We start from the raw sequence: 41257 nt of genomic DNA, 5'->3' as shown, positions 1-41257 counted from the left end.
GTGCCAAGACCGAAGTCTTGATTGGTCACTCAGTTCATTGAAACCAAAGTGATTCCTAAGAATCAATTTTTGATATTCATCAACGAGTGCCCACACAGATTGATAGGTTTAAATTGTTAAAGAGCTTGCTTTTCGAAGTTTTCTTCTCAAAGCGGACGGTCATTCTAGCGAGATAATTATCAGTGTCAAACACTTTTTAAAAATTAAATTACTTAGTGATTCCGTCGACTGATTTTAGCCTAAAGCCTTATTGGCTATACCTCGTCAGTGAGGCGGCATTATAGAGATGCGATGAGTGTTGGCAACCCCTTTTTATGAAAAAGGTCATAAATAAAGGTCGTTCGATTACTTGTTAACCAAAAACAGAAAAAGAGTGCTTTCGCACTCTTTATTAGCATAAGAATTCGATTACATTCTTAGATAAATGCATACGCATCAGCGTACATGTGATCACTTTTCGCTTGTTTGTTCTGAGTAAACATCTCACGCGCAGCGCCCGCCATCTCAAATCTACCAGCGATATAAATATCGTAATCAGCAAGTGAGTCAAAGTCTTCACTTATCGCTTGAAGTACATTACCTGTTTTGCCTTGCCAGTTAGTCGGCGCTTCTTCTACTACAGGTACAAAATGTACGTTGGCGTGTTTCGCAGCAATATCCGCTAGTTCAGCTTGTGCATAAAGTTGACGCTCGTCTTTTCCGCCCCAGTATAGGTAAATCGTATTCTGTTTACTTTGTGCAATACAGTGATCCAAAATTGAACGAACATAGCTAAAGCCTGTACCACCAGCAATAAGCAGTAGCGGACGCTCACTTTCTTCTTGGATCCAAGCATCACCATGCGGGGCATCAATTGCGATCTCGCCATCTTCAGCCAGTGCTAGTTTCATTGCTTCAACTACTTCGATTGCATACGCATTATGCTCAGCGGCACCGATGTGCAATTCCAACTCACCTTCGTGGCGACATGGGCTACTCGCAATCGAGAATGGACGCTTATCTTTCTCACCCATTTCTACCATTAAGTACTGACCCGCTTTAAACGTCACTGGGCTTTCTGGGTGAAGCAAGATTTGGTAAGTATTACAAGCCAATGGTTCAATCGACTTCACTTTACATTTAATAGTCATTTTCTTCCTCTCCCTAAGCGCTGCTAATCGGCAAACGTTAGGACTATATTACTTTCTGCAAATGCTTGGCATGGAAATATCCAACCTTGGGCTTGCTCTTTCTCTGTAAGCATAGGCTCCAAATGGTAATTCACACTGCCTTCTAATTTTTTACACATGCACATGGCACATGCTCCGACTTGGCAACGGTGAGGAAAGTTAATATTGCTGTTGAGCGCAGCATCCAACACTGTTTGCCCTTTTTTAACGTCAAAGGTGATATTTTCAGGGTATAAGACTACTTGGTAGCTCATTGGATTCCTAGTTTCTCCCAAATGCTATCGATTTTATCGACAACTTTCGGATCTTTCTTAATTGGAATTCCCCATTCTCTTAACGCTTCACCTTCTAACTTATTCGTCGCATCTAAGCCCATTTTAGAATGGCTAGATTCGCTCTTTTTAAACACGGTATCGCGTGCAGGATCCATTCGAGTTGTTACTGCCCAGATAATGTCGTTCCAGTCGCTCGCATTAACGTCTTCATCGCACACGATAACGAATTTATTCTCTTCAAATAATGACCATATCGCTTCCATTACTTTCTTTCCTTGGCCTATCGATGTTTTCTCAATAGTTACAATGACCATTTCCGCGGAATCATTAGGCAAATGGATAGAAATGATTTCTGGCTGATCAACTTTGAGCTGGTTAACCACATTCTCTCGTTCGGCCATCGTCGATGCTTGGAAAGTTTCTGTTGTCGGTGTTAAGGCGAGTTCTGCGTCCCACTTTTTAGTAACGTCTAAACCCATTTTTGAGCCCAATCCGACGACAGGAGAAGCAAAGTCTAATGAATCGATTGGAGTATTCTCAATCATCACCGTATCGCGCATTGGATCCATGCGGGATGCCATCGCTTTTGTAACCTCTCCCCAATCTCGGGCGTTCACGTCATCGTCACAAACAATCACGAACTTGGTATACATGAACTGGCGTAAGAAAGACCATACTCCCATCATCACGCGTTTTGCATGACCAGGATATTGTTTCTTCATCGTTACCACTGCCATTCGATATGAACAGCCTTCAGGTGGTAGATAGAAGTCTTCTATTTCCGGGAACTGCTTTTGCAAGATAGGTACGAACACTTCATTGAGTGCAACGCCCAATACTGCAGGTTCATCAGGTGGACGACCGGTATAAGTACTGTGATAAATCGGATTCTCACGCATCGTAATATGCGTGACCGTAAATACATGGTGCTTTTCTTTTTCGTTGTAATAACCCGTATGGTCGCCATAAGGACCTTCATCGGCGAATTCATTCGGATCGATGTATCCTTCCATCACAATCTCAGCACTCGCTGGCACTTCCAAGTCATTACTGATCGACTTCACCACCTCAGTTTTGCTACCACGCAGCAAACCTGCGAACGCATATTCCGATAATGTATCAGGAACTGGCGTAACCGCGCCTAATATTGTTGCTGGGTCAGCGCCAAATGCGACCGATACTGGAAATGGCTTACCCGGATTGATTTCCATCCATTCACGTAAGTCTAAAGCACCACCGCGATGAGCAAGCCAGCGCATGATGACCTTGTTCTTAGCGATTTTCTGCTGGCGGTAAATACCTAAATTTTGGCGTTTCTTGTTCGGACCACGAGTAACGGTTAAGCCCCACGTCAATAGAGGTGCAACATCATCAGCCCAACAGCTCATCACCGGAATTTTATCTAAATCAACTTGATCACCTTCCCATACCACTTGCTGACATGCCGCTTTACGCAACCTTTTTGCCGGCATATTCAAAACCTGTTTGAAAACTGGGATTTTATCGATCGCGTCTTTAAAGCCTTTTGGTGGCTCAGGCTCTTTGAGGTACGCAAGTAGTTTGCCGACTTCCCTTAGTTCTTTAACTTCTTGACGTCCCATACCAATCGCAACGCGATCCGGCGTACCAAATAAGTTGGTTAGAACGGGGACGTCATAGCCAATAGGGTTTTCAAACAATAAAGCCGGACCACCAGCACGTAATGTACGATCACTGATCTCGGTCATCTCATAATGTGGGTCAACAGGGTGAGCAATGCGCTTTAACTGACCAATGCTTTCTAAATGGTCAATGAAGTCACGTAAATCCTTAAAACTCATAGGCCTACTAAATGGCTGGTTAATCTGCACGCAGTATAACAAAAAGGGGAACTGTGCGGTCCCCCTTTTTGTTAAGGTTATTTTCAATCATGTTAATTATGGCAATACTTTCTCGATCAAGCTTCCTTTCACTTGCGGATTATCGTTGACCAAATCTTGTAGCCAACTGCTATGTCCTTGCTTAGCCAATTCTCTAGCGACAAGAGGCGCTTCATCAGCCAGTGCCATTCGAGTGATCAAGAAAGATTTCACCTCTTCCGACAGAGGGTGTACTTTGGTGAGTAGCGTAATCGCATCGTCTTTTAGGCTTGGATTTTTAGTAGCCGCCATGACTTGCTCTAGAGCAAAGGAAGTATTCGATTGTGCTAAACGCTCTAATTCGCTTTGGCTATTAAAATCGGCTTTCATCCGCCATAGCATTTGATACACCTCAGGGTCTTCACTGACTTGAGCAAGGCGCACCATTACTTGAGTGGATGGTAGCCAACTCACAACATTACTTTGAGTTAATTGCTTAGACAGATAATTTACAGCTTCAGGCGACAAGCTATCTAACTCTCTTATGAATAACGCTTCGCGGGCTTGTACCTGATGTTCAGCACCAGATAACCATTCTTGCAAAACCAGTTCATGCCTTTCTGCTTGAAGGACAAATGCCAAAATCGTTTGGTCACGATGCCATTGTTTAATCAAGCGACTAGCGATAGCCTGGTAATTAAATGCTGGCACGGTAAATTCATAGCCATCGCCTCGCTCCAAAACTTGGTAAGTTGGAGTCAAAGACAATTGTTGCTCTACAAATATGGCCATCTTAGGAGTCAGAGCGAAATTTTGCTGCTCTAATTTAGAAAGGAGTTGGTAACGGGCGACCTCTTGCTGAGGAAAAGACAAGCGCTGCAGCGCAAAACGAAGTGAGTCCACTTCATCTTGAACAACGAACTCCAATAGTTCTGAAGTCTTTGCTTGTACTTGTTCATTCTCTAGCCATTGCTCAACTGTGTAAGTCGACATTTCTGTGGCAGCCGCCGGTACGGTTGCAAACAATAGTGACGTAGACAGGAGTAATGACGACAACATTCCTTGTTGCATTTTAACGTCCCGATAACATTTCTATCTATACTGCAAGTTCAGCTGAAAAATTGCAAATAAAAACGCCACCCGAAGGTGGCGTTGAGATATTCATCATTCCAGAAAGAATTATTGACGGCGCATTGCGTCAAAGAACTCATCGTTGGTCTTGGTCATCGCTAGCTTGTCGATTAGGAATTCCATTGCATCGATTTCGCCCATTGGGTGAACAATCTTGCGTAGGATCCACATCTTCTGTAGCTCATCGTTCTTAGTCAGTAGCTCTTCACGACGAGTACCTGAGCGATTGAAGTCAATGGCAGGGAATACACGCTTTTCAGCAATCTTACGATTTAGGTGCAGTTCCATGTTACCTGTACCTTTAAATTCTTCGTAGATAACTTCATCCATCTTAGAACCAGTATCAACCAGAGCTGTCGCGATGATAGTCAAGCTACCGCCTTCTTCAACATTACGAGCCGCACCGAAGAAACGCTTAGGACGGTGTAGAGCATTCGCGTCGACACCACCAGTTAGTACTTTACCTGATGAAGGCACTACCGTGTTGTATGCACGCGCTAGACGAGTGATAGAGTCCAGAAGGATAACCACGTCTTTCTTGTGTTCAACAAGGCGTTTCGCTTTCTCGATTACCATTTCTGCTACTTGTACGTGGCGAGATGCTGGCTCATCGAATGTAGAAGCAACAACTTCACCTTTCACTAGGCGTTGCATTTCTGTTACTTCTTCTGGACGCTCATCGATAAGTAGAACCATTAGTTCACATTCAGGGTGATTGTGAGCGATGCTTTGTGCGATGTTTTGAAGAAGCATCGTTTTACCCGCTTTTGGCGGTGCAACGATAAGACCACGTTGGCCTTTACCAATTGGTGATGCTAAATCCAAGATACGTGCAGTGATGTCTTCAGTTGCACCGTTACCGCGCTCCATAACCATACGTTCGTTGGCATGCAGAGGAGTCAGGTTTTCAAAAAGAATCTTGTTACGTGCGTTGTCTGGCTTGTCGTGGTTTACCGTGTTTACTTTAAGCAGAGCAAAGTAACGTTCGCCATCTTTTGGTGGGCGAATCTTTCCGGCAATCGAATCACCAGTACGCAGGTTAAAACGACGAATCTGACTTGGTGATACATAAATATCATCAGGACCTGCTAAATACGAGCTGTCTGCGCTACGTAAGAAACCAAAACCGTCTTGCAGAATTTCCAGAACCCCATCGCCAAAAATGTCTTCACCACTTTTTGCATGTGCTTTAAGGATGGAGAAGATGATGTCTTGCTTTCTCAAACGCGCTAGGTTTTCAAGGCCTAAGCTTTCGCCAAGTTTCACAAGTTCAGACACAGGTCTGTTCTTCAATTCGGTAAGGTTCATTGTGGTGGATGCTTGTTTAGTCAAAATAAGATCTGTTTTCTAGTTAAGAGGGATTTGGTCACAGGATCGACCAAGAAGAGAAATTTGTTCAATTAACGTGCGATAAATTATCACTAATTATTAGCCTAGTCTAGAGTTTGAAAAAAACAAAACCGCGCATTTGTTAACTGCACGGTTTCTTTTTCAATCACTGACCTAATTATAGGTTTGCGTCTAGGAACTCTTTTAATTGAGTTTTAGACAATGCACCAACTTTAGTTGCTGCTACACCGCCATCTTTAAAAAGAAGCAATGTTGGAATACCGCGGATACCAAACTTTGGTGGAGTACCTGCGTTTTGGTCGATATTCAGTTTACCGATAGTGAGTTTGCCTTCGTACTCGTCCGCGATTTCATCAAGAATCGGTGCAATCATCTTACATGGTCCACACCATTCTGCCCAAAAATCAACAAGAACTGGGCCTGCAGCATTGATTACATCGTTATCAAAACCGTCATCAGTCAGCTGCAAAATCTTATCACTCATCTTCCACTCCAATGTGTTTTTTCTGAACTGGTTGGATGATAACCAGTAAATAGATGCCCTATTGGAATGTATTTACTTTCGTATTGCAAGCTTAAGCTGATATTCTATAGCAATGAAAAAGACGCATATCACAGAGCAAAAGTTCGCCGATTTGGATTTAAACACCCAAGTCATTGAAGGATTGGAGAAAAAAGGGTTCGAATATTGTACCCCGATCCAAGCCTTGGCGTTGCCGGTACTGCTCACCGGCCAAGATATCGCAGGCCAGGCCCAAACGGGTACTGGTAAAACGTTAGCGTTTTTAACTGCTACTTTTAACCATTTGCTGAAAACGCCAGCGCATGAAGGGCGTAAGCCTAATCAGCCACGTGCGATTATTATGGCACCAACTCGCGAACTGGCGATTCAGATCTTTAACGATGCTGAACCACTCATCGCGAGCACAGGTATCAAGGCAGCCCTAGCGTACGGTGGCGAAAGCTACGACAAGCAGCTAGGTAAGATCGAATCTGGCGTAGACGTACTGATCGGTACGACTGGCCGCATTATCGATTTTTACAAGCAAAAGGTATTTAACCTTAACCACATTCAAGCTGTGGTACTGGATGAAGCGGATCGCATGTTCGATCTTGGTTTCATTAAAGACATCCGCTTCTTGTTCCGTCGTATGCCTGAACCACAAGACCGCCTGAACATGCTGTTCTCTGCAACTTTGTCTTACCGCGTTCAAGAATTGGCATTCGAACACATGCATAACCCAGAGCACGTGGTCGTAGAACCAGAGCGTAAAACGGGTCACCGCATCCAAGAAGAGCTGTTCTACCCTTCAAACGAACACAAAATGTCACTGCTTCAAACGTTGATTGAAGAAGAATGGCCAGATCGCGCGATCATTTTTGCTAACACTAAGCACAAATGTGAATCTGTTTGGGGTCACCTAGCGGCTGACGGCCACCGTGTTGGCTTGCTAACAGGCGACGTTCCTCAGAAGAAACGTGAAAAGATTCTTGAGCAATTCACCAAAGGCGATGTTGATCTACTCGTTGCAACCGACGTAGCTGCACGTGGTCTACATATTCCTCAAGTAACGCACGTATTCAACTTTGACCTACCGGACGACTGCGAAGATTACGTTCACCGTATCGGCCGTACTGGTCGTGCTGGCGCAAGTGGTCACTCAATTAGCTTCGCATGTGAAGATTACGCGATTAACCTTCCACCTATCGAAGAGTACATTGAGCACGCAATCCCAGTATCGGATTACGACTCTTCTGCACTAATTGAAGATTTACCAGCACCACTACGCATGCGTTCACGTAACCCACAACAGCGTCGCTCAAACAATGGCGGCTCTCGTAATGGAAACCGTAAACCGCATCAAAATCGTCGCCCTCGTCAGCCACGTCATAACAAGGAAGCTTAGTCGTCTATGAGTCAAACAGTGTCATCTCCGCTTTACGCCGCCATCGACCTCGGGTCGAACAGTTTCCATATGCTCGTTGTGCGTCATATCGATGGTAGCGTTCAAACCATGGCCAAGATTAAGCGCAAAGTCCGCTTAGCCGCAGGCTTAGATGAAGACAATGCACTTAGCCTAGACGCGATGCAACGCGGTTGGGACTGTTTGAGTCTATTTGCAGAACGACTACAAGATATTCCGAAAGAAAATATCCGCATTGTCGGTACAGCGACCCTACGTACTGCCACTAATGTGGATATTTTTCTTGCCAAAGCGAACCAAATTCTTGGTTACGACATTAATGTGATTTCCGGCGAAGAAGAAGCCGCGACAATTTATAAAGGTGTAGCGCACACATCTGGTGGCAGTGGCCGCCGTTTAGTTGTCGATATTGGCGGTGCCAGTACCGAAATGATCATTGGTGAGGGGTTTGAAGCAAAAGCCTTAACCAGCTTAAAAATGGGCTGTGTGACTTGGCTTGAGCGCCACTTTAAAGATCGCCAGTTAAACGCCAGTAACTTTGATAACGCAATCGAAGCGGCAAAAGCGACCTTAACGCCTATTCTAGACAATTACACTCAACTCGGTTGGGATGTTTGCGTAGGCGCAAGTGGTACGGTGCAAGCACTACAAGAAATCATGCTTGCCCAAGGTATGGACGAAGTTATTACCCATGCCAAATTAAAACGTTTACAAAAACAAGCCATGCTTGCCGAGCGTTTGGAAGAATTGGATATCGATGGCTTAACACTAGAGAGAGCCTTAGTGTTCCCAAGTGGGCTATCGATCCTGATTGCGATTTTTGAATTACTCGAAATTGATTCAATGACGCTCGCTGGCGGTGCACTGCGTGAAGGTCTGGCCTATGAAATGGTTGATGAGCTTCGCCAAGATGATATTCGTGCCCGTACGATAGCAAGTGTCCAATCTCGCTATCAAATGGATACCGAATACGGCGAGCAAGCCGCTCAGTTAGCACTGAACTTATTCAATCAGGCTGGCGCTGAAGAGTGGGTTGCCGAACCACAAGCTAGCGTGTTACTGCAAACCGCAGCCAAACTGCATGAAATTGGATTAACTATCGATTTTAAGAAGGGTGGCGAGCATAGTGCGTACTTACTACAAAACTTGGATTTACCTGGGTTTACTCGCGCACAAAAGCATTACTTGGGCGAATTAGCACGTCGCTACCGAGAGCAGTTAACTTCTCTTCCAGAGCAGCACGCTGTTTCTGGCAATAGCAGTAAGCGAATTCTGCGCCTGTTACGTCTAGCGATTTTATTAAGCCATCGCCGTAACCCAGCACTAGAACCGCAAGTTCAGCTGACAGCAGAAGGTGATAAGCTCACCTTAATCATCGCCAAACAATGGTTAGAGGCGAACCCTCTTACCGCCGCTGAATTAGAAATAGAGGCAAACCGCCAAAGCGACATAGGTTGGCCACTATCGATTTCAGCGCAGTAATATAATTAAGCCCTCCTATGAGGGCTTTTTACTGCCCATAGAAAATAGCCCTTAATCTCTCAAATATAATCACTGCCCCTCCTAAAGCCTGTGCTATGAGCTAAAGTAAATACAATAAAATCATCTAATTAAGTTTATTTAGCTGTAGGATTTGCAAGGAGAGTGAGGGAATGGTCGACAAGCGTACTTGTTATAGCATTGATGAATGGTCATTCGTACCTAACGAAGGCCAAGTCATCTTTGCCACCAAAACCATTAGCCTTGATAAACGCCTCAGCCGATTGCTGGATTTTTTATGTCAGCACCCACAACAAACTCATACTCGAGACGAACTGATCGACCATGTTTGGAATGGTATGATTTTAACCGACCAAGTGGTTACACAAGCGGTATTTGAGCTGCGCAAAGTCCTCAAACAACATTCGACGAGCAACAGTAGCTATATCGTCACAGTCCCTAAGCGCGGATATAAATTTGAAGCCGAGGTGCTCCGAACCCAACTCGGTTCAGGCGAGCCAACTTTAGAAGACAATACCCACCCTATCGAGCCGAACACCGGTTCAATTAGCCACTCACCCACTACGACTGAACAAAATGACAACCAAACCGATCACCGAAAAACCACCAAGCGTCGGTATTCCATGATCGCTCTACTTGCCGCAATCGTGACATTAGAGTCCGGCTATATCTTGTACTCTGCGAGCCAAAAGCCAACCTCCATAATGGATAACGCGGATATTCGCCATTTTGAATCACGTTATGTGGTGCTAGAGCTCAGCGAAGACATTGAAAACGACCCACTACTGTTTGGTATCGTCACTAAATTTATTGAGTATGTCGGTATCTACAGCAATATTCGCATCGTGCACAGTGAGCCTTTACAGCGCATTGCGGCAATCAACCTTAAGTTTGGTACGAGCCCAAGTCGAGATGGCCAACATACACGCTTAACCATGCGTTATCACAACAACGTTTCTAACCAATCGCATCTCAGCCGTCGTTATTCCACGGAATTATCATCACTGCATCAAACACTCTACAGTATGATCGATGACATGCTCACCGCTCTGTATACCGATATCCCACAAGCTGAGCTATCTGAGCTGATCTCTCAGCTACCGACCAACAACGAAGCGTTGCGGCATACCTTGATTGGGCTCGGAATTTTATACAACCGCTCCGACCTTGATCTCGCCTTTGAACACATTAGCAAGGCCAAAGCGCTCGCGCCCGATAATGATTTTGTCTATGTAGCCCATTATGTGGGAGAAGTGATCAATGCTTTTTACTCTGGAGCCCCTGATACCAAAACCTTTATCGCTCAAATCAACCAAGCGCACCGAGCCAGATTAGAGGCTCTATTGGAACAAGGCACCATACCGAGAGCATATGACGCTAACGCGATTGTGGCTCTATCGGAAGATGACCCAGAGCGTGCGATGCGGATATTAAGGGAGATGCCAAGGCAGTACCAATCGATACTCACCTATTTGCTACTAGCCAAAGCAGAAGAATCACGCGGTAATTCAGGGGCCGCTAAAGAGCTTTACCTCAAAGCGACACAAAGTAATTCCTCACTTAAAGCCATTCGCTTTGCGTCCCCCCTATTTTTTGACAGTAACCTTGAGCCACTCCTTAAAGAATTGGAGTAGCAGACGGATCTCTTTCCAAACAAGAACTCGTATTGTGCTGGTTTTTCTTTTGTTGCCGCTCAAATAAAATGTGACAAATTTCAAGTGTCAGACCAAAGGCAAGAACGACGTAGGTGTAGCTTTTATCTATGTGTAAGCCAATACCTTCCACCACCAGCAACCCACCAAGTAGAATCAAAAACAGCAATGCCAGCAGTTTTAGCCCAGGGTAAGCAGCAATGGTTAATTGAATCTTTTCTGCCAACGCCAACATGAAGATCGCTGAAATCACAATTGCCGCCACGATAATCTCAATGCTATGCACCAAAGCAACCGCGGTAATCACTGAATCAAAAGAAAACACCACATCTATAGCGATAATTTGTAATACGATCATCGTTAGGCTGGTGCTTAACGCACTTTGTTGAACATGCCCTTTCGATAGCAGCCAACTGGCGAGCTCATTAAAACTTTTAATCAGCAGGAATGCACCGCCACCCAATAGAATCAAATCTTTTCCAGAAAGACTCCACACCCAAAGCGTCACCAAAGGTTTGGTCAATGACATAAGCCAAGTAACTGAGAGCACCAAACCTATTCGAGAGATGACCGCCAAGCCTATGCCAAGGTTACGGACCTTTCGTTGCAAGTGCAGAGGCAGTTTCTCGACCAAAATAGAAATAAAAATGATGTTGTCGACACCAAGAATGACTTCAAGCAGCAACAAGGTACTGAACGAGACTAAATAATCTAAATACATGAATGCTTCCCCTATCGGCTGTGCTCAACTACAAAGCCAGCTAAACCGTTCAGTAAGTTATTGAGCGCCACTGCCGATAAAATCAGCCCCATCACTCGACTAATAATTTGGGCACCTGCGTTACCTATTACCTTGTGTACCTTTTTTGCTCCTAATAACAGCAGCAGTGTTGCCCCCATGACAATCACCAACACGACGCCCGTGATCAGTTGCTCAAAGAAAGAAAAACGATAGTTATCGGTCAACATCACCACAGCCATCATCGCGCCCGGAGACGCAATAGAAGGCATAGCCAAGGGATATACCGCTAAATCCGCTAGCCGAGATCGGCACAGCTCTTCTTCCACCAACTTCTGCTCTTGCTCTGGCTTACTTTCACCAAAAATCATCGTTAGAGAAAACAGCAGGAGAACCAAACCACCTGCGGCTTGAAACACAGGCAGAGAGATATTCATGGTTTCTAATAACACTTGCCCGACAAGTAAGAAGAACAGCAGCACACCGAACGCGAACCCGACCGCTTTGACAGCCAGTTGCCGGCTTTGGCTTTCACTAAGAGGTTTAGTTTGAGTGAGATAGATGGGCACCGAACCAACAGGGTCGACCACTGCCCACAACATAATAAATTGAGTAACGAATAACGTGAGCATCAGAACCGACGCCCCTCTGTTATTTCAACGATGTTTATAGAGAGTTGCACCTGACGCTTTCGCCAGTTCAAGATACAAACGCAGAGTAATTTGACAGTAAAAAATGACATGAATAATCCAGCCTCATATTGAAAGGCCGGCTATTCTACAAACTTCATTGAACGCCACATCAGCAAAGGCTCATCGATAGATAAAAAGGATATCAAGAAAATATAAAACATTAACTTTCAATAATTTAAAAGCAACATTACGCTTGTAAGGCGTAGTAAATCATTTGATTGAAAGTCGAGTATTATCAATTGATAAGTATTTGCTGATGTGACGAGCAGTGTCTTAAGAAACAATACGCCTTCGATTTAAGTGAGGTCATCATGGCGCATTACATAGACACAACATTCAACACATTAAGACAATACGACTTACTTCTAGCCTTACTGTTCGTCGCAGCCTATTGGCTACTTAAACGCTCCACTGAAAGAGCGATTACTTCGTTAGCGGCTAAAAAGTCCGTCGATGGCACGCGAACCGCTTTCATCAAACGCTGTTTTAGCATTCTCTATTTTGGGTTCTTGTTTGCGGTGTATCTCATCGTCAGCGGTATTGGTTATGGCAACTTTTCTATTTTTATCTCATCGGTCTTTACTGTCATAGGCGTGGGATTTATCGCGCAGTGGTCGATTCTGAGCAATATCACCGCCAGCTTTCTGATCTTTTTTGTCTTTCCATATCGAATAGGAGACGCCATCATTGTGGCTGATGGTGAGGGCATTGAAGGGAAGATTTTGGACATCAGAATGTTCCACACGCTGATTAAACACCCAGAAGGGAACGTGATCACTTATCCAAATTCATTGTTGCTGCAAAAAAGCGTAACTAAGGTGATGCCTAAAGCCAATCACAGTCAGGGTTCATTATCGAAACGAATACGCAGGAGAAAGCGCTAGGAAGAAGAATATGGAGAGGATAGTTTTGAGTCACCTTCTCACCGACGCTAGTAACGGGGTAAGAAGGTGACTCAAAAAGAAGCTAGGCTTTAACGCCTGTCGCTTTAAAGTTTGGATTCACGGCGGTGATTTTCTTAACGATATAGTTGAGAAGCACACCATACATAGGAACAAATAGACCTAAACTGATCACCAACTTAAAGCCATAATCCACCAGCGCGATTTCTGTCCAGTGCTCCGCCATAAACGGATCCGGGCTTTGGTAGAACGCAATCGCAAAGAAAGCGATCGTGTCTAACGCATTACCGAATAAGGTCGAGCAAGTCGGTGCGACCCACCATTGCTTTAACTGACGTAAACGGTTGAAAACATGCACATCTAAGATTTGGCCAAGTAGGTATGCCATGAAGCTTGCCGCTGCGATACGAGCAACAAACAAGTTAAATTCACCTAACTGACTGAAACCTTGGAACTGCCCTTCAAAGAACACCACAGACAGCAGATAAGACACCGCCAGTGCAGGTAACATCACTAAGAAAATGATTTTACGAGCCAATTGCGCGCCAAAAATACGCACAGTTAAATCTGTCGCTAAGAAAATGAATGGGAAGGTGAAAGCACCCCAAGTGGTATGCATACCGAAGATGGTAAAAGGAAGTTGAACCAAATAATTGCTCGACGCAATGATGATTAAATGGAACAAAACTAAAAGTGCTAGGGCTTTGCGCTGTTGCGCAGGGGTAAAGTTACTCATGCTGTACCTTTTTAGTTTGGTTTGGGGGTGAGGGAACCCAAATCGAGTTAATTGTTCAAGTGTTGAACAATGCTCTTACCAATAATGTGAAAAACTACGTATAAAATAAAATCGCTCACTTGAGCGGCGAGCGATTATACATTAATCAATTTTAGCTGCAACGAGAGGAATAGACGCAATCGTTTTTCAGAACAATTATCTGAAGATAAACTTAAAATCCACGCTGGAATAACTGCGCTAAGTAATCGAACTCTTCTCTACTCTCATCCACATTCAGAGATTCAAACCAAATCGATTCACTGTAGTGTTCGGATTTCAAAAACATGCGGCAACCTTCAAAATCGATCAACCATGAATGCATATCTGCATCCCATTGCTTCTCAACCACAGACGCCGACAGCAAAGCCACAAGTTTATCGCCCAATACTTCATAAGAATCAAAGTCGAAGCTTGGTGAAGTGATCAACAAGCGCCCTTCTTCTGCTAAGTAATCGCGTAAGCCAAATTCTGTTTGTGTCGTCATTTCCGTATTAACCTTTATTGTATTTTTTGTGGGCTAAGAGCTTAACCTTGGGTAGTAATGTGTTCTTGAATGAGATCGAGGAACGGATCTGCGTACTTGTCGAGCTTACGTTGGCCGACACCATTCACTGCCAGCATTTCGCCGTACGAAGTCGGTAACATCTCTGCCATATCTATTAGTGTGGCGTCACTGAACACCACATACGGTGGAAGCCCATCTTCATCTGCAATCGACTTACGCAGTTTACGCAGCTTAGCAAACAGCTTCTTGTCGTAGTTTTTACTGGTCAGTTTATCGGCTTTCGCACTGCGGGCTGCGGTATCGAGACGCGGCACCGCTAACTCTAATGACATGTCTCCGCGCAATAACGGACGTGCTTCTTCAGTCAGTTGCAAGGTAGAGTTACGAGTGATGTTTTGAAACAGCAAGCCTTTATGGATTAACTGACGGAAAATACTGATCCAATAATCATGGCTGTGGTCGCGTCCAATACCATAAGTAGAGAGCTTATCGTGGCCATTGTCGCGTACACGAATGTTCTGCATACCGCGCATCACCTCCACAACGTAGCCCATACCGAAGGATTGATTCACTCGGTACACACAAGACAGCGCCTTCTGAGCTTCTTCAGTCGCATCAAAGTGTTTCGGTGGATCCAAGCAGATATCACAGTTGCCGCAAGGCTTGTCACGGTATTCACCAAAGTAGTTCAACAACACTTGGCGGCGACAAGTTTGCGCTTCAGCAAATGCGCTCATCGCATTAAGCTTATGCATTTCTACTTGCTTCTGCGGGCCTTCTTCTTTTTCATCCAACATGCGGCGCAACCAGCCCATATCGGCAGGATCGAATAACATCATGGCTTCAGCTGGCAGGCCATCACGCCCTGCTCTGCCCGTTTCTTGATAGTAAGATTCGATATTACGTGGAATATCAAAGTGCACCACAAAGCGCACGTTAGGCTTGTTGATGCCCATACCGAAAGCCACTGTCGCCACAACAATTTGAATATCATCACGCTGAAACGCTTCTTGCACGTATGCTCGCTCGTCAGTATCCATACCAGCGTGATAACCCGCCGCACGAATACCGTTGTTGCACAGCTTTTCGGTCACCATTTCCACTTTCTTACGGCTGCCACAATAAATGATGCCGCAATTGCCTTTCTGCGTTTCTAAATAACGAACGACTTGTGAAACAGGCTTGTGCTTTTCGACTAGGTTGTAACGAATATTTGGGCGATCAAAGCTGCCAAGGTGAGTGTGCGGATCCACCAGCTGCAAACGCTGCATGATATCTTTACGTGTCGCATCATCTGCGGTGGCCGTTAACGCCATGTAAGGAACATGAGGAAAGAACTGCTTAAGCTGGCCTAATGACGCGTACTCAGGGCGGAAATCATGGCCCCACTGAGAAATACAGTGCGCTTCATCAACAGCGATCATTGATAACGGTAAACCCTGTAAGCGCTCAATAAAGTCACGCATTAATACTCGTTCTGGCGATACATACACCATTTTAAGCTGACCTGAGTTCATGCGATTGAATACCGAAATCAGCTCTTCTCGTGGCATAGATGAATTAATGCACTCCGCCGCAACACCATTGGCCTTCAATTGATCGACTTGGTCTTTCATTAAAGAAATCAAAGGTGAGATCACTAAAGTTAACCCTTCACGCACCAAAGCAGGGATTTGGTAACACAACGATTTACCACCACCGGTTGGCATGATCACTAAACTATCTTGGCCAGCTACCGCTAACTCAATCACCTCTTGCTGACCGTCGCGAAAACTTTGATACCCAAACACATCTTCTAAGATGTTCTGCGCATCATTCGCGGGAGTTGGTGTTTGCTCAGCAATCAAAGTGGCGGTCATTATCAATCCTAATCAGGTATAAATTTAGCGAGCTTAGTCGGCAAGCAAGGCGACACATTGTAGAGGGGAATGATGGTGAATTAAACCGCAAATTGTTAGGTGAAAAGGCTTAACGCTCCTATACTGACCAACTCTCTTGTAAATCTTATTAATAAGCACCCTGTGCTAGAGAAAGTTGCATGACACCTGAAGAACAACAACGTACACGCCAAGGGATTCTGCTTGCGATTGGCGCATACACCATGTGGGGAATCGCCCCTATATATTTCAAGTCTTTAGCAGAAGTTTCGCCGCTCGAAATTCTCAGCCATCGAGTGGTATGGTCATTCTTCCTACTGGCTTTCTTACTGCACATTGGCCGTAGCTGGCGCAATGTCCGAGACACACTGACCTCGAAACCTAAAATGCTCTACTTAGTGTCGACGTCTTTGTTAGTCGGCGTAAACTGGCTGATCTTCATTTGGGCGGTCAACGCCAACCATATGCTCGACGCGAGCCTTGGGTATTACATCAACCCGCTCATCAATGTTCTGCTGGGGATGGTGTTCCTTGGAGAGCGATTACGGAAACTGCAATGGTTCGCGGTCAGTTTGGCGGCTATTGGAGTACTGGTACAGCTGATCGCCTTTGGCTCAGTGCCGATTGTCGCAATTGGCCTAGCATTTAGCTTTGGTTTTTATGGTCTACTACGTAAGAAAGTGGGCTTAGAAGCACAAACCGGATTGTTTATTGAGACCTTAGTGATGCTGCCAGCAGCGTTGATCTATTTGATGTTTATAGCCGACAGTGCCACCTCAAGCTTTGCTAACAATCCAATGCAGCTCAACCTGCTGCTCGTAGCGGCTGGCATAGTCACGACCTTACCACTATTGTGTTTTACTGGCGCAGCAACTCGCTTAAAGCTATCGACACTGGGTTTTTTCCAATACATCGGCCCAAGCTTAATGTTCTTGTTGGCAGTCTTGATCTACGGAGAAGCATTCACCGCAGACAAAGCCATTACCTTTGCCTTCATCTGGGGCGCTCTGGTGGTATTTAGTTTCGATGGTTTGAAGAACAATCGCAAATCAAAGCGCAGCGCATAACCGCTAAACAGCCAGTAACAAACTCAGCCTGACTAGCAATAGTCAGGCTTTTTTATACCTTCAAACTGCGCCGCTCTTTTCATCAAACCAAACAACCATCTTTGACTTCCAAAAAGCACTATCAAAGCGTATTCACTACCAGCTTGCCCAACCTTTAGCCCTTCCACGCTAAAATCCCCCTCAGAGAATGAAAGAACACCAATTCACCTTTAGAGAAGGTAGTGCAGGGCTTTGAGAGTTGCGATGACCACTGATTTGCCGAGTAAGTGATCGTTTTTTACAAGACAATACCGGCAGACGAATATAAGCTTGGCTAAATTGATGATTATTTAGCCAAGCTTTTGTTTATGGATAACGTCCACTATTACTCTACTGATTCTGCAGAACTCAGCCTGATCCAAGCTCATTACCAAGAGTTTGCCTTTCAGCGCCACTACCATCTGGATTTTCACATCGGCTTAATCACTCAAGGGCAGCAAAAGTTCATCCACCAAGGTACTCGTCATCATGTCGGCCAAGGAGAAATCGTTATAATGCCGCCCGACGAGCTGCATGATGGCCATTCGTACCTCCCAAAAGGCTATCAAGTTCAGGTATTTACGATCCAACCACAATGGTTAAGCGATCTCGCAGATCTCAAACAAAATGGGCAAACAATCAGCTTTAACCAGTTGATCATCTCCGATCCTGCTGTATTTTTACATCTTGATAACTTACACCAATCACTTCGTCAAAAAAACGTCAGCCAACTCGCGAAAGATTGCCTTCCTTTTGAAGGATTTAGCCACCTGATCAACCGATATGGATCCTTCAAACCAACAGCCAGTACCGCTCTCGGCAGTCAGTCGATCACGCAGTTAAAAGACTATTTGTTAGCGAACCTCGACCAAGCAGTACGTTTAGAGCAACTTTCTGAACTTTGCCAACTTAGCCCGACACAATTTCAGCGCCACTTTAAGCAGAAAATGGGGATCACTCCTTATGCCTGGTTAACTCGATTACGGATGGAACAGAGCATGCAGTTAATTAAGTCGGGCGTGTGTGGTACAGACGTCGCTCTACAAGTTGGTTTCTACGATCAAGCGCATTTCTCTAAAGCATTCAAAGCAACCTATGGCGTTGTACCTTCAAGGATCAATTGAATGTTGATAATTTACAATGTGCCAAATCGAAAACGCGGTAAGCTACCGCCAACTGAACTTTTGAGAACTGACTATGAATGAAGTCACAATATTAATTACCCTTGCCTCAATCCATTTCATTGCTTTGATGAGCCCAGGGCCTGACTTTGCGCTAGTGGTACAAAATGCCACACGCTACGGTCGTCAAACCGGTTTGTACATTGCACTTGGCCTGTCGTTTGGCATTTTGCTTCATTCACTATTGAGCCTGACGGGCATTAGCTACCTCGTCCACCAGCAGCCGACTATTTTCGCTTTATTGCAATTTTCCGGAGGCAGTTACTTGCTGTATCTCGGCTATGGCGCTCTAAAATCGACTTGGCATACCATTCATCATCATGACGACGATGATATTCCTGCCGATTCAACGGATCTGATTCTGACGAACAAACGCGAAGCTTTCTCAAAAGGGTTCGCCACTAATATCCTCAACCCGAAAGCCTTAGTGTTCTTTATCAGTTTAATGTCGAGCTTAGTCCCTGCGGATATGTCGCTAACCGGCAAAGGGATCGCGCTATTGATCTTATTTGGTTTATCACTCTTTTGGTTCTCGCTGCTCGCTTGGGTGTTATCCACCAAAACACTCCAAAAAAAGCTCCACGAAGCAACGGTTTACATCGATGGCTTATGTGGCGTGGTGTTTGCTTTCATCGGGGCTAGTATTCTTTGGCAATCGACTTCAGCACTCCTATTTTAATTTCGAATCAAGATTACAAATAGTTAACATGACACTGGCTATCTGACCTTTCCACTGCCAATCTAGCTCTGCATATTAAAAGGAGAAGATCATGCAGTGGAAAACAAAACTAACAACCCTCGCCACTTCTACCCTACTTTTTGCCTCTCACGTCAGTTGGGCAAATCAAGCTGCCGATTCCGTCGCACCCGAACAAAGTAGTGGTCTGGAAACCAAACAACTCGTTAAAGCCGATGACTGGATGGTCACTGCTGCTAACCCTTTAGCCACTCAGGCTGGTGCTGATGTACTTGCTCGTGGTGGTAACGCTATTGACGCCATGGTTGCTGTACAGCTGATGCTTGGCTTAGTTGAACCGCAGTCGTCCGGTATTGGCGGTGGCGCGTTCCTTGTTTATTTTGATGGGAAGGACAAACAGCTTAAGACCTACGATGGCCGCGAAACCGCGCCACTTGCTGCCACCCCACGTCTGTTCCAAGATGAAAACGGTCAACCGCTTAAGTTTTATGATGCCGTGGTTGGCGGTCGTTCTGTTGCTACACCTGGCACCGTACAACTGCTGTGGGATACTCACCAGAAATACGGAAAGTTAGAATGGGCATCACTGATCAAGCCTATTGCTCAGTTAGCTGAGAAAGGTTTTACCATCAGTCCACGTTTAGCTACCTTGATTGAAAATGATCAAGAGCGACTAAGCCGCTTTGCCACTACCAAAGCCTACTTCTTTAACACCGATGGCAGCCCGAAAACGGCAGGTACACTACTTAAGAACCCTGAATACGCCGCTACGTTAAACGCTATTTCAAAGGATGGTGCAAAGGCGTTCTACCAAGGTGAGATTTCTGCCGACATCATCAATACCGTGCAGACAGCAAAAGGCAACCCGGGCGTACTGGCACAAAAAGATTTCGATATTTACACCATCAAGCAACGCGAACCGGTTTGTTCGGCTTATGAGAGCTACGATATCTGTGGCATGGGGCCGCCAAGCTCTGGTGCATTAACTGTTGGCCAGATTTTAGCGATGACCGAGCAGTTCGACCTCAAATCATGGGGGCCAAACGACGCTAAATCTTGGCAAGTGTTAGCAGACGCTTCTCGCCTAGCCTTTGCAGACCGTGGAATGTATATGGCCGATCAAGATTACGTGCCAATGCCAACACAAGGGTTAGTTGATCCGAACTACCTTAAGCAGCGCGCCCAATTGATTACTGCTGGTAAAGCCCTTCCTTCTGTGTCTGCTGGTGAGCCACCATGGAGCTATGCGCAGCAACGTAGCCCTGATATTTCGATTGAGCTTCCATCCACCAGCCATTTCAATATCGTAGATAGCGACGGCAATGTCGTCTCGATGACGACAACAATAGAAAATGCTTTTGGCTCGCGCCTGATGGTTAGGGGCTTTTTACTCAATAACGAGCTCACCGACTTTTCGTTCAAAACTCACAACAATGGTAAACCTATCGCGAACCGCCTAGAACCAGGCAAGCGACCACGTTCATCGATGGCGCCAACGATCATCATGCAAGATGATAAGCCTTATATGGCGATTGGTTCTCCAGGTGGCAGCCGAATCATCGGCTATGTCGCACAAGCGATCATTGCTCATACGCAATGGGACATGGATATCCAGCAAGCCATCAACCAACCGCACTTCTTAAACCGCTTCGGCACACTAGATTTGGAAAAAGGAACTCAGGCGGAACAATTTAAACCAGAGCTCGAAAAAATGGGCTTCGATGTCAATGTTCGCGACTTAAACTCTGGTTTGCATGCTATCCGCATAACCAAAGACGGATTAGAGGGAGCAGCAGATCCCCGCCGAGAAGGAGCTGCAATTGGGCAATAAGCACATTTGCCCTTTTTACTCATTAGCTTGTGCGAGATCTCTTACAAGCTAGTGAGTAAATATCGATAATTCATTAAGAAAACAAACAGAAAAAACACATAAAGCATTGATATATAATAGTTCGTACAATTTACATGCAAATAATTATGTAGAAATGCTGCCTCAAGCCATTGCCGATAAATTAGAGATGGGTAATATGAATGGTGTCGGAAGGATGCTGACACGGAACAGGAAATACCACGGACTTGGTTATCTTCAGGATGAAGATTCGATTGCTCAGGATGAATAATCGGCACGGAAAGCGAATGGACATTGAATGGACGCAATAGTGACTAGGATGGTTACTACTAAGGAAAGACAATGGACACCTCTGGACGAGGAAAGGACTGAACATCAGGATGATGTAAAGGACACCGCTCAAGGAACAAGTGACGCGCGCTAACGAGGATTGTTGGCAGATCAGGATAAGATCAAGGACACCGCTAGGAAGGCGACGAAAGGAATACGCTGAAGGATAACAGCACACTATCATGGATTTGATGCATGGAGCACTTATAGTAGCCGGATTGCTGCGAGTAAGACTACAGACCCCGATGAGCGCAAGCTCTCGGGGTTTTTCTTTATCTGCCCTTCAAACGCCTTCATAAAGAACAAATGAAACAGTAATGTATCAACATGAAACAGCCTATTTACAAGCAGGATGATTTCGTGCAACACTTAAACAGAACATTAACCCATAAATAAACTCAATAAATTAAATAGGTTTCATATGTCTACAGTAACGTTCCAAGGTAACCCAGTACAAATCAACGGCGCAGTACCTCAAGCAGGTAACCAAGCTCCAGAATTCGCACTAACAGCAGGCGATCTTTCTGAGCTGACTCTTGCGTCTCTAAAAGGCAAAAAAGTTGTACTTAACATTTTCCCAAGCATTGATACACCAACGTGTGCTCAAAGCGTACGTACTTTCAACGAAAAAGCTGCACAGCTAGAAAACACCGTTGTCGTTTGTGTTTCTGCTGACCTACCATTCGCTGCTGGCCGCTTCTGCGAAGTTGAAGGCATTGAAGGCGTTCAACATGCATCTACTTTCCGTTCTCCTGCTTTCGCAGCAAGCTACGGCGTAGAAATTCCTGAAGGTGCACTAGCAGGTCTAACAACTCGTGCTGTGGTTTGTATCAACGAGGAAGGCCTTGTAACACACAGCGAACTAGTTGCTGAAATCACTGAAGAGCCAAACTACGAAGCAGCGCTAGCGGCACTGTAATTTGCTTGATCCAGTTTAAAATAAAAAGAGCTGCCAATTGGCAGCTCTTTTTATTCAAATCAGTACACTACAGTTGCTCTAAACGAGCATAAGCGGTGACTAGCCATTTAATCCCTTCACCATTAAACGCCACTTGCACACGACTTTGTGGACCACTGCCCTCAAAGTTAATAATGGTTCCTTCACCAAATTTAGGATGGTTGACTCGGGAGCCCAAACTAAAGCCAGTTTCATTGAAGTTTTCTTTCACTGCGGTAGAACTAAAGCGACCACTAGATGCAGGGCGACTAACCTGAGCTTTCATTCGCACTTCATCTAAACACGTTTCAGGCAGTTCGCGGATGAACCGTGATGGCTTATGGTATTTGTCTTGTCCGTATAAGCGGCGCATTTCTGCATAAGTGATATAAAGTTTTTCCATCGCACGAGTCATACCTACATAACACAAGCGACGCTCTTCTTCTAAGCGCCCAGCTTCCTCTGCAGACATCTGGCTTGGGAACATGCCTTCCTCAACACCAACCATGAATACCATAGGAAACTCTAAACCTTTTGCACTGTGCAATGTCATCAGCTGCACCGCATCGTCGAATTCATCAGCTTGGCCCTCACCGGCTTCTAACGCCGCATGGGTTAAAAACGCGGTGAGCATGCTCATCTCATCGGCTTCTTCAGGTTTTTCAAACTGTCTGGTCGCAGTAACCAATTCTTCCAAGTTCTCAATACGAGCCTTAGATTTCTCGCCTTTCTCTTGCTCATACATCGCAAACAGGCCCGACGATTTAATCACATGGTCAGTTTGTTCGTGTAGCGGTAACTCAAGCGTGTCGTCTTCTAATGCATTCACTAGCTCTAGGAAACGGCTTAACGCGCCCGCAGCGCGCCCTGCGAGGACTTGCTCTTCAAGTAAGGCAACACTGGCTTGCCACATTGTTGCGCCGCGATCGCGAGCAGCAAAACGAATCGTTTCTAATGTTTTGTCCCCCAAACCACGCGTTGGCGTGTTCACAACACGCTCAAATGCAGCATCATCATTACGGTTGCTCATTAAACGCAGGTAACTCAACGCATCTTTAATCTCTTGTCGTTCGAAGAATCGCATGCCACCGTAGATACGATAAGGCAAACCACCTTGAATCAAAGCTTCTTCAAGTACACGCGACTGAGCGTTATTACGGTAAAGCATTGCAGTGTCGTTTAGTGCTCCGCCCTTTTCCTGCCACTCTTTGATTTTGCTCACCGTAAAGCGGGCTTCATCTAACTCGTTATACGCAGAATAAACTGAGATAGGCTCGCCGTCGTTACCGTCCGTCCACAACTCTTTACCCATGCGCTCGGTGTTATTTGAGATCAGTTCATTCGCCGCTTGCAAGATAGTTTTGGTTGAACGGTAGTTTTGCTCCAAGCGAATAGTCGACGCGCCTGGGAACTCATCCAAGAACTTTTGAATGTTCTCGATTTTAGCGCCACGCCAGCCATAGATAGATTGGTCATCATCACCCACTATCATCACTCGGCATTCAGGGCCAGCCATCATACGTAGCCATGCGTATTGAATGTTGTTGGTATCTTGAAACTCGTCGACCAAAATATGTTTAAAGCGAGCTTGGTAATGCTCACGGATGTGCTGCTTATCGCGAAGTAATTCATGAGCTCTAAGTAGGATCTCTGCGAAATCCACTAAGCCTGCACGATCACACGCTTCTTGATACGCCGAATAGATCTTCAACCAAGTCTGAGTCACAGGATCGTGGTAAGCATCGATATGTTTCGGACGTAAACCTTCGTCTTTCTTGCCGTTAATCCACCATGACGCTTGCTTAGCTGGCCACTGTTTTTCGTCTAGGTTTTGCGCTTTAATCAAACGACGCAATAAACGAATTTGATCATCCGAATCGATGATCTGGAAATCTTCAGGTAGCTTAGCGTCTAAGTAGTGAGCGCGCAGAATACGGTGGCAAATTCCGTGGAAAGTACCGTTCCACATTCCTGACGAGCTTCCCATCATCAACTCTTCAATACGACCACGCATCTCAGCTGCAGCCTTATTAGTAAAGGTTACTGACATAATAGAAAACGGTGAGGCTTGCTCTACCGTTTGTAACCACGCAATTCGATGAACTAAGACACGTGTTTTACCACTACCAGCCCCCGCTAATATAAGAAGGTTCTCTAGAGGTGCCGCTACCGCTTCACGCTGTTTGTCATTGAGGCCATCGAGTAAAAGCGAAGGATCGATCATGGAATGCTCACTACTGGGTATTTATACATAAAAGTTGATTATAACCTAAACAGCCAACGCAGTTCATAAATATCACGACAAATATCACCATGACATATCCATTAAAATTCAATAACTTAAATAAAAATATTATGATTTTTCTATAAATTACGAAAAAATAATGAAATTTTTGTATTGGTTTACCTATCCTCTTTTATAAGCAAGTTGATATTTAACAAGTAATTAACTTGCGAAGTGAATATAAAAACAAAGTCTAGAGGAATTGACGATGAAAAAATCTAATCTTGCTGTAACTGCTGCGATCACAAGCCTTATTGCTTTCGGTGGAACCGTTTTAACTTCAGCACCAGCAGAAGCTGCTGGCAAAGAGAAATGCTATGGCGTTGCTAAAGCGGGAAAAAATGACTGTGCGACCAAAACAAGTTCTTGTGCAGGCACAGCGAAAGAAGATAACCAAAGCGATGCATTTGTAGTCGTGCCAAAAGGCCTTTGTGGAAAACTTTCTGGTGGTAGCACTCAATCTTCATAGTATTCAATACTTGATGAATAAGTGATGGTGAGCCTACGCCAACAAGGCTCACCTCCCTTACTAACACCAGCCTAGGAGTCACGAGTGAACACAACACCTCTTCATAACAAAGTTGGAGTGGGCTTACGAACTCCACACCTTGAGTATTTTGATACTTCACCCAGCCTTTTGAGCTGGCTTGAAATTCACAGCGAAAATTACTTTCAAACTAACTCTCTCGCGCGTCGCCAACTTCAATCCATTCGAGAAAAGCATCAAATTAGCTGCCATGGTATTGGGCTGTCATTAGGTTCAGTGGAACCCGTTAACCCAAATCACCTTACTCAGCTGAAAAGTTTAGTCGATGACGTTGAGCCATTTTTGGTCTCCGATCATTTAAGTTGGAGCCAAACCGGTGGTCATTACTTCAATGACTTACTACCACTACCTTATACCGAAGAAGCACTGGAAGTGTTTTGTCGTAATGTCATGACGGTTCAAGACACATTGAAACGTCCAATGCTGATAGAAAACCCTTCAAGCTATTTGAAGTTTAGCCACTCCACGATCAGTGAATGGGAGTTTTTGGCAGAGGTACAACGTCGCACAGAATGTCGCCTATTACTCGATCTGAATAATGTTCATGTCTCGGCATTCAATCATGGCTTTACCAGCGAAGAATATTTGGCAGGCCTACCAGCTCACGCAGTAGACGAAATCCACTTAGCCGGCTTCACCATCAAGCAACTCGAACAAGGTGAAATCTGGATTGATACTCACAGTCAGCCTATCAGTGACGAAGTGTGGCAGCTGTTTGAGAGTTGGACGGCTCAACATGGTCAACGCCATACATTAATAGAATGGGACTTGGATATTCCTGAACCTAACGTGCTACTCGCAGAAGCTGAGAAAGCTAGCCAGCGTCTGTTGGACATAGAAGCAATGGGGAGAAAAGTTTCATGACCGTATCTCTAGCTCAACTGCAAAGCGAGTTCGGTGATGCCTTGAGATACCAAAGCCAAGGTGAACATTGCCAAATTGTCAGCGATCACTTCTCTGCTGAGCAACGATTACAGATCTATCGGAACAATTTCATCATTAGCTTAGTCGACGTTTTGAAAGCCGCTTACCCTTTAGTTGACGCTTTAGTTGGAGATGAATGTTTCACGCAGCTAGCACGCCAGCATGCGCTAGTGTCACCGCCAAATAGTGGTGATGTGACAAGTTATGGGCTCGGCTTTAGTAAAACCTTTCACCAATTCCCAGCCGTCATTGAAGCAGCGCCATACTTATCTGATACCGCTGAATTTGAATGGTGCTGTGACGCTGCAAACCCATTGTTAGGCAAAGCTTACCCAGAAAAAATACAACCTTTAGCAGCGCTTGCACAAGTTTCTGAAGAACAGCACCCAAAGCTCAGTTTTATCTTGAACAACCAAATCGTGCTGTTTCACTCTGAATTTGCCTTATACACGTTAAGACAAGCCATTAAGTCCGAACAACTCGACGCACTCAATATCAATCAACCTGAGTTCGGGTTCATTCGCCACTTACCGAATAACCAAATAGAAACACAAATCGTGAGTCAGGCGTGTTATGAACTACTGGCTTGTATTGCCGATCAGCGGCCGCTAGGACAAACCCCACCAGAACATTTATCTCACCTAAATACTCTTATCGAGTTAGATGTGATTGCAGGCTTTTTCATTCAGGATTAATAGGAGGCTTCAATGAACTCGAATAGATTTACTTCACTGATTATTACTTACGATAATTTGGTTAGCCAAGCTCAGGCAATGTTCATCCCGGTATTGTTGCTGTTCTGTCGCCTTTGGGTGGCGTGGGTTTTCTTTAACTCTGGATTAGTAAAGATCGCGTCGTGGGACAGCACTTTGTACCTCTTTGAGCTTGAATATCAAGTTCCGATTCTACCTTGGGAACTTGCAGCCTACATGGGAACCGCGGCAGAACTGATTCTGCCTGTCTTTTTAGCGTTCGGCCTACTCACTCGCCCGATGGCAGCGATCTTATTCGTATTCAATATTATTGCGGTTGTCTCTTACCCATTATTGTGGGAGCGAGGTTTCTTTGACCATCAGCTTTGGGGACTAATGATACTTATCGTAGTGGTATGGGGAGCTGGGCCGTTTTCATTAGATAAGGTGATAAAGTCGAGAATCAGCGACTAACCAACGATTACCTTCTATACGACACAAACAAAAACACCACTCAATCGAGTGGTGTTTTTAAATCTGGTTGGAATTACTTACTTAAGAAAGCTTGTAGTTCATCAACAGAGATACCTTGTTCTGCTAGCTCTTTCGCTAGTTGCTGCACTTGCTCGTCTTTGCGAGATTCAATCACTCGCTGAAACTGATAAACGATATCGCGCAATGTTGCCAAAGGAACCTGCTTTGCAGCACTTCGAATTCGCTCTTCACTTTGGTTGCCTAATTCATTAAGCAATTTACCAAACATGACCTTTTCAGGTGCATCTTCCATTTGCTCTAAGACGCGAGCCATTTCATAGGTTGTTAATGACATTACAGTATTATTCCGTTGAGAAATCACTATTAATTGAGCGACAAATATACACCTGTTTGCCGCTCCGGAAAACCGTAAATTGAATATTTACGCAACATTTACGCTTTGGCTGCAACACCGTGCCAAGTCTTACCTACCTTAGCGAATAGGATGAACAATGCCGGTACAATTAGCCACATTTGCAGTGCTATCATGATTTGTGGATCTAGGCTTAAACGTTGCATTGTACCCACTAACAAACCCGAGCCACTCATTTGGAACAAGCCAAGTAATGCAGCTGCCGTACCCGCTCTATCACCGAACGGTTCAAGCGCTTTACCTGCTGCTGCGCCTAAAATCCATGCAAAACCTACCGACGACATAAAGATCGGAATCATGAACGCCATTGCACTCTGCTGACTAGCAATCACGTACATCACTACACCAGCTAAGCCAAGCGTACTGATGCCCACCACTAACGTTTTGTGAGTGCCAAATTTTTCCATGAACTTAGGTGCGGTGAATGCCGCCACAATGTTAATTACCGCATTTACACCAAACCAGTAAGTAAACTCGTTCATGCTCAAGCCTAAGTTTTCCATCAGCACGACAGGTGCCGAAGTTACGTAAGCAAGAATCACGGCCATCGCCATTAGACACAGTGTGGCATGGAACAAGAATGAAGGAGTACTCAATACTGACCAGTAGCGTTCAAATTTGAATACAGCCTGTTTCTCGGTTGCTGGATTGGTCTCTTTCATATAGGCCAGCATCAATAAACCCACTACGACCGCGAAGCCAGCCATAAAGCTAAAGTTACTTCTCCAGCCAAACTGTTGCGTCAGCCAGCTACCTAAGATTGGTGCTAAAGCAGGAATAAAACAGATAGCACCATTCAAGTAGCTGATCATCTTGCCACTTTTTTCTGGGCCAAATATATCGCGAACCGTTGCAAAAGCTGCCACAGAAGTCGCACAAGCTCCTAAGCCTTGCAGCAACCGAGCGACCAACATCCATTCAATTGATTGAGCGGCCCACGCCAAGCAAGCACTCAATGCATAAATGAAGATCCCTCCTAAAGCAACGGTTCGACGTCCTAACTTATCCGCAAGGGGGCCGGCAAACAATTGGCCCACACCCATTGCAAATAAAAACCATGTAATCGTATCTTGTGCTAAAGCATGTTCCACGTGAAACGCTTCTGATATTTGTGGCAATGCCGGTAGGTAGATATCAATCGCCAATGGACTGAACAATACCAACATAGCTAACAAAGCCACCTGAAATTTACTGTTTGATTGAGACATAGTGGCGGACACAAAATACTCCAATAGAAAACGAATGTGGGCCAATCATACTCAGTAACAGATATGAACGAAAATGGCATATACTCATTACCATTATTCCAAATTGGAAATGTCCTATGAACGTCGAGAAGTTGTCGCGAATTGATCTCAATCTATTGGTATGCCTGCAAGTGCTGCTTGAGGAGCTAAGTGTTACCCGCACAGCACATCGACTGTGCTTGAGTCAGTCGGCCGTCAGTAAGTCACTCGCTAAGCTACGCGAACAATTTAATGACCCGCTTTTCTCACGTAACGCACACGGACTTAGGCCAACACCCAAAGCGCTATTCTTGAAACCTAAGCTAGAAATCCTTATCAACCAACTTGAATTGCTCACTCAGCCAGAAACTTTTAATCCCAACGACAGCCACCATCGGTTCCATATTGCAGCGGTTGAGAGTGTCTACCCGTTAATTCTGCCTCACTTCCTACCCGCTATTTTTCGCCAAGCGCCACAGGTCAATATCAATACTCACGCCTGGAGTGAACAAACATTCAAAAAGCTTCAGCTTGGCGAACTCGATTTGGGGCTGACCGGAAAGGACATCGATATTAATGATGCCAAGCTCACCATGCTGCCACCCGATGACATTTGCGAACAGGAGATTTATCGAGATGCACAAATGTGTGTATTGCGTCGTAACCACCCTGCGTTATCAGGGAAATGGGATCTTGAGACTTACTTAAAGCAGCGTCACGTTCAGGTTCGCTGTGATGGTAATGATCGGTGGTTACTCGATTACAAACTGGCAGACCTCGGACACCAACGTGACATCGCGATTTCAGTTCCGGACTTCAATAGTGCCGCAAGCTTGTGTACCTATACAGACTTTGTTTTCACCGCTCCCAGTCACTTTACCTACTTAGTTGCGAAGCAGCTCGACTTAGTCGTTGTTCCACTGCCTATGGAGTTCCCTCCTATGGCATATACTCTATTCTGGCATCGCGATAGAGAAAATGACCCAGCTTTAACTTGGCTGCGAGATATCATCAAAGAAAAAACTTTACATCTCAGGTAAAAATGCCGTTCAGTAATTGCAGCCTTAGGATAAAAGAGATAGCTTATCTGCACTCATTTATCTCTTTCTCTATCAATAAAATAGATTAAAGAAGCACATCAACAACAAGGATATGACACTGATGCACAATATCACTGCAGACCGCGTTCAAGCGGTTCGAGCTTGGCTCGAGAGTAATCACTATGACGCTCTCATTGTTCCCCATGAAGACGAGTATTTAGGTGAGTACGTTCCGGCTCACAACGAACGACTTCTTTGGTTAACAGGTTTCACTGGCTCTGCAGGTGCAGCTGTAATCACGCGCGACACCGCTGCGATCTTTGTTGATGGCCGCTATACAGTTCAAGTACGTAAACAAGTACCGGAAAGTGTTTTTGAATACCGTCACCTTATTGAAGAACCATCATTAGATTGGTTGATTCAAACGTTACCGCAAGGCTCGAAGGTTGCTTTTGACCCGCGCATGCACACGGCAGCTTGGTTGAAAGGCGCACAAAGCAAACTAACGGGTAAATTAGAACTTGCGACATTGTCATCGAATCCAATTGATGAGCTATGGTCAGATCGACCAGCACCTGTTGTTTCTGATGTGCGTTTAATGGCGACGAATTCAGTTGGTCAATCTTGCCAAAGTAAGCGAGCTGAGATTGCAGGACTACTTAAAACTAAAGGGGCTGATGCTGCAGTATTAACTGAGTTAGATTCGATCTGTTGGTTGCTGAACATCCGTGGTCTTGACGTTTCGCGCTTACCTGTAGTGTTGGCTAACGCAATCATTCATGCCGATCAAAGCGTCGAGTTTTTCTTAGACCCTAGCAGAATCCCAGCAGAATTTGCCGATCACACCGGAGCCGGAATTAGTGTTCGTCACCCTTCTGAATTAGAATCAGCCCTACAAGCGCTGTCTGGAAAAACAGTGACCGTTGATTCAGCAACCAGCAACGCATGGTACACCTTATTATTGCAAAATGCTGGTGCACAGATCATTGAGTCTGCCGACCCTTGCTTAATGCCAAAAGCGGCTAAGAACGACGTAGAAATTGCAGGAATGAAAGCGTGTCACATCCGCGATGGCGCAGCAATGGTGAATTTCTTGTCTTGGTTGGATTCCGAAGTGGCTCAAGGCAAGCTACACGATGAAGCTTTCTTATCGGACACCTTACAGGCATTCCGTGAAAAAGATGAGTCATTAGTTGACCTCAGTTTCGACACCATTTCCGCCGCGGGCGGTAACGCAGCCATGTGTCACTACAACCACGAAAACCAGCCGCAGCCTGGTCAGTTAGAAATGAACACTTTGTACTTGGTTGATTCAGGTGGCCAGTACCTTGATGGGACAACCGATATTACGCGTACCATTGCGATCGGCCAACCAAGTGACGAAATGATCAAGCAGTTCACTTTAGCGTTGAAAGGACACATTGGCGTTGCACGTGCGCGTTTCCCTAAAGGCACCTGTGGCTTCCAGATCGACATCCTCGCTCGTCAACACCTATGGGCTGAAGGCTACGATTATGACCACGGCACAGGCCATGGTGTTGGCCACTTCTTAAGTGTTCATGAAGGACCACAAAGCATTTCGAAGAAGCTTATCAACGTACCACTCCTTAAAGGCATGGTGCTTTCTAACGAACCTGGTTACTACCGTGCAGATGAGTTTGGTATTCGTATTGAAAACTTGGAACTAGTCGTAGAAAAACAAACAAACGGTGACTTCCCTGTACTCGCTTTTGAATCTCTGACTCGTTGCCCAATCGACCAACGCAACATCAACGTTGATATGCTAACTCGTCCAGAGCTTGCATGGCTCAATGATTACCATCAAAAGGTATGGAATGATGTTAGCCCTCTTGTTGAAGGCAATGCATTAGAATGGCTACGCCAAGCAACCACGTCACTCGCCCATTCGTAAGTATCAATTACACAGATAAAAACGGCTACCTATTGGTAGCCGTTTTTGTATCTGCGGTTTAGTAATGTTTCACGTGAAACGTAACTATTAGTTACCTATCCAGAGTAACCACTGTGCCAATCCTTCCACACAGGATCAAACCCTCGTTGGCGAATCATCGCCTCGACCAAGGAGGCACTACGCTCATCACTAATCTCGAACTGCTCAAGCTCCTGCTCTTCGAGCGCATAACCACCAGGTTGAGTTTTCGAAGCCGCGGACATGCTCGTCACACCAAGCGGTAATACATTATCCCTAAACGTCGCAGACTCTCGTGTCGACAAAGAAAGCTCAACTTCTGGGTTCAGCAAGCGATAAGCGCAAATCAATTGAACCAGCTGTTTATCACTCATGATCGACTTGGGTTGTAGCCCACCTTCGCAAGGTCGTAATCGAGGAAAAGAAATCGAATAACGCGTCTGCCAATATTTACGTTCAAGATAGTCCAAGTGCGCCGCAACATAGAAACAGTCTGTGCGCCACTCTTCCAACCCGATCAATGCACCAATACCAATCTTGTCGATGCCCGCTTTTGCCAAACGATCTGGCGTTTCTAAGCGGTACTCAAAATCTGTCTTATTGCCACGTAAGTGATGTTCGGCATAAGTACTAGGATGATAGGTTTCTTGATAAACCATGACTGCATCCAAACCTAATGTTTTCAGTTCCGCATAGTCTTGCTGGTCGAGCGGCTGTACTTCCATTGCTAGGTAATTGAACTGCTTTTTAATCACGGGCAACGCTTGGCGGAAGTACTTCATTCCAACTTTAGTTTCATGTTCACCGGTGACCAAAAGCACACTATCAAACTTCATTTTCTTGATCGCTGCAATTTCAGCTTCAATTTCCGACTCATTCAACGTACGTCGCTTAATGCGATTCTCCATAGAAAAGCCGCAATAGGTACATGCATTGGCACAAAGGTTTGATAGATACAGAGGAATATAAAGAGAGATCGTATTACCGAATCGCTGGCGTGTCAGTGCCAACGACTGCTGAGCCATTTGTTCCAAATACGGCTCAGCGGCCGGCGAGATTAGCGCTTTGAAATCTTCTAGATCTCGCTTTGACTTAGCCAAAGCTCGCTCTACATCTACAGACGTTTTACTGTAGATCGACAGACTAATATCGTCCCAATTTAGCTGGCGGAATTCATCAACGAAACTCATGCTAACTCCTACACATCTAAGAAGGAAGTTAACGGGCTCGAAGCCACTGCATGCGATACTTGGCCAGCTAATCCAGATTCATATGCCATACGACCAGATTCAACCGCTAACTTAAAAGCGGTAGCCATAGCGACCGGATTGGGTGAAGCGGCAATAGCGGTATTCACAAGAACAGCATCAGCTCCCATTTCCATCGCCAAAGCGGCGTGAGATGGTGCGCCAATGCCAGCATCAACAACCACTGGCACTGTAGCCTGATCGATAATAATTTCTAGGAAATCAACGGACGCTAAGCCTTTGTTAGATCCGATTGGTGCACCTAATGGCATCACAGCAGCACAGCCTACTTCTTCCAAACGCTTACATAGCACAGGGTCGGCATGACAGTATGGCAATACCACGAAGCCATCTTTCACAAGTTGCTCAGCAGCTTTCAAAGTTTCTATCGGATCTGGCATTAAGTATTTTGGGTCTGGGTGAATTTCCAGTTTTAACCATTTAGTTCCTAACGCCTCACGAGCTAAGTGCGCAGCAAAAATGGCGTCTTTCGCGTTTTTTGCGCCCGATGTATTTGGTAATAAATTCACGCCAGCTTCAACGATTGGTTGCAATATGTCATCTTCCGAAGAATGAATATCGACACGCTTTAATGCCATGGTGGCTAACTGGGAACCCGATGCCTTGATTGCATCCGCCATAAACTGTTTATTGGCAAATTTGCCTGTACCCGTAAAGAGTCGTGATGAGAAAGTTATATCTGCGATCTTCAACATGTTCAGCCCCCTGCTATTGCTTGAAAAAGAGAAATTGAATCGCCTTCATTAACCGTTGTCGTATTCCACTCACTACGTGGCACAACCACGTTATTGATGGCAAATACACAACCCAACTCAGGCAGTGACAGCAAAGAAATAATGTCAGCAAGATTAGAACTTGATGAAACCGTTTCGACTTGTTCGTTTATTTTTATTGAGATTGAGCTCATTCAGCCCTTCCTTTTAATTCTTAGTGTGCTGTGTTCTAAACTTCATGGCACACTGAACAGCGTGGCTCTTTGACCATTGATAGGTTCGTCCAATTCATCGATTTCCCATCAAATAACTTGAGCTGCGTGGTATCGGTAAGAAACGAGCCAGTGGCTAGCTTCTGAATAGCGGCCAGCGCTTGCATGTTACCCATCGTCCCAACCACAGGGCCAATGATCCCTGAATCGCTGCATTTCGTAGTATTCTCAAGTTGGTCGAAAGGATAAAGGCATCGATAGCAACTGTGCTGATTGGGAAAATCAAACACCATGAATTGCCCCTGCCAACCGATAGCAGAAGCTGACACCAGCGGAGTGTTCTGAGCAAAGCAAACCGCATTGATTTGCTGGCGTGTCGGAAAGTTATCACTGCAATCAAGAACGATATCAGCCAGCATCACCTCTAAGCTGAGTTGCGAGTCACTCAACCGATGTGGTATTTGCCTTACCTGACAACCTTCATTTAAATGGCTTAACTGACTAGCAGCAGCGGATACTTTAGGCTGTTCCAAATCAGATTCGCGGTAAACCACTTGCCTTTGTAGGTTACTGCTATCCACCTGATCATCATCGACTAACACCAATTTACCGATACCAGAAGCGGCCAAATACAGTGAGGCAGCACTGCCTAAACCACCACAACCAATAATCAGAACGTGGCTTTTCTGCAAGCTCGCCTGCCCAGACTCGCTCACTTCCGGCACACTAATTTGTCGTTGATAACGTAGAAAAGTTTTGTCATCAAGCATGCATAGCTGCCTTAACTGGTGCAGAAGATTTCCCCATAATTCGGTCAAATTCTTCAATGGCTGCTTTCGGTGATTCAGCCAGTGTGATAGCTCTAACCACCGCTAAACTCGATACGCCGCATTCCCATACTAGTGGCGCTGTCGATTGGTCAATACCACCGATAGCAACCGTAGGGTAACCAAGCGTCTGCTCACTATAAGGAATCGTATCAATCAACTGCTGATAAAGCGCAAGCCTCACCAACCCTTGAGGGCGTGAAGGCATATCTTTAGTCGTCGTCGGGAAAATATGCCCTAAAGCGATATAGCTAGGCGCAATCTGTACGATACGTAACAGCTCATAATAGCCGTGTGTTGATAGCCCTAACTTAATACCCGCTTTACTGAGCGCCGTTAGGTTAGATTCTTCTATATCTTCTTGACCTAAGTGAACACCAAAAGCACCATGTTTTACTGCGAGTTGCCAATAATCGTTAATGAAGACCTGAGCTTGATACTGCTCCCCTAAACGAATGGCTTGCTCTATCTGTTGCTCCAGATCTGGCTGAGAAGAATCTTTAATACGTAGCTGCGTCGTTTTAATGCCTAGCTTAAGGAGTCGTTCAATCCAATCTACACTATCAACTACCGGGTAAAGACCTAAGCTCGGTTTAGTCAGCTTAGGGAAAGAAACGTTGTGCCCGTCAACCGTCCAACCGACTTGAATTCCTAGGCTTGAGTTTTCCAAGATTGGAGTGGGAAAAAGAGAGAATTCATTGGGCCATGTTTCACGTGAAACACTACACGAAGCACGAGCCAGCACTAATGCGTCTTCAATCGGGAAATCTAATACTAAGCAAGTAAGTAACCACGCCATATGACGTGTTTTCGAGAACTCTCTTACTCGCTTTTCCGATACAGATAACGCTCGAGTAACGCCATTGTGAGACCATACATCAAGCTGTTGTTCTTCATTTAGGACACTCACAAACACTAAATTATGTTGCGCCTCTAGTGCAGCTTTTACATCAACAATGGAAGATGCAGATGTGTAATCAATGACGTAATCAAGTTCGTTAGCTTGGCCTGTGATTGAATTACATCGCTCAGCCAGCTTAATGGTTTGCTGGCTGTCTTTTAGAGAGAAGTATTGAGTTGGACTAACGCCCAACTCAATGTTTTTGATTTCAAAGCCTTGTTGCTGAGCGACCAATAAACAATGTTGTACTTCTCCCGTCAGCTCAATGGAGCTTGCTGGGATTAATATCTTCACGTTTAGCCCTCTAGCTCCGCTTCTTTAGAAGACACTGCTGGGTGGTAAAGCTCCGACCCTGTATCTCTAAATTCCTGCGACTTCTGGCGCATGCCTTCCAGCGGGTTGTCTAGCATTTTGATCTCAATAGCTTGGTCAGCAGCGACTTGCTCAGAATCTTTCGCATACTCACGAACTTCTTGAGAGATCTTCATTGAGCAAAACTTAGGGCCACACATCGAGCAAAAGTGCGCAACCTTACCAGATTCTTGCGGCAAAGTTTCATCGTGGAATGAACGAGCAGTATCAGGGTCAAGCGCTAGGTTAAACTGATCTTCCCAGCGGAATTCAAAGCGCGCTTTTGATAAAGCATTATCGCGGATCTGAGCGCCTGGGTGACCTTTTGCCAAATCAGCAGCATGCGCCGCTAACTTGTAGGTAATCAACCCTGTTTTCACGTCTTCCTTATTTGGTAAACCTAAGTGCTCTTTTGGTGTCACGTAACAAAGCATTGCACAGCCATACCAACCGATCATGGCAGCACCAATCCCAGACGTAATATGATCGTAACCTGGAGCAATATCGGTAGTCAGAGGGCCAAGCGTATAGAAAGGAGCTTCGTGGCAATGTTCCAGCTGCTCATCCATGTTTTCCTTAATCATATGCATAGGCACATGACCAGGGCCTTCAATGATCACTTGAACGTCGTATTCCCATGCAACCTTAGTAAGTTCACCAAGTGTTCGTAGCTCCGCAAACTGCGCTTCGTCGTTAGCGTCAGCTACAGAACCAGGGCGTAGGCCATCACCCAGCGATAACGCGACGTCGTACTTCGCACAGATTTCACAAATTTCACGGAAATGAGTGTATAGGAAACTTTCTTGGTGATGAGCGAGACACCATTTAGCAATGATAGAACCACCTCGAGAAACAATACCGGTAACGCGTTTTGCCGTCATCGGTACATAACGAAGTAATAAACCAGCATGAATAGTGAAGTAATCGACCCCCTGCTCCGCTTGCTCAATCAAAGTATCTCGCATGACTTCCCAGTTAAGGTTTTCAGCGACACCATTCACTTTTTCGAGTGCTTGATACATAGGTACAGTACCAATTGGTACAGGGCTATTACGTAGAATCCATTCACGAGTCTCGTGAATATTGCGGCCTGTCGATAGGTCCATTACCGTATCGCCACCCCAGCGCGTAGACCACACTAGCTTTTCGACTTCTTCTTCAATAGAAGAGCTTACTGAAGAGTTACCAATATTGGCGTTAACTTTAACTAGGAAGTTACGCCCGATAATCATAGGTTCAGATTCAGGGTGGTTTATGTTTGAAGGAATAATTGCACGACCTTCAGCGACTTCTTTACGAACAAATTCCGGCGTAATTTCTTTCGGTAAATTCGCACCAAAGCTATGCCCAGGGTGCTGTTGATTCAACTGTTCGTCTGCGAATTTTTGACGCCCCATATTCTCGCGAATAGCAATGTACTCCATTTCTGGAGTGATGATCCCTTTGCGAGCATAGTGCAACTGAGTCACACATTGACCATCGTTGGCGCGGCGGATTCGCGGCAAGTTACCGTAGCGTAATTCGTCGAGCGTTTCGTCTTCCAAACGCTCTTTGGTATATACGGAGCTTACTTCATCAAGTAACTCTGTATCTGAACGTTCTTCAATCCATTGCTCACGCAGTTTTGGAAGGCCGCTGTACAGATCAATTTCATGATTAGGGTCGGTATAGAAACCCGATGTATCATAAACATGAATAGGCTCATTGGGCTCAAAAATAGGAGCTTCTTTGGTACCACCAACTAAACTGTCAGCTAATGAGATTTCTCGAACAGGAACTTGAATATCTGGACGAGAGCCCTCGATATAAACTTTGGTGGAATTTGGATACGGTTGAACGGACAGTGAATCAATAAATTGCTTCGCTTCCAGTCTTGCTTGTTTACGACTCGACATGCATTTTTCCTTGCCTTGTTATTATAGAAAAAGGTTACTTTGGATAAAAATGCTTGACGGATTGATGCTACAAGAGGGATCGATTGCTGAGGTATAGCAATGATCTGATGATAGGATAACTAGAAAGAAATCTAGTTAGATATCTTCTCTTGTTCCCTTCGCAGGTATTAGCCTGATCAGGTTCAACGGATCCCGAGTTAACGGTCTCAGCCATATGGCACTCCGACAAGTTCAGTCATTATAAAAAATAGGCTTGGAATAACCAAGCCTATTTGTAAAATATTTGTTTATTTTTCGCTCAAGATTTAATGAGCAGCTGAAAACCGACCCACGCAGCTGAAATACTGAGTACTACATTCAACAGTACATTGAGTCCCATTTTGAAAAAGGCACCTTGCTGCATAAGCAAAACATTATCCATCGAAAAGGTCGAGAAGGTCGTTAAAGCACCTAGAAAACCTAACCCGATAATCTGCCTCCAAGGCTCGGTTGCCAACGAACCATTTTCAAACGCAGCGATCAGGAAGCCCATAATCAAGGAGCCCACTACATTCACCGTCAGTGTTCCGTATGGGAACCCTCTTCCCAATAAGGCTACGCAAAACTCTGAAATCAAATAACGTGAACAAGCACCAAACGCGCCGCCAATAGCAATGAAGCCAAGAATTGAAAGTTGTCCCATGACATATCCTTAAACCAGTAATGCGTTAATTGTATTCACTGTTAACACAAATACCATATGATCTTGGTTAATTAACCAATAATAACCATCATACAATGCTACACATCAAGGCTTGCATTTAAAAAGTTACAGGAGTCACTTAAGCCACCTCTATGTACCCCATTAACCCCGTTTTCATATGTTCTATCACGTGGCAGTGATACATCCAGCGTCCAGGGTTATCAGCCACAAAGGCCGCCTTGGCACGCCCATTTTTCCCAAGTAATACTGTATCGGTATGAAATGGTTCAGCCAAACGTCGACCATCCATTTCCAACACTGTAAAGGTATGACCATGTAAATGAATAGGATGATGATACTGAGTGACATTACGCAGATCGAAAATATATGTTTTGCCTAATTCCAACTTAGCAAGAGGTTGAGGAATGTTGTCTTTACTCATCCCCTCCCATGCTCGTTTGTTCATAAGCCAAAACTTAGGAACCGCTTTGCCAGATTTACTAGCAGGGGTAACCGCGCCTTCCCATTCAAATACAAAATCTAACTCAACAGCATTATCTAAATCTAAATCGGGAACAGGATTAAGGGGGAGCTGAGGCAATGTAGGGTTAGCTGGCAATTCTGATACAACCGTAGTGAACTTACATAACATAAATGGGAAGTCACCCTTCATCTGCTGAACGATCACCTCCTGACCAGCGTGAGGGGCGACCAGAGCCAAATCAACACGCATTCCGGGCCCAATTTTATGACGAATCAGCTTTCTAGGAGTAAGAATTGGGTTACCGTCAATCGCAATAATCCAAGCATCCGCCCCTTCGATAGCTATTGGGTAAGTGATGGTATTATCAACATTGGCAATTCTTAAACGAGTGGTCGCGTTTTGCTTCAGTTCATAGACAGGATGATGCACACCATTCACAGTACTCCACTCACCAGGCGTCCCCATGCGAGCGCTGTAGCGAGGTATCATCAGATCGTTCCACTTACCTTGCTTATCCAAATGCCAGTGTTTCAAAACGAGCTCATGCTCTTCATCAAAATGCACTGGAGTAGATTCTTCTACTATAATCGCCCCCACTAACCCCATTCCGAGTTGAACGACACTATTTACGTGCGGGTGGTACCAAAACGTACCAGCATCTGGAGGAGTAAACTCGTAAACAAAAGTTTCTCCAGGCATGATTGGTGGTTGGCTTAGAAAAGGAACACCATCCATCTCGATAGGAATACGTAGCCCGTGCCAATGGATAGTGGTAGGTTCATCCAGATTATTGGTAAAACGTATCGTAACAGGCTGCCCTTGCCGACACCGAATTGTAGGTGCTGGAATTTTCCCATCAAAGCCTAGTACATCGGTCATAAAGCCATGCACTACTTCAGCTTGTGCTGGCTCAGCTGACAGATCATAAACAAACTGCCCGTCTGTACTCTTTGCTTGTTTAATCGTACAAGCTGGCAGTAGTGCCACAGTGCTGAGAGCCAAAGAGCTTTGAAGAAAACTACGACGTGAAATATCCATATCTATAACCACTAATAAATTGTGGTCTGAAGTGTAACAATTATTAGTAATAATTATCATTTCATCATCAAACTTATGAATGAAACAATAAAAGTTATGATTTAGCCCCCATAGTTCAAATAAATACTCATATACAGTCGTTTTTTCCTCGAGGAGTACTAGGAACATACTGTTAAACACAGCTAACAGGCTTTTGTAGAATATAGCGAAACAGACGTCAGTTGTAAGCTCAGAAGCTTGTACGGCACCTCACAGCCCTACAACTAGCTAATATACTACCCGATATAGCTCTATAACCGCCCTTCCAAGAAAATTAAAACTCTATAAGCATATCAGTGAAAGTCGTATATACGTATGAGAGCCCAAAAGACGTAGCTTCAAAATTTATAAGAGATTTGTACCTTCAAAATGCTTCTGGGGCCGTAGAGCGATAGCGAGCTTACTGTTACTAGCCTTATAGGCCAAGCAATACTGATAAAAATAAAAGTCGCTGAAATTGACGGTCTACTTACGACGTAGAGCTTCAATAAATAGTGGTTTAGGAAAAGACAAGTAATCGAAAAGGGTTGGAGCTGATCACCAGTGAATGAATGCAGGAGGACTTCAACTATAGAAGGAAGTAAATCATGTTGAATAAGGAGAAAAATAGAAAGCTACAAACGTAAAAAAGCCCGATACGTGAGTATCGGGCTTTTCTAATAAGTGGCGGAGTGGACGGGACTCGAACCCGCGACCCCCGGCGTGACAGGCCGGTATTCTAACCAACTGAACTACCACTCCGCAGTGGACTACTTGTCATCATGGACAAGTCGTTCATAATTTAAAGCCTGGCGATGTCCTACTCTCACATGGGGAAGCCCCACACTACCATCGGCGCTATTGTGTTTCACTTCTGAGTTCGGCATGGAATCAGGTGGGTCCACAACG

The 41257-nt window shown here is 45.0% G+C and carries 37 protein-coding genes, 1 tRNA gene, 1 rRNA gene and 1 riboswitch; of the genes, 15 read left to right on the top strand and 24 right to left on the bottom strand.

All coding sequences use genetic code 11. The features are described 5' to 3' along the window. Window positions 1-416: 416 nt before the first annotated feature. From fre to trxA, 6 genes are all read right to left on the bottom strand, one after another. Window positions 417-1130, bottom strand: a complete 714-nt coding sequence (gene fre / locus ELZ11_RS23430; protein WP_137359797.1) for an NAD(P)H-flavin reductase — start codon at window positions 1128-1130, stop codon at window positions 417-419. A gap of 23 nt (window positions 1131-1153) precedes the next feature. Further along, window positions 1154-1423, bottom strand: a complete 270-nt coding sequence (locus ELZ11_RS23425; RefSeq protein WP_137359796.1) for a 2Fe-2S iron-sulfur cluster-binding protein — start codon at window positions 1421-1423, stop codon at window positions 1154-1156. Continuing rightward, on the bottom strand, window positions 1420-3264 hold the full coding sequence (gene ubiD, locus ELZ11_RS23420) for a 4-hydroxy-3-polyprenylbenzoate decarboxylase (RefSeq protein ID WP_137359795.1): 1845 nt from the start codon (window positions 3262-3264) through the stop codon (window positions 1420-1422). Before ubiD ends, ELZ11_RS23425 begins: the two co-directional genes overlap by 4 nt. A gap of 96 nt (window positions 3265-3360) precedes the next feature. Continuing rightward, on the bottom strand, window positions 3361-4353 hold the full coding sequence (locus ELZ11_RS23415; protein ID WP_137359794.1) for a hypothetical protein: 993 nt from the start codon (window positions 4351-4353) through the stop codon (window positions 3361-3363). A 108-nt stretch (window positions 4354-4461) separates the two neighbouring features. Next, window positions 4462-5721 (bottom strand): transcription termination factor Rho, encoded by a 1260-nt coding sequence (rho, locus tag ELZ11_RS23410; protein ID WP_137359799.1) that lies wholly within the window; start codon window positions 5719-5721, stop codon window positions 4462-4464. A 199-nt stretch (window positions 5722-5920) separates the two neighbouring features. Next, window positions 5921-6247 carry a thioredoxin TrxA gene (gene trxA / locus ELZ11_RS23405; protein WP_010440700.1) on the bottom strand — a complete coding sequence of 109 codons (327 nt, stop codon included), beginning with the start codon at window positions 6245-6247 and terminating at the stop codon, window positions 5921-5923. A 112-nt stretch (window positions 6248-6359) separates the two neighbouring features. Here trxA and rhlB point away from each other — a divergent pair, with 112 nt between their 5' ends. The 3 genes from rhlB to ELZ11_RS23390 all read left to right on the top strand — a co-directional run bounded on the left by rhlB (window position 6360) and on the right by ELZ11_RS23390 (window position 10822). Further along, window positions 6360-7670, top strand: a complete 1311-nt coding sequence (rhlB, locus tag ELZ11_RS23400; RefSeq protein ID WP_137359793.1) for an ATP-dependent RNA helicase RhlB — start codon at window positions 6360-6362, stop codon at window positions 7668-7670. Window positions 7671-7676: 6 nt separating this feature from the next. Then, on the top strand, window positions 7677-9170 hold the full coding sequence (gene gppA, locus ELZ11_RS23395; RefSeq protein ID WP_137359792.1) for a guanosine-5'-triphosphate,3'-diphosphate diphosphatase: 1494 nt from the start codon (window positions 7677-7679) through the stop codon (window positions 9168-9170). Window positions 9171-9340: 170 nt separating this feature from the next. Next, window positions 9341-10822, top strand: a complete 1482-nt coding sequence (locus ELZ11_RS23390; protein WP_137359791.1) for a winged helix-turn-helix domain-containing protein — start codon at window positions 9341-9343, stop codon at window positions 10820-10822. On the opposite strand, the gene ELZ11_RS23385 is transcribed toward ELZ11_RS23390, so the two are convergent. Further along, complete coding sequence (locus tag ELZ11_RS23385) at window positions 10806-11561, bottom strand: TerC family protein (protein WP_137359790.1); 756 nt, start codon at window positions 11559-11561, stop codon at window positions 10806-10808. The genes ELZ11_RS23390 and ELZ11_RS23385 overlap by 17 nt on opposite strands. Window positions 11562-11572: 11 nt before the next feature. Next, entirely contained in the window at window positions 11573-12211 is a 639-nt protein-coding gene (locus tag ELZ11_RS23380; protein WP_137359789.1) for a MarC family protein, read from the bottom strand. 371 nt (window positions 12212-12582) lie between these two features. Here ELZ11_RS23380 and ELZ11_RS23375 point away from each other — a divergent pair, with 371 nt between their 5' ends. Further along, entirely contained in the window at window positions 12583-13155 is a 573-nt protein-coding gene (locus tag ELZ11_RS23375; RefSeq protein WP_137359788.1) for a mechanosensitive ion channel family protein, read from the top strand. 82 nt (window positions 13156-13237) lie between these two features. Here the strand turns inward: ELZ11_RS23375 and ELZ11_RS23370 are convergent, their stop codons facing one another. From ELZ11_RS23370 to recQ, 3 genes are all read right to left on the bottom strand, one after another. After that, on the bottom strand, window positions 13238-13909 hold the full coding sequence (locus tag ELZ11_RS23370; RefSeq protein ID WP_137359787.1) for a 7-cyano-7-deazaguanine/7-aminomethyl-7-deazaguanine transporter: 672 nt from the start codon (window positions 13907-13909) through the stop codon (window positions 13238-13240). A gap of 211 nt (window positions 13910-14120) precedes the next feature. Next, the gene (locus ELZ11_RS23365; protein ID WP_137359786.1) at window positions 14121-14432 is read right to left on the bottom strand and encodes a DUF3630 family protein; all 312 of its coding nucleotides are present in this window, start codon (window positions 14430-14432) and stop codon (window positions 14121-14123) included. 41 nt (window positions 14433-14473) lie between these two features. Next, complete coding sequence (gene recQ / locus ELZ11_RS23360) at window positions 14474-16312, bottom strand: ATP-dependent DNA helicase RecQ (protein ID WP_137359785.1); 1839 nt, start codon at window positions 16310-16312, stop codon at window positions 14474-14476. 179 nt (window positions 16313-16491) lie between these two features. Between recQ and rarD the strand changes: the two genes are divergently transcribed. From rarD to tpx, 5 genes are all read left to right on the top strand, one after another. Next, window positions 16492-17397, top strand: a complete 906-nt coding sequence (gene rarD, locus ELZ11_RS23355; protein WP_137359784.1) for an EamA family transporter RarD — start codon at window positions 16492-16494, stop codon at window positions 17395-17397. A gap of 347 nt (window positions 17398-17744) precedes the next feature. Beyond that, window positions 17745-18539: a helix-turn-helix transcriptional regulator gene (locus ELZ11_RS23350; protein WP_137359783.1), complete on the top strand. Its 795-nt coding sequence runs from the start codon at window positions 17745-17747 to the stop codon at window positions 18537-18539. Between the two features lie 73 nt (window positions 18540-18612). Next, window positions 18613-19275 carry a LysE family translocator gene (locus ELZ11_RS23345; RefSeq protein WP_137359782.1) on the top strand — a complete coding sequence of 221 codons (663 nt, stop codon included), beginning with the start codon at window positions 18613-18615 and terminating at the stop codon, window positions 19273-19275. Between the two features lie 91 nt (window positions 19276-19366). After that, window positions 19367-21124 (top strand): gamma-glutamyltransferase, encoded by a 1758-nt coding sequence (ggt, locus tag ELZ11_RS23340; protein ID WP_137359781.1) that lies wholly within the window; start codon window positions 19367-19369, stop codon window positions 21122-21124. Between the two features lie 769 nt (window positions 21125-21893). Next, window positions 21894-22391, top strand: coding sequence for a thiol peroxidase (gene tpx / locus ELZ11_RS23335; RefSeq protein ID WP_137359780.1), 498 nt, complete (start codon window positions 21894-21896; stop codon window positions 22389-22391). 67 nt (window positions 22392-22458) lie between these two features. On the opposite strand, the gene uvrD is transcribed toward tpx, so the two are convergent. Further along, window positions 22459-24633 (bottom strand): DNA helicase II, encoded by a 2175-nt coding sequence (uvrD, locus tag ELZ11_RS23330; protein WP_137359779.1) that lies wholly within the window; start codon window positions 24631-24633, stop codon window positions 22459-22461. Window positions 24634-24901: 268 nt separating this feature from the next. On the opposite strand from uvrD, the gene ELZ11_RS23325 reads away from it, so the two are divergent. From ELZ11_RS23325 to ELZ11_RS23310, 4 genes are all read left to right on the top strand, one after another. Then, complete coding sequence (locus ELZ11_RS23325) at window positions 24902-25162, top strand: BufA1 family periplasmic bufferin-type metallophore (protein ID WP_137359778.1); 261 nt, start codon at window positions 24902-24904, stop codon at window positions 25160-25162. Between the two features lie 84 nt (window positions 25163-25246). Next, complete coding sequence (gene bufB, locus ELZ11_RS23320; RefSeq protein ID WP_137359777.1) at window positions 25247-26104, top strand: MNIO family bufferin maturase; 858 nt, start codon at window positions 25247-25249, stop codon at window positions 26102-26104. Then, window positions 26101-26859 (top strand): HvfC/BufC N-terminal domain-containing protein, encoded by a 759-nt coding sequence (locus tag ELZ11_RS23315; RefSeq protein WP_137359776.1) that lies wholly within the window; start codon window positions 26101-26103, stop codon window positions 26857-26859. Before bufB ends, ELZ11_RS23315 begins: the two co-directional genes overlap by 4 nt. A 12-nt stretch (window positions 26860-26871) precedes the next feature. After that, window positions 26872-27330, top strand: a complete 459-nt coding sequence (locus ELZ11_RS23310; RefSeq protein ID WP_137359775.1) for a DoxX family protein — start codon at window positions 26872-26874, stop codon at window positions 27328-27330. Between the two features lie 73 nt (window positions 27331-27403). Here the strand turns inward: ELZ11_RS23310 and tsrA are convergent, their stop codons facing one another. Then, window positions 27404-27685 carry an H-NS-like global regulator TsrA gene (tsrA, locus tag ELZ11_RS23305; RefSeq protein WP_137359774.1) on the bottom strand — a complete coding sequence of 94 codons (282 nt, stop codon included), beginning with the start codon at window positions 27683-27685 and terminating at the stop codon, window positions 27404-27406. 98 nt (window positions 27686-27783) lie between these two features. Then, window positions 27784-28971, bottom strand: a complete 1188-nt coding sequence (locus ELZ11_RS23300; RefSeq protein ID WP_137359798.1) for a multidrug effflux MFS transporter — start codon at window positions 28969-28971, stop codon at window positions 27784-27786. A 116-nt stretch (window positions 28972-29087) separates the two neighbouring features. Between ELZ11_RS23300 and ELZ11_RS23295 the strand changes: the two genes are divergently transcribed. Together ELZ11_RS23295 and ELZ11_RS23290 are read left to right on the top strand one after the other, a co-directional pair. Continuing rightward, on the top strand, window positions 29088-30029 hold the full coding sequence (locus ELZ11_RS23295; protein WP_137359773.1) for a LysR family transcriptional regulator: 942 nt from the start codon (window positions 29088-29090) through the stop codon (window positions 30027-30029). Window positions 30030-30150: 121 nt separating this feature from the next. Beyond that, the gene (locus ELZ11_RS23290) at window positions 30151-31941 is read left to right on the top strand and encodes an aminopeptidase P family protein (RefSeq protein WP_137359772.1); all 1791 of its coding nucleotides are present in this window, start codon (window positions 30151-30153) and stop codon (window positions 31939-31941) included. A gap of 95 nt (window positions 31942-32036) precedes the next feature. On the opposite strand, the gene thiH is transcribed toward ELZ11_RS23290, so the two are convergent. The 10 genes from thiH to rrf all read right to left on the bottom strand — a co-directional run. Then, entirely contained in the window at window positions 32037-33149 is a 1113-nt protein-coding gene (gene thiH / locus ELZ11_RS23285; RefSeq protein WP_137359771.1) for a 2-iminoacetate synthase ThiH, read from the bottom strand. 8 nt (window positions 33150-33157) lie between these two features. Continuing rightward, complete coding sequence (locus ELZ11_RS23280) at window positions 33158-33922, bottom strand: thiazole synthase (RefSeq protein ID WP_137359770.1); 765 nt, start codon at window positions 33920-33922, stop codon at window positions 33158-33160. 2 nt (window positions 33923-33924) lie between these two features. Then, on the bottom strand, window positions 33925-34134 hold the full coding sequence (gene thiS, locus ELZ11_RS23275) for a sulfur carrier protein ThiS (protein ID WP_137359769.1): 210 nt from the start codon (window positions 34132-34134) through the stop codon (window positions 33925-33927). A gap of 35 nt (window positions 34135-34169) precedes the next feature. Next, entirely contained in the window at window positions 34170-34922 is a 753-nt protein-coding gene (locus ELZ11_RS23270; protein ID WP_137359768.1) for a HesA/MoeB/ThiF family protein, read from the bottom strand. Continuing rightward, window positions 34915-36174, bottom strand: coding sequence for a thiamine phosphate synthase (locus tag ELZ11_RS23265; protein ID WP_137359767.1), 1260 nt, complete (start codon window positions 36172-36174; stop codon window positions 34915-34917). The genes ELZ11_RS23270 and ELZ11_RS23265 overlap by 8 nt, the downstream gene beginning before the upstream one ends. A 2-nt stretch (window positions 36175-36176) precedes the next feature. Next, window positions 36177-38126 (bottom strand): phosphomethylpyrimidine synthase ThiC, encoded by a 1950-nt coding sequence (thiC, locus tag ELZ11_RS23260; RefSeq protein WP_137359766.1) that lies wholly within the window; start codon window positions 38124-38126, stop codon window positions 36177-36179. 136 nt (window positions 38127-38262) lie between these two features. Next, a riboswitch (TPP riboswitch) is annotated at window positions 38263-38361 on the bottom strand. Between the two features lie 63 nt (window positions 38362-38424). Beyond that, complete coding sequence (crcB, locus tag ELZ11_RS23255; protein ID WP_137359765.1) at window positions 38425-38808, bottom strand: fluoride efflux transporter CrcB; 384 nt, start codon at window positions 38806-38808, stop codon at window positions 38425-38427. Window positions 38809-38947: 139 nt separating this feature from the next. Continuing rightward, the gene (locus tag ELZ11_RS23250) at window positions 38948-40330 is read right to left on the bottom strand and encodes a multicopper oxidase family protein (RefSeq protein ID WP_137359764.1); all 1383 of its coding nucleotides are present in this window, start codon (window positions 40328-40330) and stop codon (window positions 38948-38950) included. A gap of 703 nt (window positions 40331-41033) precedes the next feature. Further along, window positions 41034-41110 (bottom strand) — tRNA-Asp (locus ELZ11_RS23245). A gap of 45 nt (window positions 41111-41155) precedes the next feature. Then, window positions 41156-41257: ribosomal RNA gene (gene rrf / locus ELZ11_RS23240) — 5S ribosomal RNA — on the bottom strand; the annotation flags it as partial.

This window comes from Vibrio profundi, from assembly GCF_005281835.1.
In the GTDB taxonomy this organism is placed as follows: domain Bacteria; phylum Pseudomonadota; class Gammaproteobacteria; order Enterobacterales; family Vibrionaceae; genus Vibrio; species Vibrio profundi.
This window is presented reverse-complemented; position numbering and strand designations above follow the sequence as displayed.

Coding starts and splice junctions, on each gene's coding strand:
- rho (WP_137359799.1), bottom strand. CDS start 5,721: ATGAACCTTACCGAATTGAAGAACAGACCTGTGTCTGAACTTGTGAAA.
- trxA (WP_010440700.1), bottom strand. CDS start 6,247: ATGAGTGATAAGATTTTGCAGCTGACTGATGACGGTTTTGATAACGAT.
- gppA (WP_137359792.1), top strand. CDS start 7,677: ATGAGTCAAACAGTGTCATCTCCGCTTTACGCCGCCATCGACCTCGGG.
- rhlB (WP_137359793.1), top strand. CDS start 6,360: ATGAAAAAGACGCATATCACAGAGCAAAAGTTCGCCGATTTGGATTTA.
- fre (WP_137359797.1), bottom strand. CDS start 1,130: ATGACTATTAAATGTAAAGTGAAGTCGATTGAACCATTGGCTTGTAAT.
- ELZ11_RS23370 (WP_137359787.1), bottom strand. CDS start 13,909: ATGAGTAACTTTACCCCTGCGCAACAGCGCAAAGCCCTAGCACTTTTA.
- ELZ11_RS23310 (WP_137359775.1), top strand. CDS start 26,872: ATGAACTCGAATAGATTTACTTCACTGATTATTACTTACGATAATTTG.
- ELZ11_RS23350 (WP_137359783.1), top strand. CDS start 17,745: ATGGATAACGTCCACTATTACTCTACTGATTCTGCAGAACTCAGCCTG.
- ELZ11_RS23380 (WP_137359789.1), bottom strand. CDS start 12,211: ATGCTCACGTTATTCGTTACTCAATTTATTATGTTGTGGGCAGTGGTC.
- ELZ11_RS23280 (WP_137359770.1), bottom strand. CDS start 33,922: ATGTTGAAGATCGCAGATATAACTTTCTCATCACGACTCTTTACGGGT.
- ELZ11_RS23375 (WP_137359788.1), top strand. CDS start 12,583: ATGGCGCATTACATAGACACAACATTCAACACATTAAGACAATACGAC.
- ELZ11_RS23425 (WP_137359796.1), bottom strand. CDS start 1,423: ATGAGCTACCAAGTAGTCTTATACCCTGAAAATATCACCTTTGACGTT.
- ELZ11_RS23250 (WP_137359764.1), bottom strand. CDS start 40,330: ATGGATATTTCACGTCGTAGTTTTCTTCAAAGCTCTTTGGCTCTCAGC.
- thiC (WP_137359766.1), bottom strand. CDS start 38,126: ATGTCGAGTCGTAAACAAGCAAGACTGGAAGCGAAGCAATTTATTGAT.
- ELZ11_RS23345 (WP_137359782.1), top strand. CDS start 18,613: ATGAATGAAGTCACAATATTAATTACCCTTGCCTCAATCCATTTCATT.
- thiS (WP_137359769.1), bottom strand. CDS start 34,134: ATGAGCTCAATCTCAATAAAAATAAACGAACAAGTCGAAACGGTTTCA.
- ELZ11_RS23290 (WP_137359772.1), top strand. CDS start 30,151: ATGCACAATATCACTGCAGACCGCGTTCAAGCGGTTCGAGCTTGGCTC.
- uvrD (WP_137359779.1), bottom strand. CDS start 24,633: ATGATCGATCCTTCGCTTTTACTCGATGGCCTCAATGACAAACAGCGT.
- ELZ11_RS23325 (WP_137359778.1), top strand. CDS start 24,902: ATGAAAAAATCTAATCTTGCTGTAACTGCTGCGATCACAAGCCTTATT.
- ELZ11_RS23365 (WP_137359786.1), bottom strand. CDS start 14,432: ATGACGACACAAACAGAATTTGGCTTACGCGATTACTTAGCAGAAGAA.
- crcB (WP_137359765.1), bottom strand. CDS start 38,808: ATGGGACAACTTTCAATTCTTGGCTTCATTGCTATTGGCGGCGCGTTT.
- tpx (WP_137359780.1), top strand. CDS start 21,894: ATGTCTACAGTAACGTTCCAAGGTAACCCAGTACAAATCAACGGCGCA.
- ELZ11_RS23385 (WP_137359790.1), bottom strand. CDS start 11,561: ATGTATTTAGATTATTTAGTCTCGTTCAGTACCTTGTTGCTGCTTGAA.
- ELZ11_RS23270 (WP_137359768.1), bottom strand. CDS start 34,922: ATGCTTGATGACAAAACTTTTCTACGTTATCAACGACAAATTAGTGTG.
- ELZ11_RS23415 (WP_137359794.1), bottom strand. CDS start 4,353: ATGCAACAAGGAATGTTGTCGTCATTACTCCTGTCTACGTCACTATTG.
- tsrA (WP_137359774.1), bottom strand. CDS start 27,685: ATGTCATTAACAACCTATGAAATGGCTCGCGTCTTAGAGCAAATGGAA.
- ELZ11_RS23300 (WP_137359798.1), bottom strand. CDS start 28,971: ATGTCTCAATCAAACAGTAAATTTCAGGTGGCTTTGTTAGCTATGTTG.
- rarD (WP_137359784.1), top strand. CDS start 16,492: ATGACACCTGAAGAACAACAACGTACACGCCAAGGGATTCTGCTTGCG.
- ELZ11_RS23295 (WP_137359773.1), top strand. CDS start 29,088: ATGAACGTCGAGAAGTTGTCGCGAATTGATCTCAATCTATTGGTATGC.
- ELZ11_RS23390 (WP_137359791.1), top strand. CDS start 9,341: ATGGTCGACAAGCGTACTTGTTATAGCATTGATGAATGGTCATTCGTA.
- ubiD (WP_137359795.1), bottom strand. CDS start 3,264: ATGAGTTTTAAGGATTTACGTGACTTCATTGACCATTTAGAAAGCATT.
- recQ (WP_137359785.1), bottom strand. CDS start 16,312: ATGACCGCCACTTTGATTGCTGAGCAAACACCAACTCCCGCGAATGAT.
- thiH (WP_137359771.1), bottom strand. CDS start 33,149: ATGAGTTTCGTTGATGAATTCCGCCAGCTAAATTGGGACGATATTAGT.
- ggt (WP_137359781.1), top strand. CDS start 19,367: ATGCAGTGGAAAACAAAACTAACAACCCTCGCCACTTCTACCCTACTT.
- ELZ11_RS23315 (WP_137359776.1), top strand. CDS start 26,101: ATGACCGTATCTCTAGCTCAACTGCAAAGCGAGTTCGGTGATGCCTTG.